This is a genomic window from Actinospineispora spinosispora DSM 44797 (genome assembly GCF_000429025.1).
GTDB classification, from domain to species: Bacteria; Actinomycetota; Actinomycetes; order Mycobacteriales; family Pseudonocardiaceae; genus Pseudonocardia; species Pseudonocardia spinosispora.
On the sequence record NZ_AUBB01000034.1, the window covers coordinates 1 to 56,204 of the forward strand.

The window sequence follows — 56,204 nt, forward strand, 5'->3', positions numbered from 1 at the left end:
CCTTGCCCCGCGATCCTGGCCTGCTTCTTGGTGTGGCCAGTCGTTGTCAATCCTTTACTTCGACCCTGCTGCATGTGCACCAGGAGGCTGCGTCGAAGCGCGAAGCGGGATTGACAACGACCGGCCGCACCAAGAACGATCGATGGCCAGCGGGGAACAAAACCCTCAAGAACTGAGCCGAGAAACAGCAACCTCAACATCGCCAGAGGATGCCCGGTTGTAGGGCAGCTTCCCCAGCAGAGTGCCCATGGCGCACGTATTGCTCACAGCGGAGAACACGAGACCGGCCCCGATGGCTCCGGCGAGAAACCGGGCCCTGGGCCAGATCAAGCTGCCGAGGATCCCGCTCAACACGAGAGACCCGGCGGTGAATCGAACCTGCCGCTCCATCGCCCAGCGGGTACCGGAGGCCGAGGTGGTCGAGCCACCCGAGGCGGTCCACGCGGTCATTCCACCGGTCAGGACGCTTCCGGGAACGTGCTGCTGCGCGGCGGTGGCCCGGCCACCGGACTGGCAGACGAGCACGACCTCCCGAGGCAGCGTCTCGGGGAAGCGAGGTGCGTGTGCGGCCAGTTGGTCGACCGGCACGTTGAGCGCCCCTGGAATGTGACCGGACTCGAATTCACCGGGCGTCCGGACGTCGAGGATGATCACTGAAGGTGACCCGAGCCGCTCACGCAGCGCGGCGACGGAGGTTTCTGGCTGCACGGTCATGGGACTCGCCTTCGGACGGTCGAGTGGGTACCTTCTTAATGTACCTACATTACGGGGAGGTCGGTGCGCGGTGATCCTCGAACAATTCTATTTGAGCTGCCTCTCCCAGGCGTCGTACCTGGTCGCGGACGAGACGACCGGGCGCGCGATCGTCGTCGACCCGCGTCGGGACGTGGAGCCGTATCTCGTCGCGGCGGGCGAGCGCGGGCTGCGGATCGAGCTGGTCGTGCTCACCCATGTGCACGCCGACTTCGTGCCGGGCCACAGTGAGCTGGCGCAGCGCACCGGCGCCACGATAGCGATGAGCGAGCACGCGCCGGTCGGTTTCGAGTGCCGGAAGCTGAGTGACGGTGAGGTCATCGTCCTCGGTGACGTCACGATCACGGTGCTCGCCACTCCCGGCCACACTCCTGACTCGATCACGCTCGCGGTGGGTGAGCACGGTGACGAGCCCGCGGCGATCCTCACCGGCGACACGTTGTTCCTCGGCGACGTCGGCCGGCCGGACCTGCTGGGCTCCGCCGGCCGGACGTCCGAGCAGATGGCCCGTGAGCTGTACCGGTCGCTGCGGGACAAGATTCTGCCGCTGCCCGACGACGTGCTGGTCTATCCGGGGCACGGTGCGGGCAGCGCGTGCGGAAAGGCATTGTCCAGCGAGACGGTCTCGACGCTGGGTGCGCAGCGCGCCACGAACTACGCGCTCGCGCCGATGAGCGAGGACGAGTTCGTCGCGGTGGTGACCGACGGTCTCGGTGAGCCGCCCGCGTACTTCGCCGACGAGGTCGCGCTGAACCGCGCCGGACACCGGCCCTTCGACGCCGCCGCGCCGCTGCCCGAGCTCACCTCCGCCGAGGCCGTTGCCGAGGGTGAAGCAGGCGTGCTGCTGCTGGATGTGCGCGACGACCAGAGCTTCACCTCGGGACACCTGCGCGGCTCGGTGAACGTCGGGTTGTCCGGCCGGTTCGCCGAGTACGCCGCGGCTGTCCGTCAGTCGGAGCAGCCGGTTCTGCTCGTCGGGTCGGCCGCCGACGTGCGTGAGGCGCGGCTGCGGCTGGCCAGAGTCGGCATCGACGCGGTGAAGGGTGCCTGCACCGGGCTGGACGCTCGCCCCGAACTGATCGCGCGGCACAGCAGGCTGACCGCCGCCGAGGCGGCGCGCCGGATCGAGCACGTCGACGGGCTACAGGTCGTCGACGTGCGCGCGCCCGGCGAGTTCGCGGGAGGTTCGCTGCCCGGAGCCGTCAACCTGCCGCTCATCCGGCTGCGCACGCTGACCGGCGAGCTAGACCCGGATCGCCCGGTGCTGGTCAGCTGCGCGGGCGGTTATCGCTCGATCGCGGCGGCGTCGCTGCTGAGTGCGCGGGGTTTCCGCGACGTCTCCGACCTGCTCGGCGGCTGGGCGGCCTGGCAGTCCCAGAATGCCGTCACAGCGATGGGCTAGGTCGTGGTGAGGCGGTTGACCGCGCCTCGGAAACGCTGTTGCGCACCCTGCTTCGTGGTGCCGTAGATCGCGCCGATCTGGGTCCAGGTCCCACCGTGGCGGCGGACGTCGGCGACCGTGCCGATCTCCAGCTCGTCCGCTGCCTCGCGCAGTGCTCTGGCCGCGGTGAGTGCACTGAGTTCGTCGGGCGCGGATTCCAGAGCGTCCAGGGCATCCCGCACGTGCTTGGTCGAGGAGCCCTTTTTCGCCGCCATGGGTCAAGGTTAGCTTGACCACTCTGGGGTCAATGAAGGGTTGACTTTGGTCAATGCTACGTTGACTGTGGAAGTCAACGTCCGGTTGACCTCACGGTGTAACGGGAGGAGGACGACATGGCGAAGAAGAAGGACAAGAAGAGCAAGAAGGGCAAGAAGAAGAAGTGAGCCGGTAACCCCGCTGGGGGTCGAGCCGGCCGAGCGATCAGCAGAGTGCAGGCTCGGCCCCCCGGGGCCAGCAGTACAGGAGGTCACAACCATGTCTGTTGAACTGACACTGGAATCGGACCTGAAGAACGCCGTCGCCGCGGTCAGTACCGCGCTCACCGCGCTGCGCCACGATCCGCGCTCGACCGCCGTCCGGCACGCGCTGGATCGCGCGACCGACGCGGTCTCCGCCCTCGAACCGGACCTGACCGCCGAGGTGCTGAAGCGCCTGGTGGCCAGCATCGCCGACTGTCACCGCGAGGGCGTCACCCACTCCCGCCGCCTGGCGGTCTGCCACCGAAGCACCCGAGTGGCCCTCCGCCTCGACCCCCGCTGGGCCTGACCCCTCCCCGCGAGTCGGGGTCCTCAGCACACCGAGTCGGGGATTTCAGCACACCCGGTGTGCTGAAACGCCCAACTCGATGTGCCAGGACGCCCGACTCGCCGGTCAGGGGCGAGTGCGGCCCCAGGGCTTGAAGACCGACAGGACGAACGCGGCCAGCAGCGCCAGCGTCGAGACGATCGGCGGTGCGAACAGCTCGCTCGTCACCGCGACGAGCGGGGCGCCCTCGGCGATCAGCCGGCCGGTGTCCGCCGCGCCCAGCATCGTGGGCCGCAGCGCGAAGGCGACCAGCAGCACCAGCACGATGTTGAGCACCAGCTTGACCAGCACCCACCAGTAGCGCACCAGCCCGTACTTCGTGACCATGCCCAGCGCGACCCCGCTGGCCAGACACAGCGCGCCGCTGATGAGCAGCGGCCAGACCGCGAACAGCTCCAGTGCCCGGTAGCTCACCGCGACCGTCGACACGTCGTCGCTGAGCAGGATCGTCCCGACCAGAACGCCGAGCACGACGTCGATCCCGAGCCAGGCGCCCGCCGACACGATGTGCAGCAGCAGGAACGCCTTACGCCGGGTGCCCCGCCGAGCCGGAGCGGTGTGCGTCCTACTCATCAGTTCGGTCATGCGTCTCAGCATCGGCGTCGCGGGCCCGCCCGTCGTCCGTCCCGGGACGACACTCCACCTACCGCGGGGGGAGTAGGAACTGTCGGTGCTCGCCAGCACAATGGACGCATGACCAGGAGGGTGCTGAACAGCTCGGGCCTACCGCGCGACGCCCAGGCGGCGCCCTCGCCGCGTTGTCGGTTCGGGCCGATCCAACAACGGGATCGGCCCGAGCCTCCGTCTTGCGATGACGTCACCTGGCCGCCGCGCGCCACGGCCGGAGCTGCTCACCACCCTCCTGGCGAGGAGTGGCTCGCGTGGACCGTGGTCGCGGCGCCGGTGCCGCTGCGCGCGCTCACCGTGGGAGTCACCGAGGCCGGCGTCGTGCTGGTCTGTTTCGGGGCCGGTACCGGCGCGGTTCGCGCACAGCTGGCCGAGGCGGGGCGCCGGCTGGACGTGGCACCGGTCGAGGATGCCGAGCGTGCCGGGCCGATCGCGGCCGAGCTGGCCGACTACCTCGCCGGGCGTACGAAGACCTTCGACGCGCCGATCGACTGGCGGCTTACCCACGGCGATCAGCAGGTGGTGCTCCGGACGCTGTACGACGAGGTCGGCTACGGCGACACGATCACCTACGGCGAGCTGGCGGTCCGCAGTGGCGCATACGCGACCGAGCGGGGCGCGGGCCAGGCAGCGCGGCGGGTCGGCGCGATCATGGGATCGAACCCGGTTCCGGTTATCGTGCCGTGCCACCGGGTACTCGCAGCGAACGGCCTGGGTGGTTTCGGCGGCGGGTTGGAGAGCAAGCGATGGTTGCTCGACCTGGAAGGCGCTCTACCACCGATGCTGGACCTGTGGTGAGTCCCGCCGCATCTCGTTGTTCCCGGACTACTAGCACAATATACTGGTAGTTAGGTAATCCTAAGTCCCCGATCGCTCTCACAGCGCAGAAGGAATCCTATGACCGCAGGACCCGACGCCCCCGCGAAGACAGCGCGCCCCGAGCTCGAACCTGAGCCCAAGAGCAAGGTTGAGCAGGTACTGCTGCCGGTGTTCGTGGTCCTGCCCTTCCTCGCGGTGCTCGCCGCTGTCCCACTCGCATGGGGCGCAGGCTGGCTCGGCTGGAGCGACGTGATCATCTTCACGGTGTTCTACCTGATCAGCGGGTTCGGCGTGACGATCGGCTTCCACCGCTACTTCACCCACGGTTCGTTCAAGGCCAAGCGCCCGCTGCGGATCGCGCTGGCACTGGCCGGCAGCATCTCGCTGGAGATGAGCGTGACCGACTGGGTGGCCACCCACCGTCGGCACCACAAGTTCTCCGATCTCGAGGGCGACCCGCACTCGCCGTGGCGCTACGGCACCGACTGGAAGGCGCTGACCAAGGGCCTGTTCTTCGCTCACGTCGGCTGGCTGTTCACCGATGAGCGCACCAACCGCGCGAAGTACGCCCCGGACCTGGTGGCCGACAAGGACATCGAGCGCATCCACAAGTTCTTCCCGCTGCTCGTCGCCGGTTCGATGATCGTGCCGGCGCTGCTCGGCGGCCTGTTCACGCTGTCCTGGTTCGGCATGCTGACCGGGTTCTTCTGGGGCTTCCTGGTCCGCGTCTCGCTGCTGCACCACGTCACCTGGTCGATCAACTCGGTGTGCCACGTGTTCGGCAACGAGGACTTCAGCACCCGGGACAAGTCCCGCAACGTGTGGTGGCTGGCCATTCCGTCGTTCGGCGAGTCCTGGCACAACCTGCACCACGCCGACCCGACCTGCGCCCGCCACGGCGTGCTCAAGGGCCAGCTCGACTCGAGCGCCCGGGTCATCCGCTGGTTCGAGCAGCTCGGCTGGGCGAGCAACGTGCGCTGGCCGAACGAGGAGCGCCTCGCCGCCAAGCGCATCAACACCGCCTGACGGATTCCCCGACTCACCCTGACAATCCCCGACTCGCGCGAACCATGCGCGAGTCGGGGATTTTGTCTGCGCGAGTCGGGAGATTTGTCAGGGTGAGTCGCGGGATTTGTCCGGCTTCGACGTGCGTGGGCGCAGGGCGACGGCGGTGAGGACCGTGGCCGCGAGACCGCCGGCACCGGCCAGGAGGAACGTGGTCCGTGCCGAGGTGGCGTCCAGCAGCAGCGCACCGCCGACGTAGGACAGGCCCGCCGCCACACCGATCGCGCCGCCCCAGACGCCGAACACCCTGCCCTGCAGCTCGGCGGGCACCTCGCGTTGCAGCAGGGTCGTGGCGCCGACGTCCATCGCGGCGATGCCCAGCCCGCGCACCGCCTGCAGCCCGAACGCCACGGCGACCGCCCAGCTCAACCCGGTCAGCAGGTTGCCGGCGCTGCTCACCGCCCAGCCGGTCAGCATCAGACCCGCCATCGACGTGACCAGCGCCGTGCGCCTGCCGAGCAGCCAGTAGCCGAGCAGCAACCCGATGCCGACCGCGCTGAGCAGCACCGCGACCGCGGAGTCGCCGCCGTGCAGCTCCTGCCGGTTCAGGAACACCAACGCGACGTCGTCGATGCCGTTGCAGGCGATCACCACGAACGAGCCCAGCACCACGGCGCGGGCGACCTTCGCGCGCAGCAGGTAGACCAGCCCGTCGCGGGTGGCCCGGCCGAGGCCGACGGGGTCTCCGGTGGTGCTGTCGGCCGGCAGCGGGGGTAGCCGTAGCAGCAACAGCGCCGAGACCGCGAACGTCGCCGCGTCCACCAGCAGCACGCCGCGCACCCCGAGCAGTGGCAGCCCGATTGCGGCGAGCAGTGGGCCGATCGCCTCGGCGCCGTTCGTTCCGAGCCCGAGGGTCGCGTTGGCGCTCGGTAGTGAGCCCGGTGCGACCAGCCTGCCGACGGCAGTGCGGGACGCGGGCGCGAACACCTGTGCGGCCAACGCCCTCGCAGCGACCAGGGCGAACAGGATCGGGAGGGTGGGTAGCCAGAGCGCCAGGACGATCGTCAGCAGCACCTGGGCGAGCTCGCAGCTGATCATGATCCGGCGTAGGTCGAACCTGTCGGCCAGCGCGCCGGCGAGTGGACCGAAGAGGGCCGGTAGGACGTCGCCGACCAGGAGCAGCATCGCCACGGCGAGGGCCTGGCCGGTGTGGTCGGCGACGTGGAGCAGCAGCGCCACCAGGCTGAGGGTGTCGCCGAGGAAGGAGATCGTCCTCGCGGCGCACAGGGCGCGGAAGGTGCGGTCTGTGCGGAGCAGGTCGAGCATGGGGGGAGCATGGCGGATCAGGTGGGTCCGGGGCTCCTCGGTTTTGCTGTGGTTGCGTCTACGGCTCGTGAGTGGCGAGTGGTCCTATAGCAACCCTCAGCACTCACGACGAAAAGCGTGTCGTGAGTGCTGAGGGTTGCTACGCCTTCGGCGCCCCTTCGGGGTAGGACCACTCGCCACTCACGGGGCGGGGAGCTAGTCCTCCAGGAGGTAGCCGACTCCTCTTACCGTTCGGATTCTGTCCGAGCCCAGTTTTCGGCGTAGGTAGCCGATGTAGACCTCGATGACGTTCGACGAGGGCGGGTCCCGCCACAGCATGGACGTGAGCTGCTCGCGGGACAGTGCTTCGTCGGGGTGGCTGATCAGGATCGTCAGCAGGGCGAACTCCGTCGGCGTCAGGGTCACCAGCTGGCCGTCGACGCTGACCAGGCCGAGTGCCGTGTCGATCGTGATGTCACCTCGCCGTGCCACCGAGCGCTCCTGCGCCGCCTGGTCACGCACCCGCAGCCGCAGCCGGGTGAGCAGCTCATCCGCGGGGAACGGGGTCAGCAGGTAGTCGTCCTGGTTGCCGCGCAGTCCGGCGACGATCTGGTCACGCTGTTCGCGGCTGGTGAGGGCGATGACCGGCGTGTCGGGGGCGAGCCGGTGAAGTCCGGTGAGGACCGACGCGGTGTCCAGGCCGGGGAGCCCGGTCTCCAGCACGACCGCGGCGAACGACGCGGCCTGCACGCTGTCGAGGACCCGGGTGCCGTCGTGCGTCACGGTGGCGTCGAACGCGTGTGTACGCAGCGCACGCAGCAGCGCGCCGGTCGATCGGTCGGACGGGACCGCGAGCAGGACGCGGTAGCGCCGAAAGCTGGTTGTTCGAGGTTGCTGCACTCGGCCCAGCGTTGCGTGACTGGGCACCCGTGACAATCGGTCAACGGCCGGAATACCCGTGCGGCGCAGTGTTTTCGGGCGTTATCTGAGGCACACCCGGCGCATGCGGACCAGTGCGCCGCGGCGCTCGGCCGAGTACGTGGCTGCCCGGCGCACCGCGTCGACCACCCGGTTCGGCGGCTCTCAGCTTCCGTATCCGAGCGGGTAGCGGTCCTTACTGTCGCCCGCAGGCGCTCCCCACGCTGTCAGCTCCCCAGCTGTGTTCCACCGCATTGCTCCCCGAGAAGAAGCAGTACCCAGAGAGGTTCCCCCGTGCCCCCCGACACGTCCTCGTCCGCCCGTACGACAGTGCTGCTCGCCGTGCTCACCGGCGTGGTGGTCGTGCTGTTGACCTGCGTCGCCGCGCCGAGTCCGACCGAACCCACCGGTTGGACGCACTCCTCGGCGGCACCGATCAGCGCGGCGGACCGGGAGATGCTGGTCGCGGTCCGTCAGGCCGCGCTGTGGGAGACGCCGGTCGGCCAGCAGGCACAGCAGAAGGCGACCAGTGCGGGCGTCCGGGATGCCGCGGCCCGGATGTCCGACGAGCTGAGCGTGCTGTCCGAGAACGTCCGTGCGGTCGCCGACCGGCTCGGTGTTCCGTTGCCCAGCCAGCCGACCGCGCGTCAGCAGGCCTGGGCGGCCGAGATCTCCGGCGAGTCCGGCGCCGGTTACGACACCACGATGCTCAGCCACCTGCGTGCGACCTGCCAGGCGACTCTCACGGTGATCGAACGGACGCGTGCCGCGACGGCCAGTCCCGAGATGCGTTCGCTCGCCGACGAGGCGGCACGGGTGGTCGGCGGCCACCTGCGGCTGCTGGACCGCCTCGGCTGAGCCCTTCCCCCGACGACGAGAAAGAGACATCGAGATGGTTCGTCAAGGACGACATCGTGTACCCAAGCCGACCGCGTTGCTCGTGGTCGTGGCGACTCTGCTGGTCGGCAGTGGCATAGCCGCCGCGGTGGGTACCGCGGCGGCGGACTCCCGATCCAGTCGCGCCGAGGTGTCGGCCGAACGGGATGACGACCGGGGCCGGGACCGGGATCCCGATCGCGGCGACAACCGGGGCCGGAACGACAACGACGACAAGGACCGGGGGAACAGGAAGGACGGTGACCGGAACAAGGACAAGGACAAGAACAAGGACCGGGACAACGACCGGAACAACGACCGGGACAAGGACGATGACGACGAGTTCCCCGGCCGCGACGACGCCGGTCCGGCGGATGACGACGACTACGTGGACATCACCCGGGTCCGGGTGAAGGACGACGAGCCGCGTAACGAGGCGAATGCGTCGACCGGCAGTTTCACCGCGAAATGCGGGCGCAACGAGAACAACCACCTCAACTCCGACAACTACATGGTGACGCCGGGCCAGCGCAACGGCGCCCAGCACGTGCACGACTATGTCGGCAACCTGTCCACCGACGCCTTCTCCGACGAGGACAGCCTGCACGCGGCCGGTACGACGTGCGACCGGGGCAACATCTCGACGTTCTTCTGGCCGGTCCTGCGCGCGACCAACCAGCAGGGTGACGACGTCGACGAAGACGGCGGCGGCCGGGACGGCAACTTCGGCAGAATCCTGCGCCCGGCCAAGGTGGACCTGCGGTTCCGGGGCAACCCGACCGGCAAGGTGATCCCGATGCCGGACGACCTGATGATCATCATGGGTGACGCGAAGGCCAAGACGAACGGCGACGAGAACGCGAACGCGCAGTGGACCTGCACGGGCTTCGAGAACCGGATCACCGAGCGGTACCCGCTGTGCCCGGCGGGCAGCAAGCTGATGCGCATCCTGGACTTCCCGAGCTGCTGGGACGGCGAGAACCTGGATTCGAAGGACTTCCGTTCACATGTCGTGTACCCACGCGATAATGGCTCGTGCCGGCGCGGTTTCGAGGCCGTCCCGCAGTTGAGGATCACCTTGACCTACGACCGTCCGGACGGCCGTAACTTCGCGGTCGATTCGTTCCCCGATCAGCGACACGATCCGCGTACCGATCACTCGGACTTCGAGAACATGGCACCCGATGCGCTGCTGGATCTCGCGGCCAACTGCATCAACACCGGCAAGAATTGTTAACCTCGGGTAACGGGGTTCACCCAGCGTACACGTGGTGTCAAAGGTCGTTCATGATCAACAGTGGCGACGATTTCGTGTTACGCTCGGCGAATGAGACAGAGAGATCGTTCTACGACCCTGTCCACGGTCAGTCGGACAGAGATTAGGCCGAATTCGGTTTCATCTGTGCCTCGGCAGCGAAATAGGCCTCACCGAATTGCCTTGCCGGAACCGAGCCACTCCTATGATCAGGATGCGGAATGGTTCGTCGTCAAAGAAGGGGAAAACTGGCGGGAAATCCGTTTCCACGATTACAGTGCGATCTACGACGTCCCCGGCCTGTACGAGCAGCTGTTCTACGAGACGTTGCGCTGCGACTCACCCCGGTTCATGTCCGAGTTCCTCGACGCCGAGCTGGTCAAGGCCGGTGAGTCGGGGAGCGGCCTGAGGGTGTTCGACCTCGGCGCCGGCAACGGCATCATGGGCGACGAGCTGCGGCGACGCGGTGTCGAGTTCGTGGTCGGCGCGGACATCCTGCCGGCCGCTGAAGAGGCGGCCGCCCGGGACCGGCCGGGGACGTACCGCGCCTATCACGTGCTGGACATGTTGAACCTGACCGAAGACCAGCGCCACATGCTCGACGGCTACCGGTTCAACGCGCTGACCTGCATCGCCGCCCTCGGCTTCGGCGACATCCCGCCGGGTTGCTTCCGTACCGCGTACAACCTGCTGGAGACCGACGGCTGGGTCGCGCTGACCATCAAGGAAGGGTTCCTCGCCGAGACCGACACCTCGGGCTTCGCCACGATGATCCGCGAGTCACTGCGGGACGGCACGTTCGAGATGCTCGAGTCCCGCACCTACCAGCACCGCCTGGCGACGAACGGCGACCCGCTGCACTACGTCGGCATCATCGGCCGCAAGCGCAAGGACCTCCCCTAGCCACCTGCCGTGAGTGAGTTGGGCTGCCCTGGCAGCCCAACTCACTCACGGGTACTCACGGGCTCGGGAGGGCGCCGGCGCCGCCGAGGCCGGTAGCCGTCCGCGCGCGGGTGTTCTCCAGGCCCTGGGAGCCTTCGGACGGGGCGTAGACGTCCTGGCCGAACACCGGGCGCGTGTCGTCCGCCGTGCCGCCGATGCCGTCCGGGCCGTAGCCGTACGCGCCGGGCAGGTCACCGCTGTCCATCAGGTCGTGCGTGCCGTTCTCCGGGTCGGTGTGCCAGCTGCCGAGGAAGTGGCCGGCCTCGTGCGAGGCGATGTCGCCGACCGCCTTGGCGATGAACGCGATCTTGTCGCTGTTCGGCCCGATGTAGTGGTTGAGCGAGGCGCTGTCCTCTGCCGGGCCCGACAACAGGTCGAGCAGGACCAGCGCGGTCTCCTCGCGCGCGAAGTTGCCGGGGTCGACCGACTGGGCGATCCCGACGGTCTCCATGTCCGCCTCGGCCTGGGTGCCGCCGATCACGAGCCTGCTCACGTTCGCCCGGCCGAACTCGTCGGGGTTGTCGACCGAGTTGTCCACCACGACCTGGGCCGGTCCGGCGGCGCGCAGGTTCAGCGCAACGGTGTCGGTGATCGCCTGGATCAGCCGGGGCTCGTCGGCCTCGGTCAGGCCCCACTTGGGCAGGAAGGCACTGAACGGACTGAGGGTGCGCGGCTGGCTGCCGCCCGCGTCGGTGCCGAAGATCGTGGTGTCCAGCGTGGTGCCCCGGAACTCCAGGTAGATGCGCTGCACGTCGCCGCTCGACCGGAAGATCTGCACGGTCGCCTCGAAGTCGCCCGGCCCGCCGGACACGGAGAGCACGTGCGTGCCGGTCATCGCGGCGACGTGGTCGAAGTCGGCGACGACCTGCTGGCCGCCCTCCGGCACGAGCGGCGAGGACGTCGGGTAGGTGCTGGAGCGGTCCTGCGCGGAGCCCTCGACGAACGTGTTGCGCGGGTCGAGCAGCCGCAGCTGGTAGCCGGTGTCACCGCTGGACCCGCTGACCGCGACGCTCAGTACGTCGCCGGTGCGCAGCGGGATGCCGAAGCTGTCCACGTCGCCGGGGTTGGTGAGCGTCCCGGTCACCTCGGCGCGCGGGTTCTGCCCGGGCCCGCTGCCCAGGCCGCCGATGGGCTGGACGTACCCGGGACGCGGCGGCTCGGCGGCGATCTGTAACCCGACGGGCCCCCGCACCGCCTGCTTCCGGGGCGGCGCCCGGTGCGGGAGGGTGCAGTACGAGTGCGCGGCCTCGGTCGCGGCGGCCAGTGCGACCGGGTCGATCCGGGCGGGAATCGGCGTGGTCGAGTACCTGGTGGTGATCAGGACTAACGCGGCGACCGGCAGCAGGACCCACGACCGGTGCATGCGCGTCACTCCTGCTCGTCGACGAGGCCAAAAGGTAGCGTTTGGTAACTTTCAGTCACCAGCATTGCTACCCATTCGAGTGTCTCTCGGCGAGTCGTGCACACAGGGTGTCCGCTATAGCGAACAATGCATCACGGTCCGAAGTAGCGTCCACGGCGTGTCCGGATGTGGAAAACTGGTGTCCGAGCAGCGACATCGGTAAGGGTAGGCAGCATGGTCACCAAGTCGAAGACGGTTGTCGGATCGGACGGCCGTACCTGGACGGTGCGTCGCCGCATGGAGTGGTCCATGCCGGCCACCGGTGAGGACTTCGAGCATGACGTCGACGGCGGCCGCTCCGCCGCTGTCGTGATCCTCTCGACGCTGGCGCTGTTCTACATCGCGCTGTTCTCCTGGATGCCCTCGGACGTGCACGTGCCCTGGTGGGTGGTGTTCGCCGGGCTGATCATCATCGGCTTCTTCCCGGTCCGCTGGGTCATGCGCAGGCCGTGGACGCTCGTCGCGCAGACCCCGGGCGCGTACGGAGCGGACCTGGAGGCCGAGCACTGGGTCGGCATGGTGCGCGGCTACGGCAAGGCCCGCGAGGAGAACGCGATCATCGTGCGCCAGATCCGGATGCGCGCGACCCCGGGCTACGCCGACGGCCCCCTGCAGCCGGTCACCTAGTGGCTCCCTTCCGAGGTCGACCGGCCACCTCCGGCGCAGGGGGCCACTGATGCCCGAGCTCCCCGAGGTCGAGGCACTGGCCCATCACCTGCGCACGACGGCGACCGGCCATCAGGTCGCCAGGGTGGACGCGGCCAGCATGAGCGCGCTCAAGACCTTCGACCCGCCCGCCTCGGCGCTGGTCGGCCGGACCGTCACCGGCGCGGCCAGGCACGGGAAGTTCCTCGACCTCGACTGCGACGGTCTGCACCTGGTCACGCACCTGTCCCGCGCGGGCTGGCTGCGCTGGCACGACACCGCCTCGACCGTCCCGCCCAAGCCGACCGGCAAGGGCCCGATCGCGCTGCGCGTGCACCTCGACGCGCCAGGTGGCCCGGGGTTCGACCTCACCGAGGCCGGCACGCAGAAGCGGCTCGCGGTGTACGTGGTGACCGATCCCGCCCAGGTGCCCGGCATCGCCCGCCTCGGCCCCGACGCGTTGTCGCTGACCAGGCAGCAGCTGGGTGAGCTGCTGGCCAAGCGCACCGAACGGATCAAGAACCTGATCGTCGACCAGACGGTCATCGCGGGCGTGGGCAACGCCTACAGCGACGAGATCCTGCACGTCGCGCGGCTGTCCCCGTACGCGGTCGCGGGCAGGCTCGACGAGGCCAAGCTCGATGCGCTGTTCACCGCGCTGCACGAGGTGCTGTCCGACGCGGTCACCAGATCGGTCGGTCAGGACGCCGCCCGGTTGAAGGGGGAGAAGCGCTCGGGGCTGCGGGTGCACGCCCGGACCGGGATGCCGTGCCCGATCTGTGGCGACACCGTCCGAGAGGTGTCCTTCGCCGATCGGTCCTTCCAGTACTGTCCGACCTGTCAGACCGGCGGAAAACCGCTGGCCGACCGCCGCCTTTCCCGATTGGTCAAATAAACACCTCAAGAGTGAGGCCGTCACTACCGAGAAGATGATGGTGTCTGAGTTCGTGACTTCGTCCGGCGCCTTGCTGGTGCTGCTGATCATCGTGGCCCTCGTCGCGGGGATCGCGTTCTTCCTGCTGTGGCGCACCCGTAAACGGCAGTTCGCGACGCCGCTGGAGCGGGCCACGTTCTCCACGCTGCACACCGTGTCGCTCGCGGCGCCGTCGCTGCGGGAGGGTCTGTCGCGCGGGTCCGCCTCGTTCGCGCTGCCCTACCTGCGCACGTTGCTGGAGACCAGCGCGCTGACCATGACCGACGACAAGGCCCAGACGCTGGCCTGGGACGGCGACGGCGACCACCACACGATGGACGTGGTGGAGATGGCCAAAGAGGTGATCAGCACCGGGCGGCAGAAGACCGAGTCGCACAGCAAGATGAAGTGCGGCCGTCCGGACTGCAACATCCGGGGCATCGTCGTGGTCCCCCTGGAAACCGAGGGCAAGATCGTCGGCACGCTCGGCGCGCTGACCGACGCGACCACCGGCCCGGTCCTGATCCGGGCCACCGGCGAGGTCGCGCGCTACATCTCCAGCCAGCTCGACCTCGCGCAGCTCGACGACTCCCGCGCGCGGCTCAACCGCGCCGAGGTCCGGGCACTGCGCGCGCAGATCTCGCCGCACTTCGTCTACAACGCGCTGACCACGATCTCCTCGCTCATCCGCACCGACCCGGACCGGGCGCGCGAGCTGCTGATCGAGTTCGCCGACTTCACCCGGTACTCGTTCCGCACCGCCGGTGAGTACACGACGCTGCAGGACGAGCTGGCGAACATCGAGCGCTACCTGCGCATCGAACGGGCCCGTTTCGGCGACCGGCTGCACGTGCGGCTGCAGATCGCGCCCGAGGTGCTGTCGGTCGTCCTGCCGTTCCTCGCGTTGCAGCCCTTGGTGGAGAACGCGGTGCGGCACGGTCTCGCGGGCAAGCCGAACGGCGGGTCGATCAGCCTGACCGCCGAGAACGCCGGTGCCGAGTGCGTGATCGTCGTCGAGGACGACGGCATCGGCATGGATCCGGACCGGCTGCGGGAGGACATGTCGGATGCGCACCTGTCCGGTGCGCACGTCGGGATGGGCAACGTGGACGACCGGATGCGGTCGGCGTTCGGCGAGGACTACGGCCTGGTTGTGGACACCGCGGTCGGGGCTGGTACCAAGATCACGTTGCGGGTGCCGAAGTTCCGCGCCGGCATTCGAGTCTGAGATAAGAGAAGCGCGGGGAAGTAGCGTGGACGTCATGACAACCTTGCTGGACAGGCTTCCGAAGGAAGTGACCGACCGACTGCCGGGCAAGCTCGGCGAGCGCGGGGACAAATCCGTCGTGAGTGTCGTGCGCCTGCACGGGGTGATCACGCCGTCGGTGGGGCCGCTGGCCCGCTCGGTGATCAACATGACCGCGGTGGAGCCGGTGCTCAAGCGCGCGTTCGAGGCGGACAAGGTCGCGGCCGTCGCGCTGATGATCAATTCTCCGGGTGGCGCGCCGACCCAGTCCGCGCTGATCTCCGACCGCATCCGGGGCCTCGCCGAGGAGCACGGGATTCCGGTGCTGGCCTTCTGCGAGGACGTCGCCGCGTCCGGCGGGTACTGGCTGGCCTGCGCCGCCGACGAGATCTACGCGCACCCGACGTCGCTGGTCGGCTCGATCGGCGTGGTGAGCCAGAGCTTCGGGCTCTCCGGACTGCTGGAGCGCGTCGGCGTGGAGCGCCGGCTGTACACGGCGGGCAACAACAAGTCGCGCCTCGACCCGTTCCTGCCGGAGAAGCCGGAGGATGTCGCCTGGTTGAGCGATATGCAGGACCAGCTGCACGACCTGTTCAAGGAGTGGGTGTCCAGCCGTCGAGGTGACCGGCTCACCGCGAAGGACCCGTCGAAGGAGCTGTTCACCGGCGAGGTGTGGACCGGTGCCGCGGCGAGCAAGCTGGGCCTGGTCGACGGGCTCGGCACGGCGCGGGAGATCCTGGCCCGCCGCTTCCCGGACGCCGAGCCCGCGCTGGTGGAGGGCAGGAAGCCGCTGCTCGCGCGCCTCGGCATGGGCGCCGGGGTATCGAGCCGGCTGTCGAGCGACGGCCTGGTCAACGAGCTGCTGCAGGCGCTGGAGACCCGGGCCGCGTGGTCACGGTTCGGACTCTGACTGCATGTGCGTGGGCGGTATCAGACATAACAGAGGCTCGTAGCACAATGGCGTGCAATGTCGGCAAAAACGTGTTGGGCCTGGCACTCCACACGAATGACAGTCACCATGTGAAGGTCCGATGGTGACCCACAGGTAGTAGCAGCAGTGCAATGATGAGCGTCACACCTGGTGGAATTGGGCAGGATGAGGAGATTGTGAACAACGCAGATGGCTCCGGCGGGCTCGTCGTCCTAGCCGTTGACGACGAACAGCCCGCACTCGACGAACTCGAGTACCTGCTGAAACAAGACCAGCGCGTCAGCGTGGTGTTGACCTCGACCAATGCGAACGACGCGTTGCGCATGCTCAGCACCAGGGAGCGGCGCAGCCCCGGCGGACACAACGGCGCCCAGCCCGGCGCGCCGGTGCACCCGTTCACCGGTCAGCCGATCGCGACCGACACCGACGTCGACGTGGTGTTCCTCGACATCCGCATGCCCGGGCTCGACGGCCTCGAGCTGGCCAAGATCCTGTCCCGGATGAAGGTCCAGCCCGCCGTCGTGTTCGTCACCGCGCACGACGACCGCGCGGTCGACGCCTTCGAGGTCGGCGCGGTCGACTACCTGCTCAAGCCGCTGCGCTCCGACCGGCTGCGCGGCGCGCTGGACCGCCTGCTGTCCAGCAGGGTGGCCGCCAGCAACGAGGGCGGCGCCAGCGACGGCGGTGGCGGCGACGACGAGGTCATCCCGGTCGAGCTCGCCGGCACGACCAAGCTCGTGCCCCGGTCCGCTGTGCGCTACGTCGAGGCGCAGGGCGACTACGCGCGGCTGCACACCAACGACAACAAGAGCCACCTGGTGCGAATCCCGCTGTCGGTCCTGGAGGACCGTTGGCGCGACGCCGGTTTCGTGCGCATCCACCGCTCGTACCTGGTGTCGTTGCCGCTGGTCACCGAGCTTCGGCTGTCCGGCTCCGGCTACGTCGTGCGCATCGGCTCCGGCCCGGAGACCGCCGAGCTCCCGGTCAGCCGCCGGCACACCCGTGAGCTGAAGGACCGGCTCGTCCGCGCGACGAAGCAGGCGTGGAGTCAGAGATGAGCAAAGACGGCAACCTGCCGTCTAGCTTCAACTGGGACGTCGCGGAGTCGGAGGAACCCGCCGACCCGCCCGGCCCACGTACCGCGCGCGACGACGAGACCGATCAGCCGACCACCCGGTTCGAGCCGACCGACACCGGTGGTCTGCCTCGGGTCGTCGGCTCCATCGGGACGTTCGACACCGGCCCGTCCGCCGTCGTGCCGCTGCAGCCACCGCCACCGGTACCGCTGCCGCCCGAGGACCCCGCGCCGCATCCCAGCAGCAGCGGCAGGCACGCGCGCCGGGGGGACGGCGGCCAGGGCATGCCGCAGCTGCGCGGCCCCCGGCTCGACTCCTACGTGCCCCGGCACTCGATCGACATGGCCGGCCCGAACGCGGTGTCCGCAACCGAGGTCACCGAGGTCTTCTCCCGCATCCGGGAAGACCCGATGGAGCCGCCTCGCCCCGCGCGCCCCGAGTCGAGCCAGCCCGTCAAGGTGCCCGACTTCAGCGACGACGATGACGACGACGATGACGACGACCGCAGGGCCGTGCTCGTCTCGGCGCTGCCCGAACCGGAGCCGATCGCGCCGACCGGCAAACGCGTCCGGGTGGTCCTGTCCCAGCGCAAGAGCCAGGCCCGCCCGGTCCGCACGGTGGTGGACGTCCAGGAGCTGACCGAGGTGGGGCAGATGCTCGCATCCAGCCTCATCCGCTCCCAGCTGTCCCTGGCCCTGCGCATAGGCGGCATCGCGGTGCTGGCCCTGGGAGTACTGCCCACGGCCTTCTACCTGGCCCCCGACCTGGGCAGATTCGAGCTGTTCGGCCTGCGCCTGCCCTGGCTCCTGCTGGGCGTGGTCGCCTACCCTTTCATGATCCTGTTGGGCTGGCTCTACTCGCGCTCAGCCGAAAAGCTGGAACAAATCTTCGCCGACCACATCCAGAACTGATTGCCTGTTCCGCGCGCCATCGTTCCCGGCAGGCCCTCCGGGCCAACCGGGAACGATCCAGGCGGCTCGCCTAACGGCTCGCTGCCTGGGGTTTTTCCTCGCGGACCCCCTTCGGGGGCCCACTCGGAAGAATGTCGCCTTCGGCGACGCGCGCGCTTCGTGCCCCGGCTTGGGAGCCGCCCCTTAGGCACTACCCGCCTTCGGCGGAACGGCCTTCGGCCCGCCTTGCGGGGCCCGCCCTTGCAACGTGCGTCACCAACTTGTCGGCGCCGGGTGAGGTGGCTGGGTATGTGGTGCGGGGTGTCGCGCCGCGAGTGGTCGTGGGCGAGCACAAGGCGCGTTTGTGCGCGCAGACAAGATCTTCGGGTCAACTACCCGTAACATCACCCAACATGTCGCCGGGGGCTGTGGTTGCACTCACGTGCATCGCGATCGTTGTGGTGGCCTCGGTCGTCATCGGCTCGTTCGGGGTTCGGTTCGCCCGGGACACGACGGACTTCCTGGTCGCGTCCCGGACCGTGGGGTCGGCGACCAACGCCAGCGCGATCTCCGGCGAGTACCTGTCCGCCGCGTCGTTCCTCGGCGTCTGCGGGCTGATCCTGAAGGACGGGCCGGACGCGTTGTGGTACCCGGTCGGGTTCACCGCCGGCTATCTGGCGCTGCTGCTGTTCGTGTCCGCGCCGTTGCGCCGCTCCGGTGCGTACTCGGTGCCGGACTTCGCCGAGTTCCGTCTGCGCAGCCCCTCGGTGCAGCGGGCCAGCACGATCCTGGTGATCGTCATCGGCTGGATGTACCTGGTGCCGCAGCTGCAGGGCGCCGGCCTGACCGCCGCGACGGTGGTGCCCGATCTGCCGCCGTGGTCCGGCATGCTGGCGGCCAGCATGGTGGTGGTGGCCACCGTCGTGTTCGGCGGCATGCGCTCCATCACGTTCGTGCAGGCGTTCCAGTTCTGGCTCAAGCTGACCGCGCTGTCGGTGCCGGTCGTGGCGCTGTTCGTGCTGGTAGGCGGGAACCATCAGCCGTTCAACCGGCCCGTGCCGCCGCAGTTCCCGCAGGACTCAACGGTGAACGTCACGACCGATGTGACGCTGCGGGTGACACAGCCGGTGCGGTTCAACGGCAACGGCGTCATCGACGGCGAACAGCGCATGGGGCCGGTGACCTGGGGACAGGGCAACCACACGGTGCTGGCCGGCTCCACCCTGATGTTCTCGGCGAACTCGCCGGTTCCGGTCGCGGTGGGGGCGCCCGACCGGGACTCGATCTGGCTGGCGCCGAGCACGAAGGAAGGCAACGACCCGAACCGCCTGGTCGGTATCTACTCGCTGCTGCTGGCCGCGTTCCTGGGCACGATGGGTCTGCCGCACGTGCTGGTGCGCTTCTACACGAACCCCGACGGGCGAACGACGCGGCGCACCACGGTGCTGGTCCTGGGCCTGCTCGGCGCGTTCTACCTGCTCCCGACGCTGCTCGGCGCGCTGTCCCGGTTGTACGTGCCGCAGCTGCTGGTCAACGGGGACACCGATGCCGCCGTCCTGTTGCTGCCGAACGCCGCGCTCGGGATGGGGCTGTTCGCGAACCTGCTGGCCGGGCTCATCGCCGCCGGGGCGTGGGCGGCGTTCCTGTCGACGTCCTGCGGGTTGGTCGTCGGGATCGCGGGTGTGCTGTCCGCGAGCCCCACGCGGTTCAAGCGGCTGCGGGACTTCCGGGTCGCCGCGATCGTCGCCGGAGTCGTCCCGCTGATCATCTCGGTGCTGGTGCCCCGGCCGGACGCGTTGGTGGCGGTGTCGTTCCCGTTCTCGGTCGCGGCGTCCACCTTCTGCCCGCTGCTGGTGCTGGGTATCTGGTGGCGCGGGCTGACCGATCGGGGTGCGTTGTGCGGTCTGATCGCCGGTGGTGTCACCTCGGTGGTCGCGGTGGCGACCCGCGGCCTGTCTTCGCTGGGTGAGGGCACCGAGTGGCGCATCCTGTTGGAGCGCCCCGCGCTGGTCACGGTGCCGTTGGCGTTCCTCACGATGGTCCTGGTGAGCCGGATGACCAGGAAGCGTGTGCCGACCGACGTCTTCCGACTGTTGTTGCGCATGCACGCACCGGAGCGTCTGGGTCTGGCCCAGAGCGGCACCCCGGCCGGTGAGATCGACGAGAGCATCGAGGATGTCATCCCCGGCTATGGTGTTCCCGGTACGGGAGTGAAAGCGACGAGGTTGGAGCCTCCGCGCTAGCACGAACGAGTGATTTCGCCCCGTCGCGACATACGAGTTCTTAACCTGCGGGGTTACTTTTCTGAGCTTGTTCTAATGTGGCTGCGACCACTGTGCGTGGTCAAGTGAATACCGTGCGATTCGATCCGGGCACCAAAGAAAGTCGTTAGGGAGGCCTCGTGAACGCAACGAGTGCGGGATCGATGGGAGACCCGGCCGGCCCGGGTGGCCCGTCGGTCACGATGTATGAGCAGGTTCAGGCAAGCCCGGAGTTCGCCGATCTGCGCAGCAGGCTGCGCCGGTTCGTCTTTCCGATGAGTGTCGCGTTCCTGGTCTGGTATCTGGCATACGTGCTGCTGGCCGCGTACGAGCCCGAGTTCATGTCCACGAAGCTGACCGGCAACCTGAACGTCGGTCTGCTGATCGGGGTGCTGCAGTTCGTGAGCACGTTCGTGATCACGACCGTGTACGTCAAGTACGCGAACAAGAACCTCGACCCGGCCGCGGAGCGGCTGCGTATTCAGATCGAAGGGGACGACCAGTGACCCAGACCACGCTGGCCGCGGTGGTGGTCGGCAAGCCGGCACTGAACATCGCGATCTTCCTGGTGTTCGTGCTGATCACGCTGATCGTCGTGTTCCAGGCCGGCCGACGCAACCGGTCGGCGGCCGACTACTACGCGGCCGGACGCTCCTTCACCGGCCCGCAGAACGGCATCGCGATCTCCGGCGACTACCTGTCCGCCGCGTCGTTCCTCGGCATCGCGGGCGCGATCGCCACCGTCGGCTACGACGGCTTCCTGTACTCGATCGGCTTCCTGGTGGCCTGGCTGGTGGCGTTGCTGCTGGTCGCGGAGCTGCTGCGGAACACGGGCAAGTTCACCATGGGCGACGTGCTCAGCTTCCGGATGCGCCAGCGTCCGGTGCGCGCGGCCGCCGCGGTGTCCACGCTCGTCGTGTCGTTCTTCTACCTGCTCGCGCAGATGGCGGGTGCCGGCGGTCTGATCTCACTGCTGCTCGGCATCGACGACGACAAGAACACCTTCTTCGACGGCCAGTCGCTGGTGATCGCCATCGTCGGCATCCTGATGATCGTCTACGTGCTGGTCGGCGGGATGAAGGGCACCACCTGGGTGCAGATCATCAAGGCGACGCTGCTGCTGGTCGGCGCCGCGGTGATGACCGTCTGGGTGCTCGGCATCTTCGGCTTCAACCTCTCCGGGCTGCTCGGCAAGGCCGTCGAGATGAGCCCGAAGTCCGGCGAGAAGATCCTCGGGCCCGGTCTGCAGTACGGCAAGACGGCCACCTCGAAGATCGACTTCGTGTCGCTCGGACTGGCGCTGGTGCTCGGTACCGCCGGCCTGCCGCACATCCTGATGCGCTTCTACACGGTGCCCAGCGCCAAGGAAGCGCGTCGTTCCGTGGTGTGGGCGATCTGGCTGATCGGCATCTTCTACCTGTTCACCCTGGTGCTTGGCTACGGCGCGGCCGCCATGGTCGGACCGGACAAGATCACCAACGCTCCGGGTGGGGTGAACTCGGCGGCACCGCTGCTCGCGTTCGAGCTCGGCGGTGAGGTGCTGCTCGGGCTGATCTCGGCGGTCGCGTTCGCCACGATCCTCGCGGTCGTGGCCGGGTTGACGATCACCGCGTCGGCGTCCTTCGCGCACGACGTGTACGCCAACGTGCTCAAGCGCAACGCGGCGCCGGACGCCGAGGTGCGGATCGCGCGACGGACCGCACTGGTGATCGGCGTCGTTGCGGTCGTCGGCGGCATCCTGGCGAACGGGCAGAACGTGGCGTTCCTGGTCGCGCTGGCGTTCGCCGTCGCGGCGTCGGCGAACCTGCCTACGCTGCTGTACTCGCTGTTCTGGAAGCGGTTCAACACCACGGGTGCGCTGTTCAGCATCTACGGCGGTCTGATCAGCTCGGTCGTGCTGATCATCTTCTCGCCCGCCGTGTCCGGTCCGCCGAAGGACGGCAAGTACACGTCGATGCTGCACATGGACTTCCACCTGTTCCCGCTGTCCAACCCGGGCCTGGTGTCGATCCCGCTGTCGTTCATCCTCGGCGTCGTCGGCACCTACGTCGGTAGCCGGGAGGTCGGGGCGGAGCGCGGCTACGCCGAGATGGAGGTCCGGTCGCTGACCGGCGCCGGCTCGGAGAAGTCGGACACCCCCGTCCAGCACTGATCACCAAGCCGTGAGTGCCGCGGCCGCCCCCGGGCGACCGCGGCACTCACGGCTGTTTTACGGGGGTGGCTGGCAGGATGGTGTTCGTGACTTCTTCTCAGGTGCCGACGGTGGGGATCGACGGGCTGCCGGACGGCGCCCGCCCGATCGATGTGCGCGAGCCCGACGAATGGGCCGCCGGTCGCGCGCCCAGTGCGATTCACCTGCCGATGGGTGAGATCACCGGCCGGCTCTCCGAGCTGCCCGACGACGAGGACCCGCTGTACGTGATCTGCCGCTCCGGCGGTCGCTCGGCGCGGGTGACGCAGTTCCTGGTCGCGCAGGGCTACCCGGCGGTCAACGTCGACGGCGGCATGCAGGCCTGGGCCCGCGCCGGTCGCCCGATGGTCGCCGACGGCCCGGCCGACCCGCAGGTCATCTAAGTGCCCTGGGAACGAGGTCGTCTCACCCGGCTCCGGCGCCCAGGTAGGCGCCCCGCTGCGTTGAAAAGGCGGCCCGATACAACAGCGGTATCGGGCCGCCTTTTCGCCTTGCGCTGCACCTACCTGGACACCGGATCCGGGCAAGGAACCCCGTTCCCAGGGCACTCGTGAACTGCCCCAGGTGTGGTCGCGCCCAGCCGCCGGAGGCGACCGGGCCGTTCTGCGCGCACTGCGGGCAGTTCCTGGTGCCGAGCAACTGGGTGGCGGTACCCCCGCCGAGGGCGCCCGGCGAAGAGACCCCGCCCCGGGAGAAACGAGCCCGCTACACCGGGCCGCCGCGCTACCGGGAGGTCCCGCGCTGGGGCTTCCCCGCCATGCCGTGGACGAGCAGCGCGCCGTCCGACGAACCCACCTCCGCCGAGGCCGCCGCGGGCTACGCGGCGTTGCTGGTGCCGATGTTGCGCGGACTCGCGGTGCTCGCCGGGCTGTCCGGCGCCGCCGAGATCTGGCGGTACGTGCTGCTGCTGCGCAGCCGATCCGGCGCGCTCGGCGCCGGCGAGGTCGCCGCGTCGGACTCGCTGGTCACAGCCGCGTCCTGGGTGTGCACGCTGATGTTCGTCGCGGTCGGCGTCTACCTGCTGATGTGGCTGCCGAAGGTCACCGAGGCGGCCGCCGAGCACAGCGGGGTTCGCCCGCCGAGGAGCCGCCGCGCGGTCGTCCTCGGCTGGCTCATCCCGGGTCTGAATCTGAGCGTGCCCGGCTCGGTGTTCGCCGAGGTCGAGCACGCCGCGCTGGGCCGGCCGGCCGGCGCGCGCCCTCGCCCGTCGAAGCTCGTGCTGATCTGGTGGGGGCTGTGGGCGGCCAACGTACTGCTGGGCGTCGTCGCGCTGCTCTGGAGTTTCCGCACCGGTGTGCAGGCCAAGGCCGACGGCGTGAGCCTGCACGCGTTGCTCGACATCGTCGCGGCGGCGACCGCCGTGTACACCGCGAAGGTCGTCGAATGGCTCACCGCGCTGGTGAGCCCACCGAAGCCGATGCCGCTGCCGAGGGTGGTCAGCGTGCGGGAGCACGCGCGCACCAGCTGAGCTCGGCGTGTGAGGCGGGGCACGGCCGTCGCGCCGACGCGAGTACCGTAATGCGGCGATGAGTAAGAAGACGAGGAACCGGGCCCGCGCGACGACGCAGAGCTCGGACGGCCCGAACCCCCGCCAGCCCTGCCCCTGTGGTTCCGGCAAGCGCTACAAGGCCTGCCACGGATCCGGCGACGACGTCATCGTGCTGCGTCCGTTCGAGGGACTGACCGCGGAGTGCGACCTGGTCGCGATGCGCGAGTTCGTGCCGTCCGGCATCGCCGAGCTGACGCTGAACGCCGAGGCGAAGAAGCTCGCCGACGGGCGCACAGTGCAGCTGGCCAGCGTGCTGCCCGGCGCGGCGGCCGCACTGGTCCGGCCGAACGGGACCGTCTGGGTCGGCATGCAGACCCAGACCCGCACCGGTGACATCTCCGGCGACATCGGCAGGGCGCTGCGCTGGGGCCTGACCGCCGAGGCGGGCGAGATGCTGCCGGTGTCCGGCGCGACGCTGGGCGAGGGCCCCGTCCGCCTGCAGGACCTGGTCGTCGCCGACATGACCCTAGAAGTCACCGTGCACAGCGACTTCTCCTGGTGGCTGCCGGAGGACGACCCCGAGACCGGCGAGGCTGCTCCGGCGCCGAACGCCGAGGTCGCGGCCGCGCTCGAGCACGCGAACAACGTGATCATGCCGACCGAGGCCGTTCGCGGCGAGGGCATCCGCGGCGCCTACTGGGTCGACGCGGGCGACAAGGCGCACCTGCGCTGGGTTCGCCCCGAGCCGGAGGAGCAGCTGCTGGCCGCGCTGGCCCGGCTGTCCGCCGCCGACCAGATCAGCCTCGGCGAGGGCTCGAAGTACGTGGGCGCGTTCCGTGCGCACGGCCTGCTGGTGCCGGTCTGGGACCTGGACAAGGAGATGCACGTCAAGGAGTGGACCGCTCCCGCCGAGGCGTTCGCGAAACTCCTGACCACAACCCTGTCCGACCTGGACAAGACCCCCCTGACCGACGCCGAGCGCCGAGCAAGAGACGCAATAGCCGGCCGCCAGGTAACGCTGCGTTAGCAATCGTGAGTGGCAAGGGCGTCTACCGCGGAGCGGCGCCGAAGGCGTAGGCGCTCGGAGCACTCACGACAGCTTTTTCGTCGTGAGTGATCCGGGCGTCTATAGGCGCCCTTGCCACTCACGAGTCGACGGCGAAGCCGAGATGCCTTGGAGTCGGGCACGGGCTAAGCCGGGCACAGGCAAGGACCTAAATACCAGCGGCAGGCGGCGCCGTCGGATCCGTGCCGCCGGCCCCGTTCAGCTCCCGGGCGACGAAGCTCTCGATGTTGAACAGGTCGTCGCCAGCACGCTGGACGACCCGCAGCAGCGTCGACATCGAGGACACCTCCTCGACCTGCTCCTTCAGGAACCACTGCATGAACTGCTCGCCCACGTAGTCGCCCTCGTCGCGCGCGGTCCGAGCGAGTGTGATGACCTGCTCGGTCACCTCCCGCTCCTGGGTCAGCGCCAGCTCGACGACCTCGACGACGGTGCGGAACTCGTTGCGCACCTCGCCCACCCCGGGGATGGCCACCGGAAGGTCCTGGTCGAGCAGGTAGCGGACCATGATCATGGCGTGCTGGCGTTCCTCGTTCGCCTGCGCGTAGAACCGCGCGGCCAGCTGGGGCAGATCTTCACCGTCGAGCCAGACGGCGACCGCCGTGTACTGCTGGGATGCGGTGAACTCGTGCCGGACCTGGTCGAGCAGCAGCTCGGGAAACTTGGAAGTACTGGCCATGCACCGAGGATAAGGGCAACCTTTAGTGCGTGCGCGCTTGCTTTACGTGACAAGCATGTCACCTGGCACGGTGGTTCCACGTGAAACCGTTCACCCGAGCGGGTCGCGCTCCAGGGGGCAGGACATGCAGCGGGGGCCGCCTCGGCCGGAGCCCAGCTCCGAGCCGGCGATGCGGATGACCTCGATGCCGGCATCCTCGAGCCGCGCGTTGGTCTCGGTGTTGCGTTCGTAGGCGACGACCACCCCGGGCGCGAGTGCGAGGGTGTTGTTGCCGTCGTCCCACTGTTCGCGTTCGGCGGTCACCGGGTCCAGCCCGGTGTCGATCACTCTCAGCTCGGCGACGCCCATCGCCTCGGCGGCCGCCGCGCGGAACGGTGCCGGGCCGTCGACCTTGATGCCGTCGCCCGCGGCGCGGACCGTGTAGGCGAGGAGAGTGTCCGCGACGGTGGGGTACATGACCATCGCGTCCCGGTCGACCATCGTGCACACCGTGTCCAGGTGCATCGTGGCCCTGCTCTGCGCGATCGGGACGACCAGCACCGCCTCGGCGAGCCCGTCGGCCAGCGCGGACCGGGCGAGGGACTCGGCGCCGGCGGGAGTGGTCCGTTCGCCGACCCCGATGGCGAGCACACCGGGTGCGAGCAGCAGGACGTCGCCGCCCTCGACCGGTGCCGAATGCGCTTCGTAGGCACGGGCCGTGCCGACGAACCGGGGGTGGTGGGCGTAGATCAGGTCGGTGAGTGCGGTCTCCCGACGACGCGCGGGCAGCGCGAGCGAGGTGATCGCCACGCGGTCGCCGAGCCACACCGAGGAGTCCCTGGTGAACAGCAGGTTGGGCAGCGGGTCCACGACGAAGTCGGTTGGCTCGTGCATCGTGTGGACCAGCGAGGCGTGTGGCGCGCCGTTCGGCAGCTCCGCGAACGTCAGCCCGGCCATGAGCACCTCGGCCAGCTCGGCGTCGTCGAGTGTGCCGAGGTGCGCACCGAGCGCCGTGGTCAACGGTGGGCCGAGCCGCCGCTCGTCCAGCACGTCCGCGACGGCCCGTTCCCTGGCTTCCGGCGAGCCGAGGGTCTCCACCAGCAGGTGAGGCAGCAGGAGCACCTCGACGCCGCGTTCGGTCAGCGCCGCCGCGAACGCGTCGTGCTCCTGCTGCGCCCTGGCCACCCACGGGATGCCGTCGAACAGCAGTTGGTCGTTGTTGCGCGGCGTCAGCCTGGTCAGCTCGGCTCCCGGCCGGTGCAGTAACACGGCCCGCAGCCGCCCGACCTCACTGTCCACCCGCGCTCTGCCCATCACCGGACTCTAGCCCGCACCCGTGAGTGATTTGGGCTGCCCGGGCAGCCCAAATCACTCACGGCTTAGCCTGCGGCGGTCTTCACCAGTGCCGCGTAGGAACCGTCGGCCGCGATCAGCTCCTCGTGTGAGCCGTGCTCGATGACCCGGCCCTCCTCCAGCACGACGATCCGGTCGGCGGACCGTGCGGTCTCCAGCTGGTGGGTGATCATCACGACGGTGCGGCCGGTGAGTACCGCCGCGAGCGACCGTTCCAGCTCACGGGAGGCCGACGGGTCGAGCAGCGAGGTCGCCTCGTCCAGCACCAGCGTGTGCGGGTCGGCCAACAGCAACCGGGCCAGCGCGATCTGCTGGGTCACCGCGGGCGGTACCGGGTCACCGCCGGAGCCGATCTTGGTGTCCAGTCCCTCGGACAGCCCGTCCGCCCACTGACCGGCGCCGACGGCGCGCAGCGCGGACCACAGCCGCTCGTCCGGCGCGGGGCCGCTGAGCGTCAGGTTGTCCCGCACCGTCCCGCCGAACACGTGCTGCTCCTGGGTGACCAGCACGATCTCCTGACGTCGCCGCTCCAACGGCAGCGCACCCACCGGCACACCACCGAGGTGCACGGTGCCGTGGTCCGGGTTGTTGATCCCGGCCAGCAACCTGCCGAGCGTCGACTTTCCCGAACCGGACGGGCCGACCACCGCGATGCGTTCGCCCGGCTCGATGTCCAGGTCGATCCCGCGCAGCACCTCACGGTCGGGCCGGTACCCGAACCGGACGCCGCGCAGGCGAAGCGCCCGCCCGTCCGGCTCGGCGAGGGAGTCCTCGGCCTGTAGCGGCACCAGCCGGACGCCGAGCACCCTGCGCAGCGCGGCGGCGCCGATCTGCAGCTCGTCCATCCAGCTGAGCACCTCGGTCAACGGTTCGGACAGCGCACCCGCGTACAGCACCATCGCCGCGACCGCGCCGATCCCGACCAGTCCCTGCTGGTACGCCCAGGTACCGAGCACGAGCAGGACCGCGATCGGCGCGAGAGCCGCGCCGTCCAGCGCGACCAGGTAGAACGACCACAGCCGCCCGGTGCGTTCCTCGCCCGCGGTGACCCGGCGCAGCGCGCCGTGCTGGTGGGCGATCCGACGCTCGGCAAGGCCCAGCGCCTCCACGGTGCGCGCACCGGTCACGGTCTCGTGCGTGCTGGCGTGCACCTGCGCCCAGTAGCCGAGCGTCCGTTCGTAGGTCGGTACCGCCTTCGGCCGGTACCAGCGCGAGGCCAGCACCAGGATCGGCGCCGACACCAGACCGCCCAGCGCCAGCAGCGGTGAGGTGATCACCATTGCCACGACCGTCAGCGCCACCATGACCGACGCCACGAGGATCCGGGGCGCCGCCATGCGCAGGCCCTCGTCGAGCTTGTCGACATCGGTGGTGGCGCGACCCAGCAGCTCACCGGTGCCCGCCGCCTCCACGACGTCCAGCGGCAGCCGCATGGAGTGGTGCACGAGACCTTCCCGCGCGTCGGCGAGCAGTCGCTCACCGAACACGGCGGCGACGAACTGGGCGAACCGGTGCAGCACCGTCTCCACCAGCAGCACGGCGAGGAACAGCAGCGCGATCAGGTCGATCCGCCAGGTCGGGGCACCCGGGCGCACCGACTCGACCAGCTCGCCGAGCAGTCTGGGACCGACCAGGCCGGCCACGGCGGCCGCCATGAACAGCACCAGCATGCCGACGAACCCGGCCCGCTGCGTGGTCACGATCTGCCACACCCACGCCCGCATCTCCCGGCGTCCGGCCAGCGGCAGCGCACCGGCCTTGCGCGCGGGCGTCACCTTCGACCCGGTCATGATGTCGGCTCCTTCGCCTGCTGGTCGCTCGTCCGGTGGTCGGCGACGGCGGCCCACAGCGGGCTGTGGCTGATCACCACCGTCGTCCTGCCCTTGCGCAGCGCGGCGACCCTGCGCACGATCCGGGACTCGGTGTGCGCGTCGACCGCCGAGGTCGGGTCGTCGAGCAGCAACACATCCGGGTCCATGGTCAGGGCCCTGGCCAGCATCAGCCGCTGACGCTGACCACCGGACAGCTGCCTGCCCCGCTCGGCCAGTCGTTCGTCGATGCCGTCGGGCAGACCGTCCACGATGTCCTTGGCGTCGGTCGCCCACAGCGCCTCCTCGAGGTCGACCCGGGATCCGCCGAGGCCGATCTCGGCGGCGAGCCGACCGGAGAACAGCACGTCCTGGTTGTGCGCGACCAGAATCCGCCGCCGTACCTCGCCGAGATCCGCCTCGGCGAGCGGCACACCGCCGGCCAGGACCGGCGTCTCGACGAAACGTCCCAGCCGGTCGGCCAGCTCGTCCCCCGGACCTGAGGGCGTGATGACGGTCAACCGGCCCGGCGGGCAGTGCAACCCGGTGTCCGGGTCGTCCAGCCCGAGTGGGCCGGCCGATAGCGGTGTCGGGTTCGGCGGTGAGTCGAGCGCCGGGCGCAGGTTCAGGATCGTCGTGACCCGGCCTGCCGAGACCAGCGCCTCGGTCGTCGTGGTGACCGTGTCGGAGGCGATGCTGACCGGGATCACCAGGAACGCCGATGCGCCGTAGAAGCCGACCAGCTCGCCGACGGTGATGTCGCCGGAGGACGCCAGCCGCGCGCCCAGCCAGGTCACGCCGACCGTCACCAGACCCGGCAGCAGCAGCTCCAGCGCGGACAGCCAGGACTCGGTCCGCCCGGCCGCGACACCGGCCATGCGCACCCGCTGGCTGGTCTCGGCGTACCGGTCGCCGAAACGGCGCTCACCGCCGATACCGCGCAGCACCCGCAGCCCGGACACGATGTCCGCCGCTAGCGACGTCGCGGCGCCGACCTCGTCCCGGTGCGCTTCCGCGCGCCGACGCAACGGCCCGAACAGCGGGGCCATCCCGAGCGTCGCCAGTGGAACACCCACCAGGACGACCGCGCCGAGCAGCGGGCTCTGGGTCACCAGGACCGTGGCGACCACGATGAACGCGACCAGGGAGCCCGCTGTCCGGCCGATGCATCCGAGCAGGTTGCCGATGCTGTACACGTCGGTCGATCCGACCGCGACGACGTCACCGGCCCGAATCTGCCTGGGGAGGACGGAGCCCAGCCGGGCCGCGTGTTCGAGGACCGCCCGCTGGACGCGGACGCCTGCCTGAATCCACAGCTGGGTCGACCAGAACTCCAGGAAACCGACACCGAGTGCCTGCAACAGACCGAGCGTCAGGATTGCGGCGATCCAGGTCCACAGCTGGGGCCCGAGGCCACTCTGGATGGCCGCGTCGATCGCGCGCCCGATGGCCAAGGGCATCAACGCCACCGGAACCATGTGCAGCAGTCCCAGGAGGACCGAGATGCCCGCCGGTACGCGTAAACCCCGCAGCAGCGACCACAGCAGTCGAGCGGGAGTCCGAGGGTCAAGCCTGAGTCAATAGTGATGCATACCCAGAACGCTAGAGGCGACCGCAACCGGGTTTCACCCAAAGCCAACACAGCTCACAGCCAGCTCCGCGAGTCTCCCCGAGGGGGTTCAGTGCGTAGCCGGCTAGGCACCGCTCTGCGAGTCTCCCCGAAGGGGGTTCAGTGCGAACCCGACTCGGCACCGCTCCGCGAGTCTCCCCGAAGGGGGTTCAGCGCGAAGCACTGCAAAAAACGCACCAGGCGAAGCAGAACGCAACCAGACAGGCGCGCGTCAAGCGAGGGCAGCGAAGCCGGAGCGAAGCGAACGGCGAAGCCGCCCAAGTTTCCGGTTGCGGGCCCCCGGAGCGAAGCGGAGCGGGGTCCCAACCGGAAACTTTCGACGCGCGGAGGCCGGCCGGCATCACGGCAGCCAGGCGACTGCGCCCTTGAGCAGGGCGTAGCCGACGAAGGCGATCACGTCCAGGAGGGTGTGGGCGCCCACCAGGGCCCAGAGGCGGTTGGTGCGTTGCCAGACCCTACCGAACACCAGGCCCATGACCAGGTTGCCCACGCCGCCGCCCGCTCCCTGGTACAGGTGGTAGCAGCCTCTGATGACCGCGGACAGCAGGATCGAGCGGTTCTCCGACCAGCCGAGGGTGCGCAGTCGGCTCAGCAGGTAGCCGGTGAGCAGGACCTCTTCGGCCCAGGCGTTGCCCGCAGCCGACAGGATCAGCGCGGGGATGCGCCACCAGGTGTCGCCGAGGGTGCTCGGCTGCACGGTCAGCGCCAGTCCCAGCGCGTGGGCGATCAGGTACAGGGCGAGGCCGGGGATGCCGATCAGGGCGGCCAGGCCGGCGGCGAGTGCGCCGTCGCGCCACGGGCGGGTGCGGTCCAGGCCGATGTCGCGCAGTGTCAGACCGGCGCGGACCAGCAGGTACACGCCCAGCGCTCCCCAGCCGATCAGCTGGCCGGCGAAGGCGATCTGCAGTGCCAGGTCGATGTACTGGTTGACCGCGGCGGGGGCGTTCAGTGCGACCTGCTGGTCGGACAGCGGGCCGCGCAGCAGCGACTGGAGCAGCGACAGCGCGCTGCGCAGACCGGACAGGCCCAGGGTGATCCCGAACACGATCCACAGTTCGGCGTGGATCAGCCGCCGCTCCCGGGGGTCCAGTTCAGGGGTGGGGCCGGGACGGGACCGGACGGCCCAGGCCAGGCCGTTGCGCAGTGCACCCGTCACACATGCGGACGCTACCGGTGTCGCCCGCGTCCGAGGCGGCTACCCTGGCAAGGTGCGCCGCTTCGTGTTCGCCCCGCGTTGGGTGGTGGGGCATGTCGTCATCCTCATCGTGGTGGTCAGTTGCCTGTTCCTGTGCAACTGGCAGTGGGATGTCTCGATGGTCACCCACTCGCTGCAGAACATGGCGTACGCGGTGCAGTGGCCGTTCTTCGCGGTGTTCTTCGCGGTGATGTGGTGGCGGATGCTGCGGCTGGAGTCCCAGCGACTCGACGAGGAAGAGGCCGAGGCCGGCGCGAACGCGCCGGAGAAGCCGGTGCGCAAGCGTGTCGAGAAGCAGTCCGCGCCTCCGGTCGACGAGCCCATTCTGGCTGGTCCGTCGCGTCGGACCGTCGCCGATGCGCGCCGCGACACGGCCGCCGTGGAGGACGAGGCCGACCCGGCGATGGACGCTTACAACCGGATGCTCGCCGCACTGGCCGCCAAGGAACAGTGACGGCGCCCGCGCGTAAGGTGAGCGGCATGTGCGGGCAGGTTCTGAGCCATGGATAGTCGCAAGATCGTGCTGAACGCGTACCGGGTGGCGGCGTACGTCACAGGTGTCGGGTTGATCATCCTGACGTGCTACGCGATGCCGATGAAGTACATCTGGGGCAACAGCACACCCGTTGCGATCGTCGGTGCCGCGCACGGGTTCCTGTACATGATCTACGTGGTGTTCACGCTGGTGCTCGCCGAGCGGTGCCGGTGGAGCCCGGTGCGCGCGGTGCTGATCGCGCTGGCCGGGACCGTGCCGTTCGTGTCGTTCTACGCCGAGCGCAAGGTCACCGGCTGGGTGAAGGCGCAGATCGCCGCCCAGCCGCGCGGCGCGAAGGCCGGTTCAGCTCGCGCCGCGGAACGGGCAGCCGATGAGCAGTCCGACCTGAGCGCGTAGCTGCTCGGAGTCGTCGGCTGGCGACTCGAAACCGAGGCGCACGTCGTGGTCGCCGTCCTCGGCCTCGACGCGCAGCCGGATGCCGAGGCGGTCGACGCCCAGGGGACGGATGCGGCAGCCGGGTTTCGCGCGCAGTGGCTCGGGCAGGTGCCTGGCCAGTGACGTGAACACGTCCGGGTGCGCGTCCTCGAGGTGGGACAGCCAGCCGTCCTCGAGGAGGCAGAACGGGTCGGGGTCGGCGGCCTGCAGCTCCGCCGGGGCGAGCGGCCCGGTGCCCTCGGTGTCGGCGATGACGGCCGAGCCGGGGCGCAGCCGCAGCATCGTGGCGCCGTGACCGAGGTCGAGCAGGCCGGGGCGCGGTCGCTCGCTGGCGATGTCCAGCGCGAGCCTGCGCGCGTAGGTCGGGCCGGGCGCGACGAGCCAGCCGCTGATCCACAGCAGTGCGCGGACCGGCTCGCGCAGGTCGACCGGCGCGGTGTCGGTGAGCTCCAGCATGGCGGGCAGCCCGCTGCGCGGGCCCTGTCGTACGGCGTCCAGCAGCGCGTGGTCGCTGGGCATCAGCAACGTCGCGGTGCCGTCCGCGTGCACGTGGTGCAGCAGCGGCACGATCCGCTGGGTGTCGTTCAGGCCGACCACGGCCGCCTGACCGCCACGGCTTGCAATGCTGCGCGCGCGTTCGGCGTTGGTCGGCGCGAGCGGCCGGCGAAGTCGAGTACTGCCCACAGGGCCACCTCCAGGTTTGTTAGGTGAGCCTAACCTACTGTCCGGGTGACTGCGATACACCCGACTGAGTGGACCGCCTCACCGGCCGCAAAGGGGGGTGGCTGTGGCCGCCTCACCGGGCAGCGGTTAGGTTCGGCCGGTGTCGACCGCGCACGAAGGCGAGCCCGACGGAGCTCCGGCCCCGATCCCGACTCTGTTTGCCAACCTCGTCGACGACACCACGCTCCTGCTCCCCAAGCAGTTGCGCCCGGCGATGTCCGAGGTTGCCGCCCACTACCTGAACGCCCGTGACAGTGAGTACGGCGGACTGGTCGGACAGCTCGTCTGCCCCGTCTCCCGGCTTTCCGAGCTCGTGTCCGAGCTGGTCAAGCTGCACCCGACCGCTCCGGTGGACATCTCGCTGGTGGTGGACACCGGCCTCGGCGCGGTGCCCAAGGCGCTGTCGCTGGCACTGTCCAGAGACCTGCTGCTGACCCCGCGCACCCTGGAGACGGCCGCGCCGCCGGACGTCGACGGCGTCTGGCTGGAGCGGGTCTCCGAGTTCGTGCCGGACGACATGGTTCCGGTCGTCGAGCCGCGCAGGCCCCTCGAAGGCGACACCGAGCAGTGGCTGACGGCCGTGCGCCGGGTCGCCGAGCACGGGTGCACCCCGAAGCTGCGCTGCGGTGGCCCCCGCGCCTCGGACGTGCCGTCGGATTCGGACGTCGCGGCGTTCCTGGAAGCGGCCGACGGTGCGCCCGCCGGGTTCACCACGAGCCTCGGCCTGCCGCACGTGGTCCGCCGGATCGACGAGGCGACCGGTCAGCTCCAGCACGGCATGCTCAACATGCTGGTCGCGGTCGCTCGCGCGCTGGTCAACGGTGATGTCCGCGGTGCGCTCGCCGAGACCGACGCCGACGTGCTCGCCAAGGAGATCGGCAAGCTGTCCGATGCCGCAGGTGGCGCGGTGCGCGGTCTGCTGGCCCGCTGCGGCTCCGGCAGGGTCGCGGTCCCCGGCGCCGAGCTGGCGACCCTGGGCCTCCTTTCCTGAAGTCCCCACTCGCGGGAGGCGCGCACAGCACAATCCAGCAACTCGCACAGCACAATCCAGCAACTCGCACAGCACAATCCAGCGACTCGCACAGCACAATCCAGCAACTCGCACAGCACAATCCAGCGACTCGCACAGCACAATCCAGCGACTCGCACAGCACAATCCAGCGACTCGCGCCGCGGAATCCAGCGACTCGCGGGGGTGAGTCGCTTCAGCGGCCGAGGACGTCGTCCAGGGCCTGGGTGACGCGGTCGGCGCAAGTACGTGGGGACAGGCCACCGACGCCGGTACCCAGGCCGGGCAGGGCGAACGAGCGCACCACGTCCTTGACCGGCTCGCCGTCCGAGGTCGTGCCGTCCCGCCAGAGCGTCAGGATGGCCATCGCGGCGGCGTACGCGTTCTCCCCGGCAGGGTCGAGCCGCTCCCCGGGGTTGCGCATCGTGGGGGCACTGATCAGCCAGGCCGGCAGCGGTGCCTTGGCGCCGGTGGACACGAGCAGCGCCGAGCCGACCGGAAGCTCCCCGTCCGCATGGGTGGAGCCGATCTCCGCGCGCACCCGGCGCTCGATGCCGGGCAGCCAGCGGGCGTACACACCGTCGATGCCGCCGCCCATGAGCCCGAACGAGTTGGCCGGGCTGACCACGGCGTCGACCGTCAGGTCGGTTACCGAGCCCCGGAACACCCTGGCCCATGGCCGGGCGGCGGCCACCCGGTCCCATGCCGAGGCCATCGGCTCGTCGACAGCGACCAACACCAACTCAGGAAAGTCCGCCACGCGCCCCACGGTAGGTGAACCGGCCACCCGAGGGCGTTCGTGGCGCACCGCATAGAGTCGGTCGGGTGACTCGTCTGGCGTTCCTCGGTCCGCGTGCCACGTTCACCGAACAGGCCCTGCTCCGTCTGCCGGAGTCCGAGGGTGCCGAGCTGGTGCCCGCCGCGACCACCACCTCCGCGCTGGCCGCGGTGCGGTCCGGCGAGGCGGACCTGGCGTGTGTCCCGATCGAGAACAGCGTCGAGGGCGGCGTCCCGGCGGTGCTGGACTCGCTGGTCAACGACCCGCCGCTGGTGATCGTGCGGGAGACCCAGATCGCCGTCCGGTTCGCGCTGATGGTCCGGCCGGGCACGGCGCTCGGCGACATCCGGACCGTCGCCTCGCACCCGCACGGCGAGGCACAGACCCGGCACTGGCTGGCCGCGAACCTGCCCGGCGCCACGATCTCGATGTCCAGCTCGACAGCGGAGGCGGCGGCCCAGGTGGCCAGAGGTGAACTGGACGCCTCGGTGTCGGCACCGGTCGCGGCGAGCGTGCACGGGCTGGAGATCCTGGCCGACGACATCGCCGACACAGCGGCCGCGGTGACCCGGTTCGTGCTGGTCCGGCCCCCCTGTGCGCCGCCGGAGCCGACCGCGTTCGACCGGACGACGCTGGCCACCACGACGGAGAACGTGCCCGGCGCGCTGCTGGGCATCCTCACCGAGCTCGCGGTCCGGGGCATCGACCTGACCAGGATCGAGTCCCGGCCCATCAAGGGCCGCCGCGACGAGTACTGGTTCCACCTGGACTGCACCGGGCACATCGCACAGCCTGCGATGGGCGAGGCGCTGGCGGCGCTGCACCGCCGCTGCACACGGGTGCGCTACCTCGGCTCCTACGCACGGTGTGCGGTTCCGGACGGCGTCGGCGAGACTCGGGTGAGCCCGGCGAGCGGGTTGGTCAACGGGCACGGGGCGGAACGCTTCGCGGCAGCGGCGGCCTGGCTGGACGAGATACGAGCGGGGACTTCGGCATGACGGGCCCACTGTTGATTCTGGTCCGCCACGGCCAGACGAACTCCAACGTGAACAAGACCCTCGACACGATCCTGCCCGGCGCCCCGCTCAACGAGCTGGGCCAGGCACAGGCGCGGGCCGCGGCGGCAGGGTTCACCGGCATGGACATCGCCGCGGTGTACTCGTCGCTGGCCATCCGGGCGCAGCAGACGGCCGCGCCGATCGCCGCAACGGTGGGGCTCGAGGTCCAGACGGTGGCGGGCGTGCACGAGGTCTTCTGCGGCGACCTGGAGGGCCGCTCGGACGAGGACGCACGGGCCCGGTTCGACGAGGTCTACGCGGCCTGGGCCGAGGGCGACCTGGAGCGCAGGCTGCCCGGCGGCGAGTCCGCGCAGGACCTGCGGGACCGGTACCTGCCCGTGGTGGCCGAGCTCTGGGCACGTCACGCCGACGAGCCGGACCGCCCGATCGTCCTGGTCAGCCATGGCGCCGCGATCCGCATGGCGGCCGCGGCCCTGATCGGTGAGACAGCCGAGACCGAGTACGTCCCCAACGCGGGACGGGTGGAACTGGCCCCTCTGGCGGACGCCCCCGCCCCAGGAGCCTGGCGCCTGAAGTCCTGGGAGCAGGGCTCCCCGGAACCAGGCGACGTCACCGGCGGAGACTCCCGCTAGCTCGGGTCAGCCTCGGTAGGTCGGGCCATGGGGTTGCACGGCCTTGTGGCTGGGTTCTGCAGGTCGGGTTGTGGGGTTCTAGTGGCTAGGGGAGGGTGCAGGCTGTCTTTTTGGGCCTGTTCCGCGCGCGGCTTTTTTCTGTGACCACCCCGGCTCGCGTAAACGCTCGCTGGGGTACTCCCAGAAAAAAAGGCTCGAGGACTCGCCCGGGCGCGCGCTTGTGCTCACCTGGGGAGCCGCCCTGGTAGTTGGGTGGGTCGTTGCGGACATTCACTGCCCGGCCTTCGCCGGAACTCCTTCGGAGACTCGCGGAGCCGGGTTGGGAGACGGGATGGTCCGCTACGATCCCGTGGCCGGTTGATCAGATCAGCTACTCGGCTTCAGTAGGTCGCCTGGTTTGGGGGCGTTGTCGCCTGGTTGGGGCTGGCCCGGCTTTTCGTTGAGTAAATCCTTGCCGAGCTGGTCCAGCTTCGGGGCATCGGGGATGCCGGACGTGGGCAGCTGCGGGCTCTCCGGGTTGCCGGGGTTCGGCACGTCGCCCGAGCCGGTGTTGTTCGACGGGTCCCGGCCGGGCGAGGGCTGGGCGGGGGCACCGGGGGACGCGGTCGGGCGGGCGGGGGACGCTGGCTGGTTACCGACCTGCACCGGGCCCTTGACGCTGCCGATGATCGGCGCGAAGCCGCTCTTGTCCGGCAGCTGCGCGGCCAGGTTGCAGGCGACCTTGCGGCTGCCGGCGTTCCACGACTCCTGTGCCAGGTTGTCCCACAGAACGGACAGCTTCTTGTCGCCGATGACGTTGTCGCCGCCCGCGTAGCTGGACGCGAGTTTGCTGCACTGCGGCTGCAGGTACTTGTCCTGGTCGCTTTCCGAGGGGTACTTGTCGAACTTCTGGCTCAGGTCGATCCAGCCCACCGACTCGATCGCGTGTTGCACGGAGCAGTCGACCGGGTCGCCGACGTACGGCCCGTCGATGCCCAGGCACGTGCCGGGCTGCTGGATGTCGGACTGGTCCTGACCGGATACGGTGCCGACGATCGGGTACAGCGCGCCGGAGCGGGAGAAGCGTTGCAGACCGCAGCGCAACGACCGGTCGCCGTTCGACCAGCTCTTCTGCGACGGCTTGAGCGCACCGGCGCGGAACGCGCCGTTCGGGTCGTACTTGCCGCCGAGATAGTTGTTGACCAGCGGCGTGCAGCGGTCGTTGACCAGCTTGCGGAACGTCTGGTTGTCCGGCATCGACGAGTCGGCCGGGATGTCGGCCAGCTGCACGGCGCCGGCCTGCTCGAACAGGTGCGGACTCGTGCAGTCGATGGCCTCGGCGTCGGCGGCGTCCGAGCGGCGCCAGCTCAGGCAGGTGCCCGGGGTCGGCGGCGGCGGGGTGCGCTCGGCGATCGGTTTCTGGTCGTCCGGCACCGGCGCGGTCGCCAGGGTGCTCAGCACCGGGACCTCGGCGCCGGTGGTCGCGTTGACCGCCGCGGTCAGCAACATGATCACCGCACCGATGAGCAGACCCACGACGACGATGACGTGGCGACGATCCAGCTTGAGACGGCTGGGCGCGTCGCCGGGTTCGTGGGGTGCGGTCGGATCCATGTCCCCGACATCATGCCGCCGAGGGGGTGCCACGTCAGGTTTCGGGGTGGAATCACGCGGTGGCTGGTCTCTGAGCTGCGATTAATGCCTGGCTGAACGGATCTGCGCCGCCTTCGGGTGCGGAAAACGTCCGATGAGCGGTCGAGGCGACGATAGTGTGGTGGGGAGAGGGCCGGTACGGTGCGCGCTGGGGTGATCGGATTTGAGTACAGACGGAGAACGGCCCCGCTCGGAGCGGCCTGAGTCGACGAGCGGTGACAAGCCGTCGCAGGGCGATCCGACGGCCTATCGCGAGCCGCCCGAGCCGATCCAGCTCCCGGATTTCGACAAGGCCGACGAGTCGGGCAAGACCGACGGGCCTGCCGCGAGCGACGAGCCGGAGAAGACCGACGAGGCGCCCAAGCGCACCGGTCGGATCAGCTACCAGGACGAGAACACGGCGCCGCGTGAGCCGACGCTCGCCGAGCAGCGCGCCCGCCAGCAGGCGGAGAAGCGTGCGCTCGAAGAGGAAGAGGAACGCTGGGAGGAAGAGGCCCGGCAGGCGAAGAAGCGCAAGCGCATGCTCATCGGCGGCGCGGTCGGTGTCGGGCTGGTCGCCGTCGTGGCGATCGGCTATGCCGCGTCCCGCGACGACGAGGACAGCGTCGAGGCGCGCTGCACCGATGACAATAACGTGGTCGTCGACGACAGCAACTGTGTGCAGCCGGCCGCTGCCGGGACACAGCAGCAGTACCACTCCGGTGGCTTCGGCTTCATCCCGATCTTCATCGGTGGCGGCGGCCGCCAGTACCACTACAACTACGGCGGCTCCGGCAACGTCGGGCAGGTCGCCACCGGTGGCACCACGACACCGCCGAAGAACGCCACCGTGCGTACCCCGTCCGGCAAGACCGTCGCCGGGTCCTCCAGCGTCAGCCGAGGTGGCTTCGGCGTGAACAGCGGCGGTTCCTCTTCCGGCTCCTCCGGCAAGTCGGGCGGCTCCTGAACCGTGAGAAGAGCACACGGCACGCCGAGGCCGGACTGGAAGCAGAAGATCGGCGAGCAGGGTCTGGTGTACGACACGCCCGGGCGCGGCGAGGGTGGGGTGTCGCGGCCGTACTGGGACGAGTCGGTGCACTACGTCTTCGACATGGACGAGGTGCTGGCCCTGGAAGCGGACGTCGAGCTGCTGCACTCGATGTCGCTCGAAGCGGTCGACCACGTCGTGACGACCGAGCGGTTCAAGGACTTCGCGCTGCCGGAGTGGTCGTGGGAGGCGGTCGCGGCGTCCTGGAAGCGGTCCGATCCGCACGTGTACGGCCGGTTCGACCTGCGCTACGACGGTTCCGGTCCGGCGAAGCTGCTGGAGTACAACGCGGACACCCCGACGACGCTGCTCGAAGCGTCGATCGTGCAGTGGCACTGGCTGCAGGACACCCACGGCGACGACGACCAGTGGAACTCGCTGCACGAGAAGCTCGTCGAACGCTGGACCGAGATCGCCGGCACGCTGCCCGGCTCGGAGATCCACTTCACCTGGTCCCGCGCGGACGCCAGCGGTGAGGACCACATCACCACCGCGTACCTGCAGGAGACCGCCGCCGAGGCGGGTCTGGACACGGTCGGTCTCGCGATCGAGGACCTCGGCTACGACGTGGCGCTGGACCGTTTCGTCGACCTTGCCGAGTCGCCGATCAAGTGCCTGACGAAGCTGTATCCCTGGGAGTGGATCCTCACCGACGACTTCGGCAAGCACGCGCTGCGCAGCCTGCCGGAGACGCTGTGGATCGAGCCGCTGTGGAAGACGCTGCTGTCGAACAAGGCGCTGCTCGCGGTCATGTGGGAGATGTATCCGGGACATCCCAACCTTCTGCCGGCCTATCTCGACCAGCCGGGCATGCTGACCGAGTACGTGCGCAAGCCCCGGCTCGGCCGGGAGGGCTCGAACATCTCGATCGTGGCGCCCGGGTACGAGGTCGAGACTGGTGGCGTCTACACCGAGGACGGTCTCGGCGGCGGCTGGGTGTACCAGCTGTTCGACCCGCTGCCGGAGTTCGAGGGTTTCCGTCCGGCGCTGGGCGCGTGGATCGTCGGCGATCACTCGGCGGGCCTCGGCATCCGCGAGACCACCGGCCTGGTCACCGACGACGGCGCGGCGTTCGTGCCGCACCGGATACCAGAGTCCTGACGGCTGCTCCAGTAGGGTGGCGTCGCGGCTGAGACTCAGCTCAGGGAGGAACTTCACGTGACGACATCGGTGCTGGCACTGGCGCCCGGGTTCTTCGGCGTGGTCGGTGGTGGGCTGGCCGCGATCCTGATCTACGCCCTGCTCGGTCTGCTGATGATGATCATCGGCTTCTACGCGATCGACCTGACCACACCCGGCAAGCTGAACGCCCTGGTCAGGGCTGGTAAGCCGAACGCCGTAGTGGTGACCTCGGCCGGCATGGTGAGCATGGCGTTCATCGTCGTCGTCGCCATCTACGGCTCGGCGGGCAACCTTCTCGAAGGGCTGCTCTCGTCGCTGCTGTACGGGCTGGTCGGCATCGTGGCGCAGGCGATCGCGGTGCGGATCCTGGAGTTCGTGACCGGCATCGACATGAACCTGCTGATGACCTCCGATGAGCTGCGCCCCGAGGCGAAGGTCGTCTCGGCCGCGCACCTCGCGCTGGGCCTCGTCGTCGCCGTCGCCGTCCTGTGACCCGTGAGTGCCGCGGCCGCCTACAGGCGGCCGCGGCACTCACGGGGTCTGCAGGGCCTCGCGGGTGACGTTGTGCAGCATCTCGCGCATGGCCAGCGGCAGGGTCGCGCGCACAGACTGCGGGACGCTGTCCTCGGTCCACTCGATCATGTCCCGCAGCATCCCGGCGAGCAGCCGCGCGGTGGACCGGTTGCGCCACATGACCCAGCCGACGAACAGGTCCGAACCCACCGCGCGCACCGAGATCACCGCGCGCTCCACGTCCTGCAGGATGACGATCGACGGCACATCGCCCACGGTCTCCGGCTCGACGTGGAACGGCGTCCGGCGCGCGGTCAACGAATCGGAGATCCGGCGGTAGACCTCGTCGGCCCGGTCGGCGTCCCCGTCGAGCAGCGCGCCGAACTCGGTGATCGGCTCGCGCACCGGGAAGAACGTCGCGACCAGCCAGCCGAGCAGCGCGCACGCCATGCCGCCGAGGCAGATCGGTGAGAGCACGGCGGCCAGGCCCGGACTGATACCCACCCGGTCGGTGGTGAACACGACGCTCGAACTGAGCACCGCGAGACCGACCGTCAAGCCCCAGCCGAGCGCGAACACCAGCAGGATGGCCAGGAAGAAGCCGCTGCGGATCAGGTGCGGTCGGAGCACCCTCGTCGCGACCGGGTCGGAGATCAGCTCGTCGGGCGGCCGCGACGCGCCCAACCCCGAGCGGGTGATCCGTTGTACGTCCATACGGTCCAGTGTGCGCTCTCATCCGGGGTAATGCAGCGTCCGAACGGCTTTGTTGCGTTGTTGCACGGATCAGGAGAGCAGCCAGGGCGGCGGAACCACCGGGTGATAGCGGCAGTGGGCGCCGGTGGAGACCGAGGCGTCCAGGTGCTCCGCCAGCTCCGGATGGCTGCCGCGCAGGCGTTTGAGGGTGTCGCGGATGCGCGCGGTGACGGTCTGGCGGGCACGTTCGGTCTGGTCACCGAGCCGCCGGGACCGCCCGCTCAGCCCGGTCGCCCTGCGCAGCTCGTCCAGCAGCGCGTCGCGTTCCCGGTCCAGCTGCGCTGCTCTCCGGTCGGCCGAGCGGTCCAGCGCGTCGTTGATCTGCGCCTCCAGTACCCGCAGCCTGGCGCGGTAGGCGGACCGGGCCGCGTCGTCGATCATCGGGTCCGCGCCGAGCCGGGCCGGCTCCCGACCATCGCCCGGGGTGAGCAGCTCGACGGCCGGCACGTCCTTGCCCGGCCGGGTGAGCAGCGAGTGCAGGTCACGCATGCCCTTGGCGTCCTTGACGTGCGCGGTGCGGCCGGCGAACCGCACCGTCCACACCTCGCCGTCCAGCCGGAAGACCGACTCCGAAGCCGCCGCCGGATCGGCCGGCCGCTCGGGGGCCGGGAGCACCCGGTCCAGCATCGCGGACATGCCCAGCTCCGCCGCCTCCTCACGGGCGGAGGCGGCCTCGGACGCCGCCCGTCCGAAGTCGCCGCGCGAGCGCAGGGCGACGGCGAGCCGGGCACGGGCCATGACCACCCAGGGACGCGCACCGAACCGGCACGCCGACCCGACCGCCGTGTCGAACCCGGTCACCGCGTCGTCCCAGCGCCCCTGGGCCAGGTCGAGCTCGGCGAGCCAGTGCCGCATCGAGCCCCACACGACCCCGCCACCGGCGAACACCGCCCAGCTGTCCGCGACCGGCAGCAGCTCCGCTCTGGTCTGCTCGCACAGCACGTCATCGCCGCTGACCACCGCCAGCTGTGTGCGGTACACCAGCCAGGCCGGTCTGAACTGTCGCGGCATCCGCTCGGCGTAGCGCTCGATCTCCGCGAGCCGGGCGTGTGCCTTCTCGACATCGCCCTCGTAGGCCGAGGTGACCCCTTCGAGGAACCCGACGAACGGATCCTCCGGGTTGGCCGCTCGCGCGCTGGCGGTCGCGTTCTCGACGTCCCCGCACAGCAGATGCGCCGCCCACATCTGGTCGCGCCACATTCGACGCGCGTCGCCCTCCTCGACGTCGACGCCGAGCACCAGCGCGTCGTCGAAGAGCTGCCTCGCCCGGGCGAAGTCACCGTGCAGCGCGGCGAACCCGCCCCGTCTCGACAGCGCGAGATAGCGGTGCCGGGGCAGCCGGGTGCGCTCGGCGAGCGCTTCGAACCCGGCGAACTCGCGGTACGCCGCCGGTGATCCCTGTTCCAACAGCGCCACCGAACGCAGGAACGACGCGAGCGATTCGAGCTCGAGGTGCCCGGCGCGCCGTGCGGCGGCGGTCAGCTCGTCCAGCAGCTCGACGCGTTCGGTGGCGGTGCCAGGGCGCCATTCGGCATCGTGGCGGGCGAGCAGGCACCAGCCCAGGGTCTCGTCGTCGCCGGCCGCGCGCGCCCGCGCCACCGCCTGGACGCTCAGCTCCGGTCCGCCGGAGACGTGCAGTGACTGGTGAGTGCGTGCCATCGCCGCCGCGGCGAGCACCCGGGCCGCCAGCGCCGGGTGCTCGACGGGTGCGGCATCGAGCCGGCGCCGCGCGTCGTCCAGCAGCTCGACCTCGGTGAGCGTGTACGGGTCCGGGTTGCCCAGCCGCTGCTGACCGAGAGCCGCCGTTGCGACCAGGACCGCGTCGTCCGTGCGGCGGCCCATCGCGGTGAGCGCCCGGAACGTCTCCCGTGCCTCGTTGAGCTCGCCCGCCTGGTCGAGCTGGTCGGCCAGCTCCAGCATCACCGTGGCGTCGGCGCCGCCGCGCAGGTTCAGCGCCGACCGGTAGTGCGTGACCGCCTCCTCCGCGGCCAGCCGGGACCGAGCGTCCCGCGCCGCGGCGAGCAGGAGGTCCGCCGCGACTGTCTCGCTGATGACCGGCACGGCGCGTTCGGCGTGATAGCCGAGAAGTCCCGGCCGCCCGCCGAGGGACGGATTGGCCCGCAGCCCGCGCACGATCGCGGCGTGGGTCTCGCGTCGACCGGTCTCCGACTGACGCCGGTAGAGCGACTCCCGGACGAGGTCGTGCACGAACGCGTAGCGACCGGCACCCGCTCTGGTCACCAGCCGGGCGGTCACCGACGGTTCCAGCAGCCGGTCCAGCTCGTCGGGGGCGGCCCCGGCGATCGAGGCGAGCAGCGCGGTCTCGAAGTCGTGGCCGAGGGTCGAGCAGAGCGTCAGCAGCTCGTCGAGCCCGTCCGGGAGCAGCGCGAGGCGCTGGGCGACCGCGTCCCGCACGCCGGAGGTGACCGACGGCCCCAGCTGCGCGGTCTGCTCGATGAAGAACGGGTTGCCGCCGGTCCGGCGATGCACGGCGTCGGCCAGCTCGGCACTCGGTTCCGTGCCGGTGGTCCTGGCGATCAGCGCGCCGACCTCGGTGGCGTCGAGGCCGGTCAGCCCGACCGTGGTGGCCCTCGACAGCATCGGGGTGAGCAGCGGCCGCAACGGATGGCCCGGCGCGTCGAGCTCCACGTCCCGGTAGCTGGCGACGACCAGGATCGGCTCGAACCAGGCGTGCCGGACCAGGAAGTCGAGCAGCCGCAGCGACGCCGGATCGGCCCAGTGCAGATCCTCCAGCACCACCAGGATCGGCTGGTCGCGCGCCGAGGTCAGCAGCAGCGTGGTGAACGCGTCGTGCAACCGGAACCTGGCACCGTCGGTGACGTCCTCGGCTGTTCCGTACTCACCGAGCAGCGGCCCGATGTCGTGGCCGGCCGCCGCCGCTGCCTCCGACCACTCCTCGGTCCCCGCCGAACGGGCCAGGTTGCGCACGACCTGCACCCACGGCCAGTACCCCGGGGCGCCGCCGTCCTGCCAGCAGGACCCGCTGAGCACCCGCACGCCGCGCTGCCTCGCCTCGGCGGCCACCTCGCCGAGGAGCGACGTCTTGCCGATCCCGGCCTCGCCGGTGACGAACACCAGCCCACCGTGGCCGGACAACAGACCGTCGACCTCGGCGCGCAACAGCTCGACGGGATGTGCCCGTCCGATCAACTCCGGCGACATGCGACTCCATCGCGACTCGCGAGATCCGATCTCGCGAACGGATCTCACGCCTTCAGTGCGAGAGCAACCGAGACTAACGGAGGACATCATGAGCACCGAGCGGAAAATCCGGCTGGCCGTCATCATCGGCAGCACCCGGGAGGGCCGGTCGGGCACGGCGATCGCGCGCTGGTTCGTCACGCACGCCCAGCCGCATCCGGCTTTCGACCTCGATGTCGTCGACCTGGCCGAGCTGCCGCTGCCGAACCCGATGCCCGCCGAGGCGACGCCCGAACAGCAGGACTGGGTGGCGCGGGTCGACCGGGCGGACGCCTACGTGGTGATCACTCCCGACTACAACCACAGCTTCCCGGCGTCGCTGAAGCACGCCATCGACTTCCCGTACCAGGAATGGGCGGCCAAGCCGGTGGGTTTCGTCTCCTACGGCGGCGTTGCCAGGGGCCTGCGCGCGGTGGAGCAGCTGCGGCTGGTGTTCGCCGAGGTCCACGCGATGACCGTGCGCGACGGGGTCAGCATCTCGGTGAACGACGGGCTGGACGAGGCGGGCTGGGTGCGGGACCCGGCCGCTGTCGGTGCGGTGAAGACCATGCTGGACCAGCTCGGCTGGTGGGCGCGGGCACTGCGGACCGCGCGGGTCGTTCACCCGTACGGCTCATGAGCACCGTGACGGTTCGCCCGGTGTCGCCGGTCTGGCTGGCGCTGCTCGCCGGCCCGCTGTCGTTCGGCATCACCGGTCCGACGCTGGTGCTCGCCGAGATCGGCAGGGACCTCGGCGTGGGGCTCGCGGCGGCCGCGGCGGTCGTCACCGCGTTCGGCTGGGGCATCTCCGTCGGCACGCCGCTGTCCGGCGTGCTGACGACCCGGCGCGGGCACCGGTCGACGCTGCTGGCCTCGGGTGTCGCGCTGCTGCTCGGTTCGGCGCTCGCGGCGTTCGCGGCGCTCGGTGGTGGGCTGGCGATGCTCGTGCTCGGTGAGGGGCTGACCGGGCTCGGCTCGGCCGGGATGACGGTGGTGGCGCTGCAGCTGGCCGCGACGCCCGCCTCGATGGGTGTGGTGACCGCGACGCTGGCGATGGTCGGCGCGCTCGCCCCGCTCATCGGGACGTCGCTGTCCTCGGCGCTGGCCTGGCCGGTCGTGCTGGTGCTGCCGCTGCTCAGCCTGCTCGCGGTGCCCGTGGCCTGGCGGGTGCCTTCGGTCCGCGCGGACACCGGTTCCGCGGACCTCGTCGGGGCCGGGCTGCTGGTGGCGTGGGTGACGGCGTTGGTCTTCATCGCGCACCGGCCGGTGGTCGCGGTGGTCGTCGTACTGGTGGTGACGGTGTTGTTCGCGCTGCACATACGGCGGGTCCCGGACGGGGTGGTGCCGTCGGCGCTGCTGCGTTCGCCCGCGTTCCTCGGCGCGACCGGGCTCGCGTTCGCCCTGGCGGTGGTCAACTTCGCGCTCGTCTACGCGGCGCCGGTTCTGCTGGCTGCCCGGACCGGATGGAGCAACGCGGAGCTGGGGCTGGTGCTGCTGGCGCCGTATCTCGCCGGCGGGTTGCTCTCCTGGTTCCTGGTGGCCTTCACGTCGCGGCTGCGGTCATGGCTGCTGGTGAGCTGCCTGGTCGGCGGCTCGGCCGTTGCCGTTCTGGCGGTCTTCGTCGGCGGGTGGGTGTCCGTTGCGGTGATGCTCTGCGGGATGGGCGTCGGCTCGCTGTCGGCCGCGACCGGCCAGGGCGCGCTGGGTCTGCGCGCCGGGGCGGCTGTGCCGGACCGTCTCCGCCCGACAGCAATGGGCCTGTTCACCCTCTTCTACCTCCTGGGTGCAGCCTTCGGTCCGGCGATCGCCGTGGTGCTGACCGCGTGAAAGTTGGCTCCGCCAGTCTCCGAAGGGGTTCCGGCGAAGGCCGGCGTAGTGAATGTCCGCAACCAACCTCGCCCACGACCAGGGCGGCTCCCATGGTGGGCACAAGCGCGCGCCCGGCGACGAAGGAGCTTGTTTTTCTGGGAGCATCCCCGAAGCGAAGCGAGGGGGTGGTCACAGAAAAACTCCGCGCGGGACAGGCCTAGGCTAGACCTGTGATCGACCTGAAGTTGCTGCGTGATGACCCTGAGGCGCTGCGGAGCTCGCAGCGGGCCCGGGGAGCCGACCCGAGTGCCGTGGACGCGCTGCTGGCCGCCGACGAGCGCCGTCGGGAAGCGGTGGGGCGGGCGGACACTCTGCGCGGCGAGCAGCGGCAGCTCGGCAAGAAGATCGGCAAGGCGCGCGGCGACGAACGCGACTCGCTGCTGGCGCACGGCAAGGAGCTGGCCTCGGCGGTCAAGGCGGCCGAGGTCGAGCAGGGCGAGGCCGACCAGGCGCTCACCGACGCGCAGCGCGCGCTGCCCAACCTCATCATCGACGGGGTACCGGAAGGCGGCGAGGACGACTTCGTGGTGCTCGACCACGTCGGGACGCCCCGTGAGTTCGACTTCGACGTGCGCGACCACGTCGAGCTGCTCGAAGGCCTCAAGGCACTGGACAGCGAGCGGGGCGCGAAGGTGTCCGGCGCCCGGTTCTTCTTCCTCACCGGTATCGGCGCGCAGCTGCAGCTGGCGATGCTGACGCTGGCGATGAACAAGGCCGTCGCGGCCGGGTTCACCATGATGATCCCGCCGGTGCTGGTCAAGCCGGAGATCATGGAGGGCACCGGGTTCCTCGGGGCGCACGCCGCCGAGGTGTACCGGCTGCGCGACGACGACCTGTACCTGGTGGGCACGAGCGAGGTGCCGCTCGCCGGGTACCACTCGGACGAAATCCTCGACCTGGAGTCCGGGCCGAAGCGCTACGCGGGCTGGTCGACGTGTTTCCGTCGGGAGGCCGGCAGCTACGGCAAGGACACCCGAGGCATCATCCGGGTGCACCAGTTCGACAAGATCGAGATGTTCTCCTACTGCCGTCCCGAGGACGCCGCCGACGAGCACCAGCGACTGCTCGCCTGGGAACGCGAGATGCTCGCGGCCGTCGAGGTGCCGTACCGGGTGATCGACGTCGCCGCCGGTGACCTGGGCGCGAGCGCGGCGCGCAAGTTCGACTGCGAGGCCTGGGTGCCGTCGCAGCAGCGTTACCGCGAGCTGACCTCGACGTCGAACTGCACGACGTTCCAGGCCCGTCGCCTCAACACCCGCTATCGCGACGCCGACGGCCGCAACCAGATCGCCGCGACCCTCAACGGCACCCTCGCAACGACCCGCTGGATCGTGGCGATCGTGGAGAACCACCAGCAGCCCGACGGCTCGGTCGTCGTCCCCGAGCAGCTGCGCCCCTACCTGGGCAAGGACGTCCTGTACCCCTCGTGAGTGTTGAGTATGGCTATAGCCACACTCAACACTCACGAGGTCAGAAGGGGCCGGTGAGCTCGCCGAGGCGGTCGGTGAGGCGCAGGTTCTCCGAGTAGTCGACCGGGCAGGCGATGATCGAGACGCCGTCGTCGGCCAGTGCCTCGCGCAGGGTCGGCAACAGTTCGTCGGCCGAGCTGATCCGGTAGCCGCGCGCGCCGAAGCTCTCCGCGTACTTGACCAGGTCCGGGTTGTTGAACTTGACGTTGCTGTGCCGGCCCAGCTCCAGGTCCATCTTCCACTCGATCAGCCCGTACGAGTCGTCGACCCAGACCAGGACCGTGAGCGGGATGTTCTCCCGCACCGCGGTCTCGATCTCCTGCGAGTTCATCAGGAACGCACCGTCGCCGACCGAGGCCAGCACCTTGCGGTCCGGGTGGACCAGGTGCGCGGCGAGCGCGCCGGGCAGCGCGAAACCCATCGTGGACAGCCCGTTGGAGATCAGGCACGTGTTGGGCGCGTAGGTCGGGTAGAGCCGCGCCATCCACATCTTCACCGCGCCGGTGTCGGCGAGCACGATGTCCTCCCGGTCCAGCGCCGCGCGCGTGTCGGCCACGACCCGCTGCGGGACCAGCGGGAACCGGTCGTCGGTCGAACCCCGGTCCAGCTCGTCGGTGAGCAGGCCCCGGATCTTCCCGGTCCCGGTGCCGCCGTCGAACGGACCGGCGACCGCGTTGCCCAGCGCGATGAGCGACCGCGAGATGTCACCCTCGATACCGACCTCGACGGGATAGTGGTCGTCGACCTCGGCGGCGAACCGGTGCACGTGGATGATCTTCTTGTCCGCGCCCGGGTTGATCTTGACCGGGTCGAACTCCTGCAGCTCGTAGCCGACCGCGACGATCACGTCAGCGGCGTCGAAACCGAAGTTCGCGTAGTCGTGGCGCATGAAACCGACCGCGCCCAGTGCGAGCGGGTGGTCGTCCGGGAAGACTCCCTTGCCGTGGAACGTCGTGGCGACCGGCACCTGCCACTTCTCGGCGAGCGCGAGCAGCTCGGTCCCGGCGCCGTCCCTGGCCGCGCCGTGCCCGGCCAGCAGGATCGGGGCCTTCGCGGCGCCGAGCACGGCGGCCGCGCGCAACACCTGCGCGGGCGAGGGTTCCTCGGCGCGCACCCGGTTGATCGGCAGCGGCTTCGCACCGACCGGGATCGGCGCCGCCTCGACGTCCTCCGGGATCGCCAGGTAGGTGGCGCCGGGCCGTTCGGTCTGCGCGGTCTTGAACGCCCGGCGGAACATCTCCGGCACCGCGGCAGGCGCCGGGACCAGCTCGGACCACTTGGTGATCGGCCGGAACAACCCGACCAGGTCCACGACCTGGTGCGACTCCTTGAAGATGCGGTCCAGTCCGACCTGGGCGGACAGCGCCAGCAACGGTGTCGAGTTGGTGGTGGCGTCGGCGACACCCAGCTGCAGGTTGATCGCGCCGGGCCCGAGCGTCGCCGAGCACACCCCCGCCTTGCCGGTCAGCCGGCCGTAGATCTCGGCCATGAACGACGCGGCCTGCTCGTGCCGGGTGAGGATGTAGCGGATCGACGACTCGTTGAGCGCATCGATGAGCCCGATGTTCTCCTCGCCCGGTATGCCGAATACGTACTCGACGCCTTCGGCTTCAAGGATGTCGACGATCAACTGCGCGATGTTCCGGTCTGATCCGCTCACGCCGCCCCAGCGTAGGCCTCCGGCGGCACGAATGTGGCTATGGAGACGCTCAATGTCCCTAAAGCCACATTCGTGTCATACGTTGATGACTTCGATCAGGGCACCGATGTCGTGGTTGCCGTGGCCGGAGGCGACCGCTTCGGACATCAGGGTGTGGATGCCGGTCAGCAGGTCGGGGCGGATGCCCTGGTCCCGTGCGGTGTCGAAGAAGTTGCCGAACGCGGCCAGCTGCATGGCGAGTGGCGAGGTGACGTTGCTGTCGTAGTCGCCGCTGTCGATCTGTTCGGCGGCGTGCGTGAGCGACGGCAGCATCGCCCGCAGCATCGGTTCGAGCAACGTCATCAGCTCGGTCGCCTTGATCCCGTCCGGCCGGACGAGACCCACCGCGTGCAGGAATCCGGCGAACATGCCGTACATGCCGCTGAGCAGCGCGATGTCGTGCAATGCCGCGACGCCCGGGTCCGCGCCGAGGTGCAGCGGCGTGCCCAGCGCGCCGAAGGTGTCGCGGTGCGCGGCGAATACCTCCGGGTCGCCGCTGTAGAGCGTCATCGCGTCCGGGCCGCCGATCATCGGCGGGACCGCCATGATGCCGCCGTCCAGGTAGCGCGCGCCGTGCCCGGCCGCCCACGTCGCCATCGCGCGGGCCTGCGCCGGGGTGCCGTTGCACAGGTTGACCAGCGTCGTGCCGGCCAGCCGGTCCTCGGCGCCGCGCAATGCTTCGTAGGCGACGTCGTAGTGCAGCAGACACACGACGACGAGCGGGCTCGCCTCGATCGCCTCGGCGACGGTCTCGGTGCGGGTGACGGTGGTCAGGTCGGGGGCTCGGCCCGGAGTGCGGTTCCAGGCGGTCGTCGGATGGCCGGCGGCGGTGAATGCCCTGGCCAGCGCGCTGCCCATGACGCCGAGCCCGAGGACGGTGACAGATTCTGGGACAGGTTCTGGGACAGGTTCTGAAGTCATGGTGTGATCGTGGATCGAGCTATAGGATCGGACAAGTACGGACTAAATAGTGCGGTACTTACCGAAAGGTGAGTGATGAGCAAGACCTGCGAGACGTTCGTCTGCGGCATCGACGCCGGCATCGACGTGGTCGGCGGCAAGTGGAAGGTGCTCATCCTGTGGGAGCTGCACCATCACGGCTCGATGCGGTTCGGTGCGCTGCGCAGGGCGCTCGTCGGCGTCAGCGAGAAGATGCTGATCCAGCACCTGCGCGAGCTGGAGCGCGACGAGGTCGTGCACCGCGAGGCCTACCACGAGGTGCCGCCGAGGGTCGAGTACTCGCTGACCGACTACGGCAAGACCCTGAACGACGCGCTGGCTCCGCTGGGCGCGTGGGGCAGCGACCACAAGGACCGCCTGGAGGCGATCCGCCGCAGGGAGAAGGAAGCCGCGGCGACCTGAGCGGTCAGCTCAAGAGCTTCTGAAACTCCTGAGCGGTCACTCCCGCTTGGAGGAAGATCGAGGAAAGGGTGCCGCGCGCGACCGTGCGATGAAGCGGCACGATCGTCCGCCGGCCATCTGAATGACGGAGCTTGGCGTGACTGCCTTTGGTTGAGACGTGCTCGAAGCCGATCTTTTCCAGCGCCGCGATGATCTGCTTGCCGGAGAGCTGCGATAAAGCTGGGCTCACGCAGACAGCCGCACGTCGACCGAGGTGACCAGCGGGTGCACGAGATTCGCTGGCACCGGCTCGTCCTCGAAGTACAGCTCGAGTGCCTCACGCAGGTTCGCCAAGGCTTCCTCGATCGTTTCGCCCTGACTCGCTACCTCGACATCCAAGCAGCGCGAGACGTACCACTCGCCGTCCTTGATGACGGTGGCAGTGAACGTGACCGGGGTAGGCATGTGTCCAGCATACGGCGTTCCGTCGACCCCATTGCGGACTTGAACAGTCACAGGTAGAGGGTTCGGGTGTCCAGGGTTACCGGGAGCGGGGCCGGCACCCTGGGGAGTTGTGCGCCCGTCTTGTCGGTCAGTTCCTCGCGGTAGGTGCCGTGGACCAGGCGGTGGGCCCGGAACCGGTGCGGGCCTCGGTGGGCTGGGCTGAGTTCGACCGTCCACAGGTATTCGATGCCGGCTCCGGCGTAGCCGGTGAGCTTCAGTTCCCGCTCGTGCCAGGTGCTCGCCGGGGGCCAGACCGCCGCGGCGAGCAGCAGCGACCTTGCCGCGAGCGTGGTCCTCTGCGGCGGGGCGTTGAACACCGCGACGTCCGGGACCAGCACCGTCCGCCATGCCGTGCTGATCTCCACCGGCTCGGACGGGAGTACGTGCAGGTCCGGGCGGGACGCGGCCGACACCGCCGACCACAGCGCGTGGAACAGCGCGCCGATGACGAGCTGGTGTGCTTCGTCGCGTGGCGGTGAGGAGTGGAAGTGGCCCAGTAGTAGCTCCAGGCGGTCGCCGCCGGGTGAGTGTCTGGCCGCGCGCCAGTCGGCGACCGTGTGCGGCCCTAAGGCGTGTTCCAGCGCGGTAGCCACGTTGTCCCCGTATTCGTGCAGTCGGATGTGATATACACATTAACGCGAGTACACGAGATAAGGAAGAGCGTGTCTGAGCTGAGACTCCCACCGGCGGTGATGAAGGTGATGCTCGGCCTCGAGCTGGGCCGACAGCGGGTGGCCGCTGCTGCAACTCAACAGACGGCAGCTGAAGTGCTGCGCTGCACGCAGCAGAAGATCGCCCACATCGAGTCCGGCAGCGGGATTCGTCCTCTGGAAGCGGACGCGTTGATGGATCTGTACGGAGCCAAGGACTCTGACCGTGAGTACGTGTTGGACCTGCTGCGAGGAGCCAACCGGCGCACCAAACGCAATGCCTTCAGTACCCAGTTCATCCCGAGCATGCGGCTGTTCATAGAGATGGAAGCAACCTGCAAGACGTACTGTTCGTATCGAGACCAGGTGATACCTGGGCTGCTCCAGACCGAGGACTACATGCGAACGCTGTATCGGGTTTGGCGGCCATCACCGTCGGCCGAACAGGTCGCCCGGGACGTCGAAGCCCGCCTGGCTCGGCAGCGGGTGCTGGCTGACAGTGCGCAGACATTCCAGTTCGTTCTCGACGAAGCGGCACTACGGCGTACCGCCGGGACGCTACTTGAGATGAGAGTGCAACTGGAACACCTGGTCGAGCTCGCGGATCGACCCAACGTCGAGCTGCAGGTCGTGCCGTTCGATGCCGGCTACTACACGGGGCACTCGCACAACTTCACGATGTTCGGCTACCAGGAACGAACAGCAGTGAACATCGTTTTCCTGGAGCACTACAAGAACAATGAGTATCTGCATGATCCGAAGCGCACCGCAGAGTATTCGGAGCTGTGGGGTCACTTGCGAGCAGCTGCAAATGGGCCTGAGCAGAGCCGGCGACTACTCCTCCGGCTGAGGGATGCTCTGTAGGCTGGCCGCGTGTTTGGGCCGTGGCGAAAGTCCTCATTCAGCAATCCGGGCCAGGAGTGCGTCGAGGTTGCTGAGGCCAGTGATGCTGTTGCGGTTCGGGACAGCAAGAACCCGGGCGGTGACGTGCTCGTCTTCGGACGTGAGCAGTGGGCGGGATTTCTCGCTGACCTAGGCTGAGAGGTGTGCAGCAACCCCGCCTGGTCGCCTCCGATGTAGACGGCACGTTGTTGCCGCCCCACCCCAAGCCCACCGAGCGCACGATCACCGCCGTCGCCAACGTCCTTGCGAGCGGCACGCCGTTCGTACTGGTCACCGGCCGTCCGCCGCGTTGGATTCCGCCGATCGCGCGGTACCTGCCGGGTGTGAAGACCGCCGTGTGCGCGAACGGCGCGGTGCTCTACGACATCGCCGAGGACCGGGTGCTGTCGGCGATCACGCTGAAGCCCGAGCAGCTGCGTGAGCTGTCCGCGATCGCCGAGCGCGCCGTGCCGGGTTCCTGGCTCGCCGTCGAATGGGTCGGTGAGCGGGCGGATGACGAGATCTCCATTCCGCGCATCGAGACCGGCCGCCGGCCCAACTGGACCGACGCCTACCGCGAGGTGCCCAGGGCGCAGATGGCGGAGTCTCCGGCGATCAAGCTGCTGATTCGTCACGACGAGCTGAACAGTGACCAAATCTTCGCCGCGCTCGCGCCGCACGTCGGCGAGGACGTGTCACTGACTTGGTCGGACCCGAGCGGCATGATTGAAGCCGCCGCCGCCGGGGTAACCAAGGCGACCGGGTTGGCCGAGGTCGCCGCGGCTGCGGGGGTGGACCAGGCGGACGTGATCGCCTTCGGGGACATGCCCAACGACCTGGAGATGTTGCAGTGGGTGGGGCACGGCGTGGCGATGGGCAACGCGCACCCGGCGATACTCGCGGTGGCCGACGAGGTGACCGCGCCGAACACGCAGGACGGCGTGGCGCTCGTGCTGGAACGCTGGTTCTGAGCCGGGGCGAGGCCAGGCCGATTCGGTGCGCCGCGTAGCATCGGGCACCGCCTGACCCATCTTTTCGAGTCCGTATACAGCCTTGGAGGCGTCCGGAGTGGCCGATCCTCTGGCGGCGACCGTTCTGCTCGACCCCGGTGCCCAGAGTCAAGGGGCCCAGCGTGATCCGTCGCGTGCCGCGGAGACCAGGATTCTCGGCGCCGTGCAACAACGCCTGCGGCAGCCCGCCGTCGTGCGTACGGCCAGAGGCATGTCCCTCTTCGGTGAGCACGCGGCAGGCTGGCTGGCGATCGGTGCCGTCGGCGCGATGGCCGACGGGTCCCGGCGCACGCGGTGGCTGTACTCGGCCGCCGGTGTCGCGCTCGCGCACGGCGCGTCGATCGGGATCAAGCGGGTGGTGCGCAGGCCGCGGCCCGACGACCCGTCCGTAGCGGTGCTCGTCGGCACCCCCAGCAAGCTGAGCTTTCCCTCCTCGCACGCCAGCTCGACGACCGCGGCCGCCGTTCTCTACGGCGGGCTGCTCGGGCGGAAGCTGACCTCGGCCAAGCTGGTCGCCGCGGTGGTACCGCCGATGCTGCTGTCGAGGATGGTGCTGGGCGTCCACTTCCCGAGCGACGTCGCCGCCGGCTCCGCGCTGGGCGCCCTCGTCGGTGCGCTGGTCAAGCGCCGCATAGCGAAGAAGCAGGGCCGATCGTGACCACGACCTCACCGTCCCCGTCCTCGTCGCCGCCCGCTCCGCCGGTGGAACCGGACCGTCGTCCGGTCGCCGTCGTCGGCGGCATGATCAAGGCGATCCGGCCCCGTCAGTGGGTCAAGAACGTCCTGGTGCTCGCCGCGCCGCTGGCCGGGGCCGACCTCGGTCACGCCAGCGTCATGGTCAAGGTGGCGCTGGCGTTCGTGGCGTTCTCCATGGCCGCCTCGGCGGTGTACCTGATCAACGACTCGGTCGACGTCGCCGAGGACCGGGCGCACCCGGTCAAGCGGCACCGGCCGATCGCCGCCGGGCGGGTTCCGGTCGGGCTGGCCGTCGGGTTCGCGGTCGTGCTGTTCCTCGGCTCGCTCGCCGTGGCGTTCGCCGCGTCCGTTCCGCTGCTGATCGTCATCGCGGTGTACATCGCGGTGCAGCTGGGCTACTGCTTCGGGCTGAAGCACCAGCCGGTCATCGACATCTGCATCGTCGCGTCCGGCTTCCTCATCCGCGCCGTCGCCGGTGGCGCGGCCGCGAACATCCCGCTGTCGCAGTGGTTCCTGCTGACCGCCGGGTTCGGCTCGCTGTTCATGGTGGCCGGCAAGCGGTACGCGGAGTTCGTGCTGGCTGAGCGCACCGGAGCCAAGATCCGCCGGTCGCTGGAGCGGTACTCGGCGTCCTACCTGCGGTTCGTCTGGACGCTGTCCGCGACCGTGCTGATCATGACCTACGCGTTCTGGGCGTTCGAGATCCGCGAGGCGCACCACAACTCGGTGTGGTCGGCGATCTCCATCGTCCCGTTCGTCGTCGCGGTGCTGCGGTACGCGGTGGACGTCGACGGCGGCAAGGGCGGCGAGCCCGAGGAGATCGCGCTCGGCGACCGGGTGCTGCAGGTGCTCGCGCTGCTGTGGCTCGCGGCGCTGTTCGTCGCTATTTACATCTGAGCCATCTACATCTGAGCTGTTCACATCTGATCCTTCTACAGAGCGGTAGACGCGTGGCCGATGCCGAAAGCACCCTCGACGGTTCCTACACCGAGCGCCTGAACAAGTTCCAGGGCGCGCGCTGGAAGCAGCTGCTCAACGTCCAGGCGCCCTACCAGTGGAAGCTGCGCAAGCTGCTCGGCAACCGGGAGGTGCTCGACGTGGGCTGCGGCATCGGCCGCAACCTGGTCAGCCTCGGACCGGGCAGCGTCGGCGTCGACCACAACGAGCACTCGGTGAAGCACTGCCGCGACCTCGGCATGACCGCCTACACGCCGGACGAGTTCTTCGCGTCCAAGCACGGTGGAC

At 69.5% G+C, this 56,204-nt stretch carries 58 protein-coding genes (1 of these 58 running past the window's edge); 37 read left to right on the forward strand and 21 right to left on the reverse strand.

The genetic code is table 11. The features are described from left to right. Positions 1–165 precede the first annotated feature (165 nt). Positions 166–714, reverse strand: a complete 549-nt coding sequence (locus tag G406_RS0116650; protein WP_028934697.1) for a rhodanese-like domain-containing protein — start codon at positions 712–714, stop codon at positions 166–168. A 70-nt stretch (positions 715–784) separates the two neighbouring features. Here G406_RS0116650 and G406_RS0116655 point away from each other — a divergent pair, with 70 nt between their 5' ends. Beyond that, complete coding sequence (locus G406_RS0116655) at positions 785–2,155, forward strand: MBL fold metallo-hydrolase (RefSeq protein WP_028934698.1); 1,371 nt, start codon at positions 785–787, stop codon at positions 2,153–2,155. Here the strand turns inward: G406_RS0116655 and G406_RS47460 are convergent. Further along, a complete protein-coding gene (locus G406_RS47460) occupies positions 2,152–2,409 on the reverse strand; it encodes a hypothetical protein (RefSeq protein ID WP_037077059.1) in 258 nt (85 codons plus the stop codon). The two genes, G406_RS0116655 and G406_RS47460, sit on opposite strands and share 4 nt — an antisense overlap. A 259-nt stretch (positions 2,410–2,668) precedes the next feature. Here G406_RS47460 and G406_RS0116665 point away from each other — a divergent pair, with 259 nt between their 5' ends. Continuing rightward, entirely contained in the window at positions 2,669–2,959 is a 291-nt protein-coding gene (locus G406_RS0116665; RefSeq protein ID WP_028934699.1) for a hypothetical protein, read from the forward strand. 105 nt (positions 2,960–3,064) lie between these two features. Here G406_RS0116665 and G406_RS0116670 read toward each other — a convergent pair whose 3' ends face one another. After that, positions 3,065–3,583: a hypothetical protein gene (locus tag G406_RS0116670; RefSeq protein ID WP_028934700.1), complete on the reverse strand. Its 519-nt coding sequence runs from the start codon at positions 3,581–3,583 to the stop codon at positions 3,065–3,067. A gap of 108 nt (positions 3,584–3,691) precedes the next feature. Between G406_RS0116670 and G406_RS0116675 the strand changes: the two genes are divergently transcribed. Together G406_RS0116675 and G406_RS0116680 are read left to right on the forward strand one after the other, a co-directional pair. Next, on the forward strand, positions 3,692–4,423 hold the full coding sequence (locus G406_RS0116675) for a methylated-DNA--[protein]-cysteine S-methyltransferase (RefSeq protein ID WP_084216124.1): 732 nt from the start codon (positions 3,692–3,694) through the stop codon (positions 4,421–4,423). A 99-nt stretch (positions 4,424–4,522) separates the two neighbouring features. Continuing rightward, complete coding sequence (locus G406_RS0116680; RefSeq protein ID WP_028934702.1) at positions 4,523–5,470, forward strand: acyl-CoA desaturase; 948 nt, start codon at positions 4,523–4,525, stop codon at positions 5,468–5,470. Positions 5,471–5,557: 87 nt separating this feature from the next. Here the strand turns inward: G406_RS0116680 and G406_RS0116685 are convergent, their stop codons facing one another. Further along, entirely contained in the window at positions 5,558–6,775 is a 1,218-nt protein-coding gene (locus G406_RS0116685; RefSeq protein WP_084216125.1) for an MFS transporter, read from the reverse strand. A gap of 195 nt (positions 6,776–6,970) precedes the next feature. After that, positions 6,971–7,654 carry a winged helix-turn-helix domain-containing protein gene (locus G406_RS0116690; protein ID WP_051342214.1) on the reverse strand — a complete coding sequence of 228 codons (684 nt, stop codon included), beginning with the start codon at positions 7,652–7,654 and terminating at the stop codon, positions 6,971–6,973. A gap of 312 nt (positions 7,655–7,966) precedes the next feature. Between G406_RS0116690 and G406_RS47465 the strand changes: the two genes are divergently transcribed. The 3 genes from G406_RS47465 to G406_RS0116705 all read left to right on the forward strand — a co-directional run bounded on the left by G406_RS47465 (position 7,967) and on the right by G406_RS0116705 (position 10,706). After that, the gene (locus tag G406_RS47465; RefSeq protein ID WP_156934944.1) at positions 7,967–8,530 is read left to right on the forward strand and encodes a DUF4142 domain-containing protein; all 564 of its coding nucleotides are present in this window, start codon (positions 7,967–7,969) and stop codon (positions 8,528–8,530) included. 34 nt (positions 8,531–8,564) lie between these two features. Then, positions 8,565–9,785 carry a DUF1996 domain-containing protein gene (locus tag G406_RS58370; RefSeq protein ID WP_064742946.1) on the forward strand — a complete coding sequence of 407 codons (1,221 nt, stop codon included), beginning with the start codon at positions 8,565–8,567 and terminating at the stop codon, positions 9,783–9,785. Between the two features lie 201 nt (positions 9,786–9,986). Next, positions 9,987–10,706 carry a methyltransferase domain-containing protein gene (locus tag G406_RS0116705; RefSeq protein WP_245607137.1) on the forward strand — a complete coding sequence of 240 codons (720 nt, stop codon included), beginning with the start codon at positions 9,987–9,989 and terminating at the stop codon, positions 10,704–10,706. 55 nt (positions 10,707–10,761) lie between these two features. Here the strand turns inward: G406_RS0116705 and G406_RS0116710 are convergent, their stop codons facing one another. Continuing rightward, positions 10,762–12,108, reverse strand: a complete 1,347-nt coding sequence (locus G406_RS0116710) for a hypothetical protein (protein WP_028934707.1) — start codon at positions 12,106–12,108, stop codon at positions 10,762–10,764. A gap of 213 nt (positions 12,109–12,321) precedes the next feature. Between G406_RS0116710 and G406_RS0116715 the strand changes: the two genes are divergently transcribed. The 12 genes from G406_RS0116715 (at position 12,322) to G406_RS0116770 (ending at position 24,816) form a co-directional block, all read left to right on the forward strand. Continuing rightward, positions 12,322–12,774 (forward strand): hypothetical protein, encoded by a 453-nt coding sequence (locus G406_RS0116715; RefSeq protein WP_028934708.1) that lies wholly within the window; start codon positions 12,322–12,324, stop codon positions 12,772–12,774. A 49-nt stretch (positions 12,775–12,823) separates the two neighbouring features. Beyond that, positions 12,824–13,687, forward strand: coding sequence for an Fpg/Nei family DNA glycosylase (locus tag G406_RS0116720; protein WP_028934709.1), 864 nt, complete (start codon positions 12,824–12,826; stop codon positions 13,685–13,687). Between the two features lie 52 nt (positions 13,688–13,739). Beyond that, positions 13,740–14,933, forward strand: a complete 1,194-nt coding sequence (locus G406_RS0116725; protein WP_342666225.1) for a sensor histidine kinase — start codon at positions 13,740–13,742, stop codon at positions 14,931–14,933. Between the two features lie 34 nt (positions 14,934–14,967). Beyond that, positions 14,968–15,861, forward strand: coding sequence for a S49 family peptidase (locus G406_RS0116730; protein WP_028934711.1), 894 nt, complete (start codon positions 14,968–14,970; stop codon positions 15,859–15,861). Between the two features lie 197 nt (positions 15,862–16,058). Continuing rightward, positions 16,059–16,940, forward strand: a complete 882-nt coding sequence (locus G406_RS0116735) for a LytR/AlgR family response regulator transcription factor (RefSeq protein ID WP_028934712.1) — start codon at positions 16,059–16,061, stop codon at positions 16,938–16,940. Further along, complete coding sequence (locus G406_RS55725; RefSeq protein ID WP_051342217.1) at positions 16,937–17,869, forward strand: hypothetical protein; 933 nt, start codon at positions 16,937–16,939, stop codon at positions 17,867–17,869. The genes G406_RS0116735 and G406_RS55725 overlap by 4 nt, the downstream gene beginning before the upstream one ends. Before the next feature lie 392 nt (positions 17,870–18,261). Next, positions 18,262–20,091: a sodium/solute symporter gene (locus G406_RS47470; protein ID WP_084216127.1), complete on the forward strand. Its 1,830-nt coding sequence runs from the start codon at positions 18,262–18,264 to the stop codon at positions 20,089–20,091. Positions 20,092–20,273: 182 nt separating this feature from the next. After that, positions 20,274–20,615: a DUF485 domain-containing protein gene (locus G406_RS0116750; RefSeq protein ID WP_028934714.1), complete on the forward strand. Its 342-nt coding sequence runs from the start codon at positions 20,274–20,276 to the stop codon at positions 20,613–20,615. Continuing rightward, positions 20,612–22,261: a solute symporter family protein gene (locus G406_RS0116755; RefSeq protein WP_037077062.1), complete on the forward strand. Its 1,650-nt coding sequence runs from the start codon at positions 20,612–20,614 to the stop codon at positions 22,259–22,261. Before G406_RS0116750 ends, G406_RS0116755 begins: the two co-directional genes overlap by 4 nt. A gap of 77 nt (positions 22,262–22,338) precedes the next feature. Then, positions 22,339–22,683 (forward strand): rhodanese-like domain-containing protein, encoded by a 345-nt coding sequence (locus tag G406_RS0116760; RefSeq protein ID WP_037077064.1) that lies wholly within the window; start codon positions 22,339–22,341, stop codon positions 22,681–22,683. A 167-nt stretch (positions 22,684–22,850) separates the two neighbouring features. Next, positions 22,851–23,768 (forward strand): DUF4328 domain-containing protein, encoded by a 918-nt coding sequence (locus G406_RS0116765; protein WP_084216128.1) that lies wholly within the window; start codon positions 22,851–22,853, stop codon positions 23,766–23,768. 58 nt (positions 23,769–23,826) lie between these two features. Next, positions 23,827–24,816, forward strand: a complete 990-nt coding sequence (locus G406_RS0116770; RefSeq protein ID WP_028934718.1) for a DUF5926 family protein — start codon at positions 23,827–23,829, stop codon at positions 24,814–24,816. 187 nt (positions 24,817–25,003) lie between these two features. Here G406_RS0116770 and G406_RS0116775 read toward each other — a convergent pair whose 3' ends face one another. The 5 genes from G406_RS0116775 to G406_RS0116795 all read right to left on the reverse strand — a co-directional run bounded on the left by G406_RS0116775 (position 25,004) and on the right by G406_RS0116795 (position 31,460). After that, positions 25,004–25,534: a ferritin gene (locus G406_RS0116775; protein ID WP_028934719.1), complete on the reverse strand. Its 531-nt coding sequence runs from the start codon at positions 25,532–25,534 to the stop codon at positions 25,004–25,006. A gap of 90 nt (positions 25,535–25,624) precedes the next feature. Then, entirely contained in the window at positions 25,625–26,827 is a 1,203-nt protein-coding gene (arcA, locus tag G406_RS0116780; protein WP_037077066.1) for an arginine deiminase, read from the reverse strand. 65 nt (positions 26,828–26,892) lie between these two features. Further along, entirely contained in the window at positions 26,893–28,656 is a 1,764-nt protein-coding gene (locus tag G406_RS0116785) for an ABC transporter ATP-binding protein (protein ID WP_051342218.1), read from the reverse strand. Then, positions 28,653–30,221 carry an ABC transporter ATP-binding protein gene (locus G406_RS0116790; protein WP_028934722.1) on the reverse strand — a complete coding sequence of 523 codons (1,569 nt, stop codon included), beginning with the start codon at positions 30,219–30,221 and terminating at the stop codon, positions 28,653–28,655. Before G406_RS0116790 ends, G406_RS0116785 begins: the two co-directional genes overlap by 4 nt. A gap of 423 nt (positions 30,222–30,644) precedes the next feature. Further along, complete coding sequence (locus tag G406_RS0116795) at positions 30,645–31,460, reverse strand: CPBP family intramembrane glutamic endopeptidase (protein WP_028934723.1); 816 nt, start codon at positions 31,458–31,460, stop codon at positions 30,645–30,647. Between the two features lie 52 nt (positions 31,461–31,512). Between G406_RS0116795 and G406_RS47475 the strand changes: the two genes are divergently transcribed. Both G406_RS47475 and G406_RS47480 read left to right on the forward strand, forming a co-directional pair. Continuing rightward, on the forward strand, positions 31,513–31,953 hold the full coding sequence (locus G406_RS47475; RefSeq protein WP_037077068.1) for a hypothetical protein: 441 nt from the start codon (positions 31,513–31,515) through the stop codon (positions 31,951–31,953). Positions 31,954–32,001: 48 nt separating this feature from the next. Next, positions 32,002–32,391, forward strand: coding sequence for a DUF3817 domain-containing protein (locus G406_RS47480; protein WP_051342219.1), 390 nt, complete (start codon positions 32,002–32,004; stop codon positions 32,389–32,391). Here G406_RS47480 and G406_RS0116810 read toward each other — a convergent pair. Next, positions 32,338–33,114: a DUF2470 domain-containing protein gene (locus G406_RS0116810; protein ID WP_028934724.1), complete on the reverse strand. Its 777-nt coding sequence runs from the start codon at positions 33,112–33,114 to the stop codon at positions 32,338–32,340. The two genes, G406_RS47480 and G406_RS0116810, sit on opposite strands and share 54 nt — an antisense overlap. 139 nt (positions 33,115–33,253) lie before the next feature. On the opposite strand from G406_RS0116810, the gene G406_RS0116815 reads away from it, so the two are divergent. Then, entirely contained in the window at positions 33,254–34,144 is an 891-nt protein-coding gene (locus G406_RS0116815) for a hypothetical protein (protein ID WP_028934725.1), read from the forward strand. Positions 34,145–34,358: 214 nt separating this feature from the next. Here G406_RS0116815 and G406_RS0116820 read toward each other — a convergent pair whose 3' ends face one another. After that, positions 34,359–34,922, reverse strand: a complete 564-nt coding sequence (locus G406_RS0116820; protein ID WP_245607139.1) for a macro domain-containing protein — start codon at positions 34,920–34,922, stop codon at positions 34,359–34,361. A gap of 65 nt (positions 34,923–34,987) precedes the next feature. Here G406_RS0116820 and pheA point away from each other — a divergent pair, with 65 nt between their 5' ends. After that, the gene (gene pheA / locus G406_RS0116825; RefSeq protein WP_028934727.1) at positions 34,988–35,938 is read left to right on the forward strand and encodes a prephenate dehydratase; all 951 of its coding nucleotides are present in this window, start codon (positions 34,988–34,990) and stop codon (positions 35,936–35,938) included. Then, entirely contained in the window at positions 35,935–36,591 is a 657-nt protein-coding gene (locus G406_RS47485) for a histidine phosphatase family protein (RefSeq protein WP_064742948.1), read from the forward strand. Before pheA ends, G406_RS47485 begins: the two co-directional genes overlap by 4 nt. A gap of 366 nt (positions 36,592–36,957) precedes the next feature. Here G406_RS47485 and G406_RS47490 read toward each other — a convergent pair whose 3' ends face one another. Continuing rightward, the gene (locus G406_RS47490; RefSeq protein ID WP_051342220.1) at positions 36,958–38,184 is read right to left on the reverse strand and encodes a septum formation family protein; all 1,227 of its coding nucleotides are present in this window, start codon (positions 38,182–38,184) and stop codon (positions 36,958–36,960) included. 202 nt (positions 38,185–38,386) lie between these two features. Here G406_RS47490 and G406_RS47495 point away from each other — a divergent pair, with 202 nt between their 5' ends. The 3 genes from G406_RS47495 to G406_RS0116850 are packed head-to-tail and all read left to right on the forward strand — an operon-like array spanning position 38,387 to position 40,864. Continuing rightward, positions 38,387–39,169: a hypothetical protein gene (locus tag G406_RS47495; RefSeq protein WP_051342221.1), complete on the forward strand. Its 783-nt coding sequence runs from the start codon at positions 38,387–38,389 to the stop codon at positions 39,167–39,169. Positions 39,170–39,172: 3 nt separating this feature from the next. Further along, complete coding sequence (locus G406_RS0116845; RefSeq protein WP_028934728.1) at positions 39,173–40,351, forward strand: glutathionylspermidine synthase family protein; 1,179 nt, start codon at positions 39,173–39,175, stop codon at positions 40,349–40,351. Positions 40,352–40,408: 57 nt separating this feature from the next. Further along, positions 40,409–40,864: a DUF350 domain-containing protein gene (locus G406_RS0116850; RefSeq protein WP_084216129.1), complete on the forward strand. Its 456-nt coding sequence runs from the start codon at positions 40,409–40,411 to the stop codon at positions 40,862–40,864. A gap of 39 nt (positions 40,865–40,903) precedes the next feature. On the opposite strand, the gene G406_RS0116855 is transcribed toward G406_RS0116850, so the two are convergent. Continuing rightward, positions 40,904–41,599 (reverse strand): hypothetical protein, encoded by a 696-nt coding sequence (locus tag G406_RS0116855; protein ID WP_028934730.1) that lies wholly within the window; start codon positions 41,597–41,599, stop codon positions 40,904–40,906. 69 nt (positions 41,600–41,668) lie between these two features. Next, positions 41,669–44,821, reverse strand: coding sequence for an ATP-binding protein (locus G406_RS0116860; RefSeq protein ID WP_028934731.1), 3,153 nt, complete (start codon positions 44,819–44,821; stop codon positions 41,669–41,671). Between the two features lie 88 nt (positions 44,822–44,909). Between G406_RS0116860 and G406_RS0116865 the strand changes: the two genes are divergently transcribed. The 3 genes from G406_RS0116865 to serS all read left to right on the forward strand — a co-directional run bounded on the left by G406_RS0116865 (position 44,910) and on the right by serS (position 48,138). Continuing rightward, positions 44,910–45,479 carry an NADPH-dependent FMN reductase gene (locus G406_RS0116865; RefSeq protein WP_028934732.1) on the forward strand — a complete coding sequence of 190 codons (570 nt, stop codon included), beginning with the start codon at positions 44,910–44,912 and terminating at the stop codon, positions 45,477–45,479. Continuing rightward, positions 45,476–46,666 (forward strand): MFS transporter, encoded by a 1,191-nt coding sequence (locus G406_RS0116870; RefSeq protein ID WP_037077070.1) that lies wholly within the window; start codon positions 45,476–45,478, stop codon positions 46,664–46,666. Before G406_RS0116865 ends, G406_RS0116870 begins: the two co-directional genes overlap by 4 nt. A 212-nt stretch (positions 46,667–46,878) precedes the next feature. Beyond that, a complete protein-coding gene (serS, locus tag G406_RS0116875) occupies positions 46,879–48,138 on the forward strand; it encodes a serine--tRNA ligase (protein WP_028934734.1) in 1,260 nt (419 codons plus the stop codon). A 40-nt stretch (positions 48,139–48,178) separates the two neighbouring features. Here serS and G406_RS0116880 read toward each other — a convergent pair whose 3' ends face one another. Both G406_RS0116880 and G406_RS0116885 read right to left on the reverse strand, forming a co-directional pair. Next, positions 48,179–49,837: an acetolactate synthase large subunit gene (locus G406_RS0116880; RefSeq protein ID WP_211241176.1), complete on the reverse strand. Its 1,659-nt coding sequence runs from the start codon at positions 49,835–49,837 to the stop codon at positions 48,179–48,181. A 75-nt stretch (positions 49,838–49,912) separates the two neighbouring features. Then, complete coding sequence (locus tag G406_RS0116885) at positions 49,913–50,797, reverse strand: NAD(P)-dependent oxidoreductase (RefSeq protein ID WP_051342222.1); 885 nt, start codon at positions 50,795–50,797, stop codon at positions 49,913–49,915. A gap of 75 nt (positions 50,798–50,872) precedes the next feature. Between G406_RS0116885 and G406_RS0116890 the strand changes: the two genes are divergently transcribed. Further along, complete coding sequence (locus G406_RS0116890; RefSeq protein WP_028934737.1) at positions 50,873–51,238, forward strand: winged helix-turn-helix transcriptional regulator; 366 nt, start codon at positions 50,873–50,875, stop codon at positions 51,236–51,238. Positions 51,239–51,242: 4 nt separating this feature from the next. Here G406_RS0116890 and G406_RS0116895 read toward each other — a convergent pair whose 3' ends face one another. Genes G406_RS0116895 through G406_RS0116905 form a run of 3 tightly spaced genes read right to left on the reverse strand, consistent with a single transcriptional unit; the run spans position 51,243 to position 52,314 of the window. Next, entirely contained in the window at positions 51,243–51,467 is a 225-nt protein-coding gene (locus G406_RS0116895) for a type II toxin-antitoxin system HicA family toxin (RefSeq protein WP_028934738.1), read from the reverse strand. Beyond that, on the reverse strand, positions 51,464–51,682 hold the full coding sequence (locus G406_RS0116900) for a type II toxin-antitoxin system HicB family antitoxin (RefSeq protein WP_028934739.1): 219 nt from the start codon (positions 51,680–51,682) through the stop codon (positions 51,464–51,466). Before G406_RS0116900 ends, G406_RS0116895 begins: the two co-directional genes overlap by 4 nt. Before the next feature lie 47 nt (positions 51,683–51,729). After that, positions 51,730–52,314, reverse strand: coding sequence for a Uma2 family endonuclease (locus G406_RS0116905; protein WP_028934740.1), 585 nt, complete (start codon positions 52,312–52,314; stop codon positions 51,730–51,732). Positions 52,315–52,383: 69 nt separating this feature from the next. On the opposite strand from G406_RS0116905, the gene G406_RS0116910 reads away from it, so the two are divergent. The 6 genes from G406_RS0116910 to G406_RS0116930 form a co-directional block, all read left to right on the forward strand. Continuing rightward, positions 52,384–53,235 carry a DUF5753 domain-containing protein gene (locus tag G406_RS0116910; protein ID WP_028934741.1) on the forward strand — a complete coding sequence of 284 codons (852 nt, stop codon included), beginning with the start codon at positions 52,384–52,386 and terminating at the stop codon, positions 53,233–53,235. A 9-nt stretch (positions 53,236–53,244) separates the two neighbouring features. Next, positions 53,245–53,412, forward strand: a complete 168-nt coding sequence (locus G406_RS55730; protein ID WP_084216132.1) for a DUF397 domain-containing protein — start codon at positions 53,245–53,247, stop codon at positions 53,410–53,412. 5 nt (positions 53,413–53,417) lie between these two features. After that, positions 53,418–54,224 (forward strand): Cof-type HAD-IIB family hydrolase, encoded by an 807-nt coding sequence (locus G406_RS0116915; RefSeq protein WP_028934742.1) that lies wholly within the window; start codon positions 53,418–53,420, stop codon positions 54,222–54,224. 97 nt (positions 54,225–54,321) lie between these two features. Next, entirely contained in the window at positions 54,322–54,921 is a 600-nt protein-coding gene (locus G406_RS0116920) for a phosphatase PAP2 family protein (RefSeq protein ID WP_425414599.1), read from the forward strand. Beyond that, positions 54,915–55,856 (forward strand): decaprenyl-phosphate phosphoribosyltransferase, encoded by a 942-nt coding sequence (locus tag G406_RS0116925; protein WP_156934951.1) that lies wholly within the window; start codon positions 54,915–54,917, stop codon positions 55,854–55,856. The genes G406_RS0116920 and G406_RS0116925 overlap by 7 nt, the downstream gene beginning before the upstream one ends. Positions 55,857–55,909: 53 nt before the next feature. After that, a protein-coding gene (locus G406_RS0116930) for a class I SAM-dependent methyltransferase (RefSeq protein ID WP_028934745.1) crosses the window boundary here: on the forward strand, positions 55,910–56,204 show its start. 308 nt of this gene lie beyond the right edge of the window; 295 of the gene's 603 nt are visible here — the first part of the coding sequence; it begins with the start codon at positions 55,910–55,912; its stop codon lies beyond the right edge, outside the window.

Excerpts from the sequence above, each read along its gene's own strand:
- G406_RS0116650 (WP_028934697.1), bottom strand. The coding sequence starts at position 714 with ATGACCGTGCAGCCAGAAACCTCCGTCGCCGCGCTGCGTGAGCGGCTC.
- G406_RS47460 (WP_037077059.1), bottom strand. The coding sequence starts at position 2,409 with ATGGCGGCGAAAAAGGGCTCCTCGACCAAGCACGTGCGGGATGCCCTG.
- G406_RS0116665 (WP_028934699.1), top strand. The coding sequence starts at position 2,669 with ATGTCTGTTGAACTGACACTGGAATCGGACCTGAAGAACGCCGTCGCC.
- G406_RS0116670 (WP_028934700.1), bottom strand. The coding sequence starts at position 3,583 with ATGACCGAACTGATGAGTAGGACGCACACCGCTCCGGCTCGGCGGGGC.
- G406_RS0116675 (WP_084216124.1), top strand. The coding sequence starts at position 3,692 with ATGACCAGGAGGGTGCTGAACAGCTCGGGCCTACCGCGCGACGCCCAG.
- G406_RS0116680 (WP_028934702.1), top strand. The coding sequence starts at position 4,523 with ATGACCGCAGGACCCGACGCCCCCGCGAAGACAGCGCGCCCCGAGCTC.
- G406_RS0116685 (WP_084216125.1), bottom strand. The coding sequence starts at position 6,775 with ATGCTCGACCTGCTCCGCACAGACCGCACCTTCCGCGCCCTGTGCGCC.
- G406_RS58370 (WP_064742946.1), top strand. The coding sequence starts at position 8,565 with ATGGTTCGTCAAGGACGACATCGTGTACCCAAGCCGACCGCGTTGCTC.
- G406_RS0116710 (WP_028934707.1), bottom strand. The coding sequence starts at position 12,108 with ATGCACCGGTCGTGGGTCCTGCTGCCGGTCGCCGCGTTAGTCCTGATC.
- G406_RS0116715 (WP_028934708.1), top strand. The coding sequence starts at position 12,322 with ATGGTCACCAAGTCGAAGACGGTTGTCGGATCGGACGGCCGTACCTGG.
- G406_RS0116720 (WP_028934709.1), top strand. The coding sequence starts at position 12,824 with ATGCCCGAGCTCCCCGAGGTCGAGGCACTGGCCCATCACCTGCGCACG.
- G406_RS0116730 (WP_028934711.1), top strand. The coding sequence starts at position 14,968 with ATGACAACCTTGCTGGACAGGCTTCCGAAGGAAGTGACCGACCGACTG.
- G406_RS55725 (WP_051342217.1), top strand. The coding sequence starts at position 16,937 with ATGAGCAAAGACGGCAACCTGCCGTCTAGCTTCAACTGGGACGTCGCG.
- G406_RS47470 (WP_084216127.1), top strand. The coding sequence starts at position 18,262 with ATGTCGCCGGGGGCTGTGGTTGCACTCACGTGCATCGCGATCGTTGTG.
- G406_RS0116750 (WP_028934714.1), top strand. The coding sequence starts at position 20,274 with ATGGGAGACCCGGCCGGCCCGGGTGGCCCGTCGGTCACGATGTATGAG.
- G406_RS0116760 (WP_037077064.1), top strand. The coding sequence starts at position 22,339 with ATGGTGTTCGTGACTTCTTCTCAGGTGCCGACGGTGGGGATCGACGGG.
- G406_RS0116770 (WP_028934718.1), top strand. The coding sequence starts at position 23,827 with ATGAGTAAGAAGACGAGGAACCGGGCCCGCGCGACGACGCAGAGCTCG.
- G406_RS0116775 (WP_028934719.1), bottom strand. The coding sequence starts at position 25,534 with ATGGCCAGTACTTCCAAGTTTCCCGAGCTGCTGCTCGACCAGGTCCGG.
- arcA (WP_037077066.1), bottom strand. The coding sequence starts at position 26,827 with ATGGGCAGAGCGCGGGTGGACAGTGAGGTCGGGCGGCTGCGGGCCGTG.
- G406_RS0116785 (WP_051342218.1), bottom strand. The coding sequence starts at position 28,656 with ATGACCGGGTCGAAGGTGACGCCCGCGCGCAAGGCCGGTGCGCTGCCG.
- G406_RS47480 (WP_051342219.1), top strand. The coding sequence starts at position 32,002 with ATGGATAGTCGCAAGATCGTGCTGAACGCGTACCGGGTGGCGGCGTAC.
- G406_RS47485 (WP_064742948.1), top strand. The coding sequence starts at position 35,935 with ATGACGGGCCCACTGTTGATTCTGGTCCGCCACGGCCAGACGAACTCC.
- G406_RS47490 (WP_051342220.1), bottom strand. The coding sequence starts at position 38,184 with ATGGATCCGACCGCACCCCACGAACCCGGCGACGCGCCCAGCCGTCTC.
- G406_RS0116855 (WP_028934730.1), bottom strand. The coding sequence starts at position 41,599 with ATGGACGTACAACGGATCACCCGCTCGGGGTTGGGCGCGTCGCGGCCG.
- G406_RS0116860 (WP_028934731.1), bottom strand. The coding sequence starts at position 44,821 with ATGTCGCCGGAGTTGATCGGACGGGCACATCCCGTCGAGCTGTTGCGC.
- G406_RS0116865 (WP_028934732.1), top strand. The coding sequence starts at position 44,910 with ATGAGCACCGAGCGGAAAATCCGGCTGGCCGTCATCATCGGCAGCACC.
- G406_RS0116870 (WP_037077070.1), top strand. The coding sequence starts at position 45,476 with ATGAGCACCGTGACGGTTCGCCCGGTGTCGCCGGTCTGGCTGGCGCTG.
- G406_RS0116885 (WP_051342222.1), bottom strand. The coding sequence starts at position 50,797 with ATGACTTCAGAACCTGTCCCAGAACCTGTCCCAGAATCTGTCACCGTC.
- G406_RS0116890 (WP_028934737.1), top strand. The coding sequence starts at position 50,873 with ATGAGCAAGACCTGCGAGACGTTCGTCTGCGGCATCGACGCCGGCATC.
- G406_RS0116900 (WP_028934739.1), bottom strand. The coding sequence starts at position 51,682 with ATGCCTACCCCGGTCACGTTCACTGCCACCGTCATCAAGGACGGCGAG.